The following is a 43,171-nucleotide window of genomic DNA, read 5'->3' on the forward strand; positions in this document are numbered from 1 at the left end:
GAAGCCAAGGGTTTCGGGGAAACCCGCCCGGCGTTTGAGGGCCTCGGTGATCGGTTCCGATCACCGAGACTTGGTATAAGGGGACAACGGTGATCGGCGGGCAGGAGGTGAGCATGAGCTATTCCCAGGAAATCAGCAGGGAGTGCAAAGGAGTCTTCTTGTTCATGGTCGATCAGTCCCGATCCATGAACAAGCCCTTCGGTCCCGACCGATCGGGACGGATGGTCAGCCGTGCCGAGGTGGTGGCCAATGCCTTGAACGGCACTTTGGAGGAACTGGTCAACCGCTGCATGCGCGATGAAGGTGTGCGCGATTATTTCGACATCGGGATCATCGGCTATGGCCGCACCAATCGCCCGGAATTCTGCTGGCGCGGCGCCTTGGCGGGCCGCCGACTGGTTCCCATCCCGGAAGTGGCGGCCAAGGCCGAGGTCGAGGAAGTGGAGATCGAAACCGAAATGCGCGGGCAGGTGCTTATCGAGCGCATCACCTTATCGCGCTGGATCGACCCGGTGGGAGTGGACAGCACTCCCATGAATGCCGCGTTCGGCTTGGCCCATGCCACCTTGGCGGAATGGGTGCGCGACAATCCGGATTCGTTCCCGCCGGTGGTCATCAACATCACCGACGGCATGGCCAACGACGTCAATTCCGATGCCGAGCTTCTGGCCTCGGCGCGCAAGCTGACCGGGCTGAAGACCGGCGACGGCAATGTCTTGCTTATTAACTGCCACATTGCAGGCGGCGGCGATGTCTCGGTGGTGTTCCCCGCTTCGGTGACGGAACTGCCTCGCGATCCCTATGCCAAGCTGCTGTTCGACATGTCGAGCGAATTGTCCAATCGCCATCGCGCCGTCATCTGCGAAGTGTTCGACCGCGATCCCGGCCGCACCCCCTCCATCAAGGGCATGGCTTTCAACGCCGATGCCGTGGCGCTGCTCAAGCTGCTGGATATCGGCACCCGTCAGGCCATCAACCTGTCCGCGGTCATGGAGCCTTTCACGCAGCCGGGAATCGAGACCGAATTCCTGATCAAGGATTCCTTTGTGCTGGAAGAGCCGTCGGTACGGACCGAATATGGCGATCTCGGCTGATCCGCCCTTGATCCGGCGCGTCGCCCCCATGCTCACTTGGACGGCCCAGGGCCGCTCGATCGTCAAGCCCCGCAACGATAGCTACGCCGATGGCGACGGGCTGCGATGGCGGCAAAACGAGGACCGGCTGCGGCTGGCCAGGATTCCGGACGGCCTGTTGGCTGCCGTCTCCGATGGAGCCGGAGGGGCGGGGCTGTTCTGCGGCCCTTGGGCCGAGACGCTGGTGACCCGGCTGCCCAAGACCCCCATCGCGGGCGTGAAGGCGCTGAACCAGTGGATGGACGGGTTCTGTCTGGGTTTTCGCGCCGAATACGCCGCCTTGTCAAAATCCACCCCCGCCCGGCACAGCAAGTTCATCCGGGAGGGGTCGTTCGCCACGCTGGTGGCCGGTTGGCTTGCCTATCGCCAGGGTCGCGTCCGTCTGCGATGGATGGGGTATGGTGATAGCCAGATGATGGTGTTCGACCGGAGCGGCCGCCAGCCGGTCCTGGCGGCCTGCTATCCCGCCAGTCTGTCGGCGCTGGAGCGTGCGCCCTTCTTGCTCAATTGGAAGGACTTGCCGCGCGATGCCAGCTTCCATGCCGGTGAAATGATGTTGCCGGATCGGGCGACGGTGGTGCTGGCGTCGGACGGGATCGGCCAGTATCTGCTGCTGCGAAGCTTGGCCGGTCTGCCCCGCCCCGCCGCCGCGGCCGGATTGCCGGGAGAATTCCTGCGGCTGGCCGTCGATGGCGAGAGCAAGCTTGCCCTGGCCGCCCGCGTCCATCGCGCCGTGCCGGGGCCCGGGCTCTCCGCCGAGTTGGCGGCGTTGCGCGACAGCCTTAAATCCGACCAGGCCTTCGCCGGTCGCGTTCGTGCCCTGTGCGACAAGGGACTACTGGCCAATGATGACTGCACGCTGATCATGATCGACGTCGATTTTTCCCGGTCGCGGTAATTTCTCATGCCGCTTCCCCTGATCAACGACTACAAGACGGCTGTCGCCAACGCCAATGGGCGGTTCGCGACCTTGGACGTCCGGCCGCATCTGGATGCCCGCCGCAGCCCGGTCTTCCTGGCGGGAAACTTCGCCGGGGTGTTCAAGATGGTGACCAGGGAAGGGGAGAATCTGGCGGTCAAGTGCTTCACGCGCGAGGTTTCCGACCTGCCGCGACGCTATGCCGCCGTGGCCAAGTTCTGCATGACCGCCCAGTGCCCCTATGTCGTGCCGCTGCAGTTTCTTCCGGCGGAGGTCTTCGTGACCTCGAGCGTCGCCCCCCATGCCGATTACGCGGTGGTGACCATGCCTTGGGTCGAGGGGCGAGGCCTGGGGACCATCGTCCAGATTCTGTGCCTGCGGGAAAACGCTACCGCCCTGGCCGGATTGACCCGGGCGTGGAGCCGCCTGTGCCTGGACCTGCTTCGACGGGGCGTCGCCCATGGCGATCTGAAGCACGACAACGTCCTTGTCGGTCAGGATGGCGCCCTGAAGCTGATCGACTATGATTCCATGTATCTGCCGGAGTTGAGGGGACTGCCCTCGACCATGTTGGGAGGAGTCAACTTCCAGCACCCCCGGCGTGAGGTCCGGCATTTCGACGCGACCATCGACCATTTTTCCATGCTGGTGATTTTGCTATCTCTGCGGGCCTTGACCTTCCAGCCTGATTTGCTGAAGCGCCATCACAACGGCGAAAATCTCGTCCTGACCAAAAGCGATTTCACGCGGCCGGATAGCTCGGATCTGTTGCGGCAATGGGCGGCCAGCCCGGATTTCCATGTCCGCGACTGGGCAGGCCATCTGACCAAGGCGGCCAAGGCCCCCGGCATCGGGATTTCCAACCTAGAGGCCATCTTGAAGTCGGCGGCAAAGATCGACGCCGCTCCGGCAAAGCCCCCGGCCAAGGGGCTCTTCTCGTTTTTTTCATAGAGCGCGAGGTTTGGGAGCGCAAGGTTTGGGAGCGCAAGGTTTGGCCGTCGGAGAGCGACCAGCCTGGTCCCATGCCAGGCTGGTCGTCCGCGAACTGTCAGAACTTCACCGCGCTTCGCACGCCGAAAATAAATGCGTCTTGCTGAAGTTCCTGACGTGACGTTCCAGGCGTCGTACCATACCAGATACCACCGCCGGGATTGACGACGTACTGCAAGTCGGGCTGGATCGTCATCCAAGGCGTGACTTGGGCCATATAGGTCAGTTCAATGACGGTTTCGCTGCTCCGGATCGGTCGGCCAGGTTGACTGTTCATGATACGGGTATCCCGATCCAGGCTCGCGAGGCTTTCGCTGAGGCGGGCATAGCCGACACCCAATGCCAGGGTATCTTCCTCACGCCCCTCGAACAGGCCCGTATAGCTGATGCCACCATCCACATAATAGGGAACCTGATTCCGGTCAGACGGCGCGGCGCCGCCTCGCAAGAACACGCCGATGCCTTCCGTCGACCAGCGCTGTCCCTGGATCAGCATCTGGTCGATGACGAAGTAGACGCCGCCATTGCCGCGAACCGGGGATCCGATCCCCGTGGAATTGCCATCCGCCAGGGATTGGCCGAGGTTATCGATATGTTGGTCGTTGAACCGTGCACTATGATACCAAGCACCCAGTTTATAGCTTCCGGGCAGGCCCTTGGAGTTCTTCTCCTGATTCACCGCATAGGCGGCTTCCGTCATATAGAGGGTTCCACGATCAAAGCTGAACGTGGTGCCGTTATTGTTTCGCCGCTGCGGATCCTGAGGGGTGAATTTCCCGGCGGGATCGCCCGAGAACGCCGCCGCCATCACCGAAATCTCATCGGTGAGAGTCACCTTGGCGCGCGCGCCCGGCGTCGGAATGGGGAATGCCGGGCCGCCGCTGGGCAGGTTGCCTGAAATCATGAACGGCCAACCGAAGGTGCTGTTGACGAAGACGGCGGACAGCTTGCTGACGGCGAACTCGTCATCGGCGGCGAGTTGGCCGAGGCGCAGGCTGACGGTGTCGTCGAACAACATCTGCTGTGCCCAAAGGGTGTAAAGGCGCGACTGCGGGATACCCTCGATACCGCTGGCCGTCATCAGGCTGCCGAGATTCTTGCCCATGCGGCCGCCGTAAATCAGCATGGCGCTGGCATGGACGGTCAACCCGTTCAGCCCGACCAACTTTTCAAGGTCCAGGTCGAGATCGAGTTCGGTGCGGCCCTGCGCCTTGCCGCCATGGCTGACGCCACCATAAGCATTGTTGAGGTATTCGTTGGTGGAGGTTCCCCCAAGTTGAATGCCCATCTTGCACAGATCAAAGCGCTTTCCGCCGAATGATCCCAACGCGGTGTCGCGTTCCCAGAAACCGGGAGGCGCCAATTCGCAATCATCACCGGCAAGAGCAGGTTGGGCGCATGTCATCAGCGCGGTCGCGGCGACCGTGCACAATCCGATCGTCACGCGCTTCTCAATGCCCACGAAGTCAGTAAGCTTTCTCATAATGTCCCCTTGGTCGGTGCCGATATGGCGGTGGTCCCCACGCCATTTCGGCGGATCTTTTACAAACCGGCAAGCTCTCTACTTTCCGGCACGGCCTTCGAACTTGAAATCCCATTCCTGGGTAATGGGATCCCACCACTGGGAGACCCCAGTCTCCTTGTCGGTGTGGCGGAAGAAATTATTGTGGACCGGCGCCTTGAGGGTGATGGCGACATGGTAGGTGCCCGGCCCCGCCAGATTGATATTGCGGCCGTAATGGGGACCGGTGACCGAGGTCATGGGCGGCAGTGGGCCGGTGGCCTTGAAGTCGCTGCCCGACTTGGTTACCACATAGGACACCGTCACATAGGGCAGCCACTCGCCTTTGCCAAAGCCGTTGGGATTGTTCTTTAGGGCGTGAATGTCGGCCTGGAGATAGATATCGGCGTTGTCGGGGCCGTAAACATCGTTTTTCGGCTCCACCACGATACCCTGATTATAGAGGGCGGAGATCTTCATGCCGCCCATTTCGACGCCACCAATGGCGTGTTCGGCGGCAATGGCGACGCCGGAAAGCATGACGGTCGCGGCAGCGACGCAAGCTGTTTTTACGAGAGTAAGACGCATTATTACCTCTGGGGTGATATGTTCACGAAACCAAGGCACGGCAAGCATCGTCATGCCGGCCAGACGGTCAGCATCCGGAGAAGCGATCAGTAACCGCCCTTCTTGCCGGTGCTGCCCACATAATCGAAGTCCCATTCCTGGGTGATGGGCGCCCACCATTCGGCGACACCTGTTTCCTTGCTGACATGGTGGCCCATGCCATTGGCCGAGGGTGGCTGGAGAGTGAACACCACATGATAGGTTCCTGGCCCGGCCATCTTGATGTTGCGACCATAATGGGGGCCGTCATTGGCCACCATGGCGACCAGCGGACCGGAATCCTTGAAATCACTCCCCTTCTTGGTCAGCACATAGGAGGCGTTCATGTAGGGAATCCATTCTCCCTTGCCCAGGCCGTTGGGGTTTCCCTTCAGCGCGTGCACATCAGCTTCAAGGTGAATGTCGGCGGTATGGGGGCCGCAGATATCATTCTCGGGGTCCATCAGGACCGCCTGGAGATAGACACCGGCAATCTTCATTCCGGCCTTCTCGACCGGCTCGCCGATGCGAATCTCTCCGGCGCTGGCGGCGCCGGACAGCAGGATCATCGTCATCGCCGCCGCGGTCACGGCGCTTGACTTGGAAAAAGGCATATTTACCTCCGTTGGGGATGTGATTTTCTAACGACAGTATGAGTTCATCTATTTCATGAGGCCGAAAATCGCGGGCCACCATCCCAGGCCCACGGCGAGGGTGCCGATCAGACCGGGCATCAACGGCAGCCATCGACGCGAGGGAACAACACCCTGGCGGGCGAGGATGCGCTCCCCTAGGCGGATGCTCCACAGCAGGCCAATCAGGAAAAGCAGACCCTTCGCCCCATGAACGCCGTCTATCCCCAACGGGGTATAGGCGATGGGTTCGAACAATTTGCCGCCAAGACCAATGATCAGGGAGACCATGGCCACCGGGGCGTATTGATAGCCCAATTCGGTAAAGCGGCTGCCGAAGGTGCCGTCGCCCCCCGCTCGTCCAGCCAATGCCGACGAGCAAGACGTGAAGGCAGCCAGAACGGCGGCCAGTAGCACCATGCAACCGAGCATGAAGCCGGTGATCATCACGAAGTCCAGCCAAAGGAATATTTCGTTCCGTTCGGGATGCACGCTCATCAGCCAAGCGGGGCCGGGCTGTCCCATCCAGGCCATGCCGTTATGGATGCTCCAGACCCCGAAGCTTTGCCGCATCTTCTGGAAGATCGGCAGAACCAACCACAGGAAGCCTCCCAGGGCGATGCCGGTCCCAAGGAACAAGAACCACACCTCCACCGGATTGGCGTGATGGTCACGAATTCGCTCGATCTCGACCCCGGGCTTGCGGAATTCCAGATGAACCCCCCCCTTGGCCGATGGATTGACGCAGCGGAAGCATTCGATGCAGTGACGCGATTCAGTCTTGCGAGAGATATCGATCAGGGTGGGGCAGACACCTCGGTCGGTATATCCCTCGGTCGTGGACTTTCGGGTCCAGGGGGCGAACTCCACCGCTCCCAGACGCGAGAACACGCCCAGCAGCAGGCCGATCGGGCAGGCGTGCCTGCACCAGGCGCGCTTCTTGGAACCGAACAGCCAGCCGATGATGATGGCGGCCAGCATGGTGCCGCCAAATACTTCGGCTGCTGCCTCCGGATGGTCGCGCACTCCCACGGTCTGACCGAGAACGGTGACAAACAGGAAGCTCGCCACCGGCGTTCCCTCCCAGCTCAACCAACTGGGAATTTTGAACTTTGGCCCATAGGCGTTGGCCTTCTCGGCCGCCGCCCCCATCGGGCAAAGCAAACCGCACCATGACCGTCCGGTGAAGATCACCGACATGAACACGAGCGGAAACCACAATCCCCACAGCAGGTAATTGGCAAATGTGGTGTAGTGAGTCAGCGGCGTAGCATTGCCCGGAGGATCCGGCAGAAAGACCGGCACGAGAATGATGCCAAGGAAAACCAAGAACATGACCGCGTGGACCCACGACAGCCAAGTCCGATGGCGAACGAAGAAGCCTTCGACAGCCGCCGCGACCTTCCGTGCCGTGGCTGGGCGTACCGATGCCTTGGTCCGAACTTCGTCGAATGTCATCTTGTTCATGCCGCACTCATAGCCCGCTTCTTGAGTTGCAGAATAAGGAGGCCGACCAGCAGGGGCACGATCAGAACGCCCTGGGCGGCGGCTCCCTCAAGGGTGGGAAACAGGCCCAGCCAATCAACGCTCGGCCAGCCCTCAAGCGGGGTGATGGGCAGCACCTTGGCGTTTTGCAGCTCGACGACGCCCTTGCCGGCAAATGCCAACGCCAGATAGTAGAGCAGTCCGGCCGTCACGCCGAAGAAGACGCCCAGGGGCAGGCGGATGGACATCACGTTCATGGCCACGTAGAGAGCGGCCAGAGCCACGCAGGCGGCGCCGAGGCCAGCCAAAAGCGCCGGTAACTGGCCCGGCTCTCCGGCAGCCAAGGCGATGTAAAACAGCACCGTCTCGGCGCCCTCGCGATAAACCGCCAGGAAGGCGGCGAAGCCCAGAGCGAACAGACGGCCGCCCGACAAGGCGGAGCTGATCTGCTCCTTGACATAGCTCTGCCAGCGAGCCGCCTCGCGCTTGGCGAACAGCCAGTACGAGCAATAGAAAAGGATCACCGAGGCCAGCAACATGGTGCAGCCTTCGAATAGTTCCTTGCCCTGACCACTGACATTGAGGAGGGTGGAAACCGCCCACGCGGTGGCGAGACTGGCCAACACCGCCCAGCCCACCCCGTGATAGACGACCTTGACCTTATCCGGAGCGGAACGCTTGAGATAGGCCACCAGGGAGGTAATCACCAACATGGCCTCAAAACCCTCGCGCACCAGGATCAGGAAGGACTGGAGGAACATGCTCCAGAACCCGCCGCCCTTGGGGGCCATCCTCGACGGAACCACCGCCAGATTGGCACGCAACGAGGCCCAGCCCGCCTTCACGCCCTCGGGGGAATCTCCCTGGCGGATCTTCCCGATGAGCTGGCCGAACTGCCCTTCCAAACCGATTTTCCACGAGGCGTCGACCATGCCGATCGCCCCTTCCAGGCCACTGGCCTCGAAGGAATCAAAATAGAGATCGGACATGGCATCGGCGGTCGCCGCCTTGCGTTCCGGTGTATAGGCGGCGATCGCGCTATCGCCGCCGTCCAGGATCAGGGCGACGGTGGCGGGGACATCCACCGTCTTCGCCGAGGCGGGAAGCGCGGTAAGGACGAGCATGGCGACGGCCAGGATTGCGTGGCGAATCATTTCGGTCCCTCATTTCCATCGGGATTGACTTTGGCGGTATCGAGCGCCTTGCCGTCCTGGCGCAATTGCTTGCGCAGCGCCTCGGCCAGCGCGGCCACGTCCCCGGTGCCGGGCTTGCTTACGGCCTTGCGAAAATTGTTGAACATCTCCTCCACATCGGCGGTATGGGAGATGCCGAAGTTGGAGCGCTCCGCGATCTCCATCTTCTTTTCTTCGAAAGTCCCAAAGTAAGCCGCGTGGAACGCTGCCTTGGCATCCTCGATCTTGCCGGCCTTGGCAAAGGTCTCGACCTTTGTGACCTCCAGGCAAACCTCTTCGGCGATTCCGGCCCAATAGCCGCCGGCCGCCCATGCGGAGGCTGATACGAAGAGCAGTGCGCAGCACATTCTGCTCAACCAAGTCCGGTTCATTGGCAAACTCCTAGCCGCAAATGCGAATCACACACATTTCCTGCGGGTTTATGCGCACCGCGATGCGATTGCAAGTCTTTTGCGCTCGCATCTTCGGTCGTAAATATCCAGTATGGGGTGCGTCAAATTTGTTGCGGTGAGGCGAACTGATTGATTCAACGAAGTAATCTGGAGGCGCCGTCATGAGTGATGTGACTTTGCCGTCTGGTGCCAAGTCCCGATGAGAAAGACTCGTAGGGACTTGGTCGGCCGCGCCAATCAATCGGTGGACGTCTTGGGTTTCAGAAAAACCCGCCCAGTGACGTTGATGAAGGAAGGGAGCGACCGCTCGGCATGTCGTCCATACCCCCAGTGTATCTGTGCGGTGTACAAGCTGGAAGGTTGGGGAAACGGCAGAACCCTAGGTTCTGCGCCAAAAGCAAGAAGGCCCGGACCAAGCGGTCCGAGCCTTCCTCTTTTTGGTGGAGCCGAGCGGGATCGAACCGCTGACCTCCTCATTGCGAACGAGGCGCTCTCCCAACTGAGCTACGGCCCCAAAAAGGGAAGCGCGATAATGTTCAAACAGGATGGCCCTGTCAAGAGCCGCTACCAGCGGAGCTGGCCGCCGATGGGCTTGGATTTCTGGGCGCCCAGGCGGGTCATCAGAACCCAGTCGTTGAACTGCATGTAGCGGGGGGCCAGGAACTGGTAAATGTCGCGGATCCGGTTGGTGTTTTCATCGGACCGGACCACGAAGATGGTTTTCCAGATCTGGATGAAATCCTCCCACGGCAGCAGTCTTGCGTGCAGAGCGTCGCGGACCTGCCGGATATAGTCGATCTGGTTTTCGATATTCTTCAGCATGGCCAGGATTTCGCCGGTTTGGGCATCCACCTGATCGAAATAGTCCTGAAGCACCTTCAAGGCCCGTTGTGACAGGCGTGCCACCTGATCGGCGGTGTCGATCATGGAGCGGTCGGCGCCATAGATGCGGCGCAGCCCCTGCAGCTTCTCGTCGATCTTCTGGACCTCGCCGAATGTGTCGCGCAGCGCCTCGATATAGGCCAGTTCCTTGGCCAGCTTCTCGATGTATTTGACGACTTCGTCGCGGTTTTCGCGCCCCAGCCCCAACTCCTCGGCCGCCTCGGTGAAGGCAAGCTGCACGTTCTTCTTCACCTGCGGGTCTTCCGCCACCTGGGCCAGTTCGGCGACGCTGCTGATGACGTGCTCGTTGCCAGTCAACCAGGTGACCAACTGCATGGTCAGGCGCTGATAGGCGATGCGGAAGTGGCGATCCTGCGGTTCCCACGAGGCCTCGCGGGTGGTGACTTCCTTGGGCAGCGGATCGCCGGGCCTGAGCCCGCGCACGAATTGCAGGGCTTCCGCCACCTTGTCCAGCATGCGGAAATCGTGGCTGTCTTCCTTCAGATTGAATTCGCGTTTGATGCCTTCCAGGGAAAGCACCGCCTCGTTGGTGGCCAGCTTAAGCACCGCCACCGGCTCCGAGGAATCGGTCATCCGGAAGTACAAGTCCTCGAAGGAGGAGAAGAACTTGTGTTCGAAACTGATATCGGGCCCCAGCTCTGTCGGAGGCCCCTTATCCTTGTCCTTATCTTTTTCGTCCGCTTTCGCAGCCATTGTCAGTATCCGCCAAACCCCAGACGGCAAGCCCCAAGCGTGCCGGTTCCCACGCTCAGTATGCCCAGCCTTACGGCGTGGGGCAAGCCGCCGAGATTACAGGTCTGCCTCGACATACTGATGGCCGGGCTGGCCATATATATAGCCATTGGCGAATTCGGCGCCGGGGCACAGATCGGCCAGCCGGTCCGTGGCCTCGTCTGCGTCCAACTTTCCGTCGAGAACGGCGCGGAACAGCCCCGCCACCGCGTCCATCGCCACATGATGCGGCCACAGGCGGAAGCGATCGACCCCGCGCGAGGCAAGGTCGGCGAGTTCGCCCAGCAGGCTCATATGGTGGTACGACATGGTCTGGGTGCCGTTGACGGCGAGGAAGGGAACCTCGTCCAAGGTCTCCACCGCCATGCCGTCGCGGTCGTCGGCGCAGACATACTGGCAGCCGTCCTTGGTCAGGTTGCGCGCGCGCGCGGCGTAGCAGCGGGCCGAGATGGCCAGCGGCAGTCGCCCGAAGGCCTGCACCTCGATCTCGCCCTTGGCCTTGGCGGCAAGGCTGGCGACGGCGTCTGCCGCCAGTTCGGCGGGCAGGCAGGTGCGAATGGCGCCCATGGCTTCCAGGCTGGCCAGGGTGCCTTCGTTGTAGATGTTGAGCAGCGGCCCGGCCACGAAGGGGCGGCCCTGCATCAGGGCGGCCACCGAGATGTCGTTGGCCTCGACCAGAACACCGTCGGCGGCGGCCAGATCGCGGGCCTGGGCCAATTCGCGATCGCTCATGATCAGCGCCAGCGAGGACAGCACCACCTCCTTGCCCGCCTGGGTCAGGCGCTCGATCACCTCGGGGATGATGGGCTCGACGAAGGGCGTGCGCTTGGAACACACCACCTCGCCCAGATGGATGGTGTCCAGATCCGGGCAATCGGCCATGCGGAAATAGAAATCCCGCAGCGCCTCGGGCTTCCAGTTGAACAGGACGGGGCCGAGGGTAAGAGATGTCATGTTGTTTGTCCCTCAAGCGCCGGGCGCATCCCTCCGGGATGCTTGGCTTTCGCTCGCACGCGCTCGCGGGCGCTCAACGCGCCAGTCGCTACGCTCCGTCGCTCGGCTAATGCCTCGCTCATCTCCACGCCTTCTCATAGGCGCCGGTGGTCTGCTTGCCGCCCTCGGTGATGCGGTCGAGATCGATGTCGGGCAGGGGACGGCCCGCCATCACGGCGTCCACTCCGGCACGGAACGCCTGGACCACGGCGGCCACATAGGCGCGTCCGCGCTGGCGGCCCTCGATCTTGAAGGCGGTGACGCCCGCCTTGATCAGATCGGGCAGGATGTTCAGCGTGTTGAGCGAGGTGGGTTCCTCGAACAGATAGCTGGCCTTATCGCGGGCGATGAAGCGGCCCTTGCACAAGGTGGGATAGCCCGCCGGTTCGTTGGGGGCGAATTTGTTGATGGTGAAGCCGGACAGTTCCGAGGTCACGCCCGCATGGGTCTCGGTGTAACGCACTTCTCCGGCGGGCGAGCAGACGCCGTTCATATTGGGCGACTGGCCGGTGACGTAGGAAGACAGGGCGCAGCGGCCCTCGGCCATGACGCACAGCCCTCCGAACACGAAGACCTCGGTCTCGACCGGGGCGATGCGGGCGTTGATGGTGGCGATCTCCTGGACCGTCAGCACGCGGGGCAGCACCACCCGCTTGACCCCGAAGCGTTCGGCATAGAAGGCGATGGCGGCGGGATTGGAGGCGGCGGCCTGGACCGAAAGGTGCAACCGCAGTTCGGGATGGACGCGGGCCGCATGCTCGATCAGCCCGATATCGGCCAGGATCACCGCGTCGGCTTTCAGCCGGGCGGCATCGGCTACCGCCTGATGCCACAGCTCCGGCGTGCCAGCGCGGGGGAAGGTGTTGATGGCGACCAGCACCTTGGCCCCCTTGTCGTGGGCATAGGCGATGCCTTCGCCCAATTCCTTGCGATTGAAGTTGAGGCCGGGGAAGTTGCGCGCGTTGGTCTCGTCGCGAAAGCCCACATAGACGCAATCGGCCCCGGCATCCACCGCGCTTTTCAGCGCCGCCGGGGTACCGGCGGGGCAAACGAGCTCGGGCCGGGTGGGGGGAAGGGTGCTGCCCATCAGGCGACGCCGCCACGACGGGCGGCCTTGCGCAATTGCTTCAATTCGCCTTCCAGGGCGGCGATGCGGGCGGATTGGGCGTCCACGTCCTTGACCGCGGGCGCGATCAGGGCGGCGCGCAGGGTCTCGAAATCCGCCTGCATGCGGTCGGCCAGTCCGATGGCGGCGCCCGCCAGACCGCGAAAGGCTTTGCCGAACGGCCCCAACTGAGCGGACATGTCCTCGACCAAGTCGATTCCCGCGCCATCGATGGCATTGCGCAGCGCCACCACCACCTCGGTATCGCCCTCGATGATCAGGCGGCGGGAAAAGAACAAGGCGTCGCCGTCCACCTTGCCTTCGGCCAGGGCGATCAGGGTGGCCAGCGGGCCGTGGATGGTGGCGGCCACTTCCTCGGGGTCGATCTCGCGCCGGACGATCAGGGCGGGGGCCTCGGGATTGGGATCCAGCAGGATGACGAAGGGCAGGTCGGTGGGGTCGATGCAGACGGGCCGGTCGGCGTAATCGGCCATGCGTTCCAGGATATCCGGGTGGCGTCGGCGGATCATGCGCAGCATGGCGTCGAAGATCGGCTGCAACACTTGCGGCCGCATGGGCTTGAGCGCCAAGCCCAGCAACAGCACCGGAGAGAACGGCGGAGTCGCCGGTTTGGCGGCGGAGCGGACTTGCCCTGGTCTCATGGATGCGGCCTCTCACAGTGACTGCGCAGTGTGTTCATGGGTCATAGCCCTCCTCCTTGATCGCCGTCAAGCAATAGGGGCCCGTCGTCAAGCAATAGGGCTTTCGCCTCTTGGCAGCGGGCGACGGTATGGCTACCTTCAAAGGGGTGGCGCGCAACCGGGAGGGATTCGGACCATGCAGATCGACGTCGACCTGAGCCCGATCACCGCGCTCATCATCGACGATTCCCGCTATGCCCGCTCGTTCATCAAGACCGGTCTGCAATCCTTCGGCATCAGCCGGGTTCTCGAGGCGGGAGACGGGCCGTCCGGGCTTGAGGTCTTGCGGAACAGCGAGGTTCATCTGGTGATCGTCGATCACGACATGTCGCCCATGAACGGCATCGACTTCACCCGCTATGTGCGCGGCGGTGATCTGGTCGCTTGCGTGGACGTCTCCATCCTGATGCTGTCGGGCGATTCTTCCAAGGACGTGGTGTTCCAGGCGCGCAATGCGGGCGTCAACGAATTCCTGATGAAGCCCTTCTCGGCGGATTCGCTTTATCGGCGCGTCCGCAATGCCATGATCCATCCCAAGGCCTTCGTCCAAAGTCCCAGTTTCACCGGCCCGGACCGGCGCAGCCTGTCGCGGTCGCCGCCGGGAGTGGCGGAGCGTCGTATTCGGCCGCCGCTGCCCAAGCCGCCGCCCGTCGTCGCTCCGCCGGGCGGCATGGGGGCCGCCCCGTCTCCGTCGCCGGTCGCCAAGCCCGCGCCGGTGGAACGCACCGGGCGCAAGAAGTTTGCCGCCGGTCAGGTGATCTTCAGCGAAGGTGATCGCGGCGACGTGGCCTATGTGGTGGAAAGCGGCCGGGTTGCCATCGTCACGACGGTGGAGGGGCGCGAGGTTCAACTGGGCCAGATCACGACCAACGGCGTGTTCGGCGAGATGGCGCTGATCGACGACGAGCCGCGCATGGCCTCGGCCAAGGCCTTGGACGAGACCGTCTGCATGATGATTCCCATGGCGGCGCTGAAGGCCCAGATCGGCAAGACTCCCGATCTGGTGATCCTGGTGCTGGAAACGCTGCTCCACGATATCCGCCGCATGGGGCGCGAACTGGGGCAGGTGCGTGCCGCGCTGGAACAGCGGCGCGCCGGGTGACGTCAGGGAATGGCGTAGGTGGCGGTGACGTGGGCGACGAGGTCGTCGGTCCCGGCCGCGACCAGTTCCACCGCGCCCATGGCGAGGCGGCGGCCCAGCTTCAGCAGGCTGGCCTCGGCGACGATGTCGCAGCGTTCCGCCTTGCGCAGGAACGAAATGTTGAGATTGCTGGTCACCGCCATTTCCACCAGGCCGATGGCCGACAGCACGGCGGCGTAAAGCGCCACGTCGGCCAGTGTCATCAGTGCGGGGCCGCAGACCACGTCCACCGGCCGGGTCAGATGGGGGCCGAACGGCATGATCAGGCGGGCAGATCCCTTGCCGATGCTTTCGGCCCGGATGCCCAGCGCCTCCGCCATGGGAAGCTTTTCCGTCAGCAGGGCGTTGAAGGCTTCGGGGGATATGGCGGACATGGGCGCTCCGGGGTAAAAATGGTCGGACCAGTGTCGCGGTCCTCACCGTCCAGATCAAGCGAGGCGTTTTCATGCTCGACCCAGCCCTGCTCATCCGAGCCGATTCCGGCATTACCACCCTGACCCTGAATCGGCCGGCGGCGCGCAATGCCTTGTCGGTCGCCCTGATGACCGAGATGGAGGCGGCCCTGGCCGCCATCGCCGCCGACCGCTCGGTCAAGGTGGTGATTCTCGCCGCCAATGGCCCGGCTTTTTGCGCGGGCCATGACCTGAAGGAAATGCGCGGACTGAAGGGACGCGACGCGGTGGCCGAGGTCTTCGCCCTGTGTTCTCGGGTGATGACCGCCATTGTGCGGCTGCCCCAGCCGGTGATCGCCAAGGTGCACGGCATGGCCACCGCCGCCGGATGCCAGCTGGTGGCCAGCTGCGATCTCGCCTATGGCGCCGCCACGGCCCATTTCGCGACGCCTGGGGTCAATATCGGCCTGTTCTGCTCGACCCCCATGGTGGCGCTGTCGCGGGCGGTGGGGCGCAAGCAGGCCATGGAGATGCTGCTGTCGGGCCGCCCGGTGGACGCCTCCCTGGCCGAGGCCTGGGGCCTGATCAACAAGGCGGTGGAACCCGAGCAATTGGATGCGGTGGTGGCCGAGATGGCTGGACTGATCGCCGCCAAGTCGGCCAATACCGTCACGGTCGGCAAGGAAGCCTTCTATCGTCAGATGGAGATGGGCCTGGATCAGGCCTATGCCTATGCGTCCGAGGTGATGACCACCAACATGCTGGCGCGCGACGCCGCCGAGGGCATCGACGCCTTCCTGGAAAAGCGGCCTCCCCGGTGGGAAGGCTGTTAGCAGGAGAACAGCACCGGCAGCCCCATATGGGCCAGGATGTGGCGGGTGCCCGCACCCGCCTTGCCCCGGAAGGACAGGATCTTGCCCACATGGCCGCCGACCACCAGAAGGTCGGCATTCACGTCATAGGCGCGCGACAGCAAGGTGTCCATGACCCCCAGGCCATCGGTCATCACCCTCTCGCCCACCACGGGCAGACCGTGGATGCGCAAATGGTCGATGATGTCCACCGGCGGCGTGGTGGCATCCCGGGACACCAGATCGCGGCGATAGACCACCAGAAGCTCCTTGGCATCCTTGATCAGCGGCAGCGAATCGTGCAGGGCGCGGGTGGCCTGCTTGCCGGATCGCCAGCCGATCACCACCCGTTCGCCGATGGCCTCGCCCTTGCCGACGGCGGGCGCCACCAGGATGGGGCGGCCGGAATCGAGAATCAGCTGTTCGACCATGGTGGCGGGCACATGGCCGCCATTGGGCGTGGGCTGGGTGACGACGACCATGTCCACATAGTGGCTGCAGAACACGACTTCCGCGATCAGCTCTTCCTGGGCGCCGTGCTCGATCTGCCACCAGCGGGTATCAAGCCCCTGTGTCGCCTCGTCGAAGACGACCTTGGCCTTGGCGGCCTCGGCCAGCAAGGTGTCGCTGGGCCGGTGGGCCATCACGGCGGCGGCATAGACCTCGCGCCGGGCGAACAGGCCCGTCAGGCGGGCGCCGAACCGCTTGGCCTGGGCCACCGCCAGGGTCAGGCCGGCCTTGGTGCTGTCGTCGCCGTCAACATGGACGAGAATGTCTTTGATGCTCATGAATCCACCCTGCCCGGAATTATTTTTATGGAACCGGTAGCGATAGTTCACCGACGAACAAGGCTCCCGTCAAGCGAAATTACGTAATTCGGTATCAGAATACGTAATTAGTCCGCCCAGCCGCAGGCGACAAGGTAATCGCGCATGTGTTCGGGGACCGGCGCGGTGGCGGAGATCGGCGGTTTCGCGGGGTAAAGCGGCAATTCGATATGACGCGAATGCAGCAGCAGGCGATCACCGGCCAGGGTGCCGGTGCCGCGGCCATAGATGGCGTCGCCCACCAGCGGGTGGCCCATGGCGGCGCAATGGGCGCGGATCTGGTGAGTCCGGCCCGTCAGCGGCTTGCATTCCAGCCAGGACAGCCTGCCGTCGCAGCCCAGCAGCCGCCATTGGGTGGTGGAGGCCTGGCCGGAACGGTCCACCTCCATGCGCCAGCCGTGGCTGCGCTCGCGCTTCTTCAGCGGGAAGTCCATCACGCCCTCGGTATCACGGGTGCGGCCGACCACCATCGCCCAGTAGGTCTTGGCGGCAAGGCCCTGGGCGAACAGGGCGCCCAATTGGGCCAAAGCCTTCTTGTGGCGCCCGAGCACGAGGCAGCCGGAGGTCTCCTTGTCCAGGCGGTGGGCCAGTTCGGGATCGCGCCTTTCGCCAAAGCGCAGCGCCGACAGATACATCTGGAGATGCTCGCCGCCGCTAGGCCCGGCATGGACCATCAGCCCGGCGGGCTTGTCCATGATCAGCGCGGCCGCGTCGCGATAGAGCACGCGGGAGACGAGGTCTTCCGGAATCATGGTCACTCCGCCGCCGCCGGAACCGCCACGGGCTGGCGGCGCTCGGAGGCGATGAAGGTATAGATGACCGGAAGCACGAACAGGGTGAACAGGGTGCCGATGGTCATGCCGGCGACGATCACCACCGCGATGGAAAAGCGGGACGCCGCCCCGGCGCCGCTGGCGAACAGCAGGGGCAGCAATCCGGTCACCATGGCCGCCGTGGTCATCAGGATGGGGCGCAGGCGCAGCCCGGCGGCCATCTTCACCGCCTCGGTCCGCGACAGTCCGTGATGGGCCTGCTGCTCGCGCGCCACTTCACAGATCAGGATGCCGTGCTTGGTGATCAGGCCGATCAGGGTCACCAGCCCCACCTGGGTGTAGATGTTCATGCTGGCGACGCCGAGCGCCAGGGGGATCAGGGCGCCGCAGATGGACAGGGGCACCGAGACCATGATCACCAGGGGATCGCGGAAGCTTTCGAACTGGGCGGCCAGCACCAGGAAGATGATCACCAGCGCGAAGACGAAGGTGAGCATCAGGGCGTTGCCTTCCTGCATGTATTGGCGCGACTGGCCCGCGTAATCGACGCTGTAGCCCTGGGGCAGAATCGCGGCGGCGCTGTCGCGAAGCAGGTCGAGGGCTTGGCCTAGGGTCACGCCCGGCATGGGAAAGGCCTGGATGGTCACCGAATTGAGCTGATTGAACTGGTTCAGGGATTCCGGGCGCACCTCGCTGCCCAGGGTCACCAGCGAGGACAAGGGAATGGAAGCGCCATTGGTGGAACGCACATGGAAGCGGCCAAGATTGGCCGGCTCCAGGCGGAATTCGCGGCTCACCTGCGGGATCACCTGATAGGAACGACCTTGCAGATTGATCAGATTGACGTAATTGCCGCCGGTCATGGTGGCGAAGGCATCGCCGATCTGCTGCATGGAGACGCCATAGGCGGCGGCCTTGTCCCGGTCGATATTCACCTTGGTCTGCGGGCTTTGAAACTTCAGATCGCCGTCGATGAAGGCGAACATGCCCGATTGCTGGGCCCGAGTGATGATCTCGGACTCCATCTCCAGCAATTGACGGTAGTCGGCGGTCGATGAAATGACGAACTGGACCGGCAGGCCGTCGACGCCCGGCAGGGGCGGCGGCGGGAAGACCGAGGCCTTGACGCCCGACACCGCGTTCAAGGACATCTGGAATGCCGCCGTCAATTCCTTGGCGGCGCGCTTGCGCTGGTCCCAGCCGGTCAGCACGGCGCCGCCGAAGCCCTGGTTGATGCCGCCCATGCCGTTGATCAGGAAGGTGTCGCGCACTTCCGGGAAGGTGTGCAGCTTGCCTTCGACCTGATGGGCGAAGACGTCCATGAATTCCGTATTGGCCGAGGCCGGGCCGCTATAGGCGGTGAAGACCACGCCCTGGTCCTCTTCCGGCGCCAGTTCGGTGGGCACCGCCAGGAACAGGAAGGGCAGGCTGGCCAGCACGATCAGGGCGAAGCCCAGGGTGGTGGGCCGATCGGCCAGGGAGGCGGCCAGCCAGATTTCATAGCGGGCGCGGACCCGCTCGAAGGTGCGGTCGATCAGGGCGGGCAGGCCGGATTTGTCGTCGTCGTGGCGCAGGATCAGCGAGCACATCATGGGCGACAGCGTCAGGGCGATGATGCCCGACACCACCACCGACCCCGCCAGGGTCAGGGCGAATTCCTTGAACAGCGAGCCGGTCAGGCCGCCCATGAAGGCGATGGGGGCATAGACCGCCGCCAAGGTCACGGTCATGGCGATGACCGGTCCCGCGATTTCGCGGGTTCCCATCAGGGCGGCCCGGACCGGGGGATGGCCCTCTTCGATATGGCGGTGGATGTTCTCCACCACCACGATGGCGTCGTCCACCACCAGCCCGATGGCCAGGACCATGGCCAGCAAGGTCAGCAGGTTGATGGAAAAGCCCAGGGCCAGCAGCAAGGTGGCGACGCCCACCAGGGACAGCGGCACCGTCACCACCGGAATGGCGACGGAGCGCAGCGAGCCCATGAAGAAGAAGATCACCACCATGACGATCAGCGCCGCTTCCAAGATGGTCTTGGCGACCTCGTCGATGGCGGCCTGGATGAACAGGGTGGAATCATAGGCGACCTTGGCGATCAGCCCGGGGGGCAATTGCGCCTGGATGGCGGGCAGCGTGTCTTCCCGGACCTGGCGGATCACCGACAGGGGATTGGCTTCCGGCGTGGTGTAGATACCGACGAAAATGGCGCGGTCGCCGCTGGCGAAGACGCTCATATCGTCATTCTCCGGCCCCAGCTTCACATCCGCCACATCACCAAGCCGCACCAGCTTGGCGCCGGAATGCTTGATCACCAATTGCTGGAACTCGGCGACGGATTTGAGGTCGGTGGACGCCTGGGTATTGACCACGTCGAAGGCGCCCTTGGTCGAGCCCGAGGCCGAGGTGAAATTGTTCGAGGTCAACGCCGTCTTCAGGTCATCGGCACTCAGATCGAACTGGGCCATCTTTTCCGGGTCGATCCAGACGCGCATGGAGAATTTCTGGCCGCCGAACACTTCCGGATTGGCGACGCCCGGTACGGCGGCCAGCTTGGGCTGGATCACCCGCATGACGTAATCGGTGATCTGCTGCTGGCTGAGACGGTCGGAGGAAAAGGCGAGATAGGCCGAGGCGAAGGACTGGCCGGTCTCCTTCTTGATCACCGGATCGTTGATGCCGCGCGGCAGAACCGCCCGAACCTCGTTGGCCTTGCTCAAGACCTCGGTCATGGCGGTTTCGGGGTCTTCGTTCAGGCGTACATAGGCCTTGATGACGGAGATTCCCTGGAGCGACTTGGAGGTCAGGTAGTCGATGCCCTCGGCGGTGGCCACCGCCTTTTGCAGGGGCTGGGTGACGAAGCCCTGGATCAGGTCGGCGTCGGCGCCGGGAAAGGTGGTGGTGATGGTGATGACCGTGTTCGTCATCTCGGGATATTGCCGAACCGGCAGGCTGCTCAAAGCCCGAAAGCCGACGAACAAGATCAGCAGGCTGACCACCGAGGCCAGGACGGGCCGCTTGATGAAGATGTCGAACATGATGCTGATCTCTGCCGTTCTATTTCAGTGCGGTCTTGGCCGGTGCCTTCAGGGGATCGTCCTCGGCGATTTGGATGGGGCTGCCGTTTTCCAGCTTCACCTGCCCCGAGGTCACGACAATGTCGCCCGGCTTTACGCCCTGCTTCACCACCACGGTCCCGTCGCGGCGGTCGCCCAACTGGACAACGGCGCGTTCGGCGATCTTGCCCTTGTCGCCGTCGCGAACCACGAAGACGGCGTCGCCGTGCAGGTTGTAGGACACCGCCGAGACCGGAATGGTGACCACCCTTTCCGTGGCGGGGCGGTCGATCTCGATCTTGGCGAACATACCGGGGCGCAGGCGCTGACCGGCATTGGGGAACTTGGCCTGGACCGTCACCATGCCGGTCTTCGAATCCACCTGCGGCTCGATGGCGGCGATGGCTCCGTCGAAACTCTGAGCGGGCCAGGCGTCGCTGGTCATGCGCACGTTCTGTCCGACGCTCACCGCCGACAGATCCTTCTGCGAGACGGTGAAATCGCACAGCATCAGCGAGAGATCTTGCAGATTGACCATGACCTGACCAGGCTGGACATATTGGCCCAGATCGATCTTGCGCACGCCAAGGACGCCGTCGAATGGGGCCGCCACCGATTTCTTGGCGATCTGGGCATGCAGCCCGGCCACCTTGGCTTGCTTCACCTTCAACTCGGCCTGGGTCTTTTCCAGGGCGGCGACGCTGACGGTGTTGGAACGCAGCAGCGCCACATTGCGGTCGTTGCTGGTATGGGCCAGGGCCAGTTCGGCCTCGGCGCTGCGCAGATCGCCCAGTTCCACATCGGAATCCAGGCGCACCAGAATCTGGCCGCGCTTGACCTCCTGGCCCGACTGGAAGCCGATCTCCTTGACCAGACCGGACAGGGAGCCCGCGATATCGACGCCGTTCACCGCCTGCAGCGTGCCCACGGCGAAAACCGTGCTGCGCCAGTCGTCGAGGCTGGCGGTGGCTGCGGTCACCGAGACCACCGGCTTTGGCATATTGGCGAAATACTGCTTGATCATGGTGTTGCGGAAGCCGACGAAGCCGAAGACGCCGCCGAACACCACGGCGCTGCCCACCAGCATGATGATCATTCTCTTGGCCTTCATGATGGGCCTCCTTCCTTGACGGTCAGCAGATCGAGGGCATGGCGCATCAGGCATTCGCCAGCTTTGTCGTCGCCGAGACGAATGCCCATCAGGCGTTGAAAATACAATCCATCCATGGCGGTACGGATCAGTCCGGCCCTGGTCACATCGGGGCTGTCGCTGGCGATGCGATCCTGCCAGAGGGCATACATGGCGTGAACGGGCGCCATCAGGTCTGGATTGACGGTGATCGCCGCCAGCAGAGCGCCGCCCACGGGATCATTGGCCGGGCCGGTGGGGTCGAAGCAGGCCCGCACCAGGGTGCGCGCCCAGCGATAGGGGCCTTCGGGCTCGCGCTGGTAATAGTCGCGGTTCAACTGGTCGCACTGGTCGATCAATCGTTGGACCATGCCGCGGATCAGGTCGTCCTTGCTCTTGAAGTGGTAGAGCACGCCGCCCTTGCTGACGCCCGCCACCTTGGCGGCGGCGTCCAGGGTCAGCTTGCCCACGCCCTGGTCGCGGACGATGGCCATGGCGGCGTCGATGATTGTGTCGCTGGTGCTCATGAAAGACTATACCGTCCAGACGGTTACTGTACCGGCTGGACGGTATGGTGAATAGGGCGTTCGAGTCTAGCCTTACCTAAGCATGGCTTGGGTGCGTGGAACGCAAATCCGCAGAAAAGCTAGGCCTTTGCCTGATAATAAAGGTTCTGGACGTGGCTTCCCGCCGCGAAGAACACCCAACGCTCGGCCAGCAGGCCGATGAACTGGCAGACGAAGGCCAGGGCGGGCAGGCCCGACAGCAGCAGCGCGGCGGGAACCGCGAAACCGGCCAGCAGGAAGAACACGGTCAGCCCCTTCACCGTGTCCGCGCCGCCGGGGGCGGCGAATTCGATGGTGTTGAAGCTTTCGCCCATGAAGCCCTGGGTGATCTGGCGGATTTGGGTGTGGTGGAGGCCGATGGCGCTTTTCATGGACGACGGCGATTTGGCGGTGGTGTTGGCCCACAGCTGATAGGCCCGGGTGACCAGGGCCAGCAGGGTCAGGACCACGGCGCCCGCCAGCATGAAGCCTGCCAGGCCGCTGCCCATGACCGCTCCATAGGCGGCGGCCAGGGTGAAGCCCGATGCCAATCCCATCAGCAGGTAGTTGATCACTGTCCACGACGAAGCCCATTGGCGGATGAAGCGGACGCAGGCATAGATCATACCGGTGCAGACGAAGAGCGCCACAGAACCGGCCACCACCAGGAAGCCCATGGCCATGGGCAAGTCCAGCGCCTTGCCGTTGCCGAAGGTCAGCAGAACCGGCGCCCAGCCCAGGGCGTGAATGCCCGCGTAAAGCACCGCCAGTCCGCAGACCGCCGGAATCAGGATCACTTCGCGGGACAGCCACGAGGTGCGCCAGCGGGTCGCCGCCCGCCAGCCACGCTGCGGATTGGCCAGATGGAAGATCGACGCAACCAGGCCCAGGCACAGCAGCACCAGGGCCAGCAAGCCGCCGACCGCATAGAAGCCGCCGGTCTCGGGCGCGGCTCCGGCGCCGATGACGTGATAGAACTGTCCGGCCACCAGGGCGATCAGCAGGCCTTGGCCTGCGCCGATCAGGGTGGTGAGGAAGACGACGGAAAACGCGGGTTTCATGGGGCTCTCCTTCGTCTACCAGCTCGACACGCCGTCGATGGTGGGCGTGGTGAAGGCGGGACGGGGCTTCTCCCCCTCGGCCTTCAGCGGATTGTCCACCCGCACCAACTCGTCGGCATGCAGCACCGTGGTGATCTTGCGGCGCGGCAGATAATGATTGGACGGCTTGGTTCCCCATTCCGGCATCAACTGGAATCCGCCATTGTCGTGAATGGCCTTGGCGGCTTCCGACGCGGGATCGTTGATATCGCCGAAGATGCGGGCGGAGGCAGGGCAGGCCAGCACGCAGGCGGGCTTGCGCCGATCTTCCTCGATGGTCTTGTCGTAGATGCGGTCGACGCAGAGCGTGCATTTCTTCATGACGCCCTGGACCGGGTCGAATTCACGGGCGCCGTAGGGGCAGGACCACGAGCAGTATTTGCAGCCGATGCACTTGTCGTAGTCCACCAGGACGATGCCGTCCTCTTCCCGCTTATAGCTGGCCCCGGTGGGGCAGACCGGCACGCAAGGCGGCTCCTCGCAATGCAGGCAGCTTTTCGGGAAATGGACGGTCTCCGTATTGGGGAAGGTGCCGCATTCATAGGTCTGGACGCGGTTGAAGAACACCCCGGTGGGGTCTTTCCCATAGGGGTTCTCGTCGGTCAGGGGACCGGCCCAGCCCGACGTGTTCCATTCCTTGCACGAGGTCACGCAGGCATGGCAGCCGACGCAGACATTGAGGTCGATGACCAGGGCGAGCTGAACCTTGCTCATGGCTGCTTCCTCCCCGCCAGGAAGGCTCTGACCTTGGCTTTGAATCCGATGGCCTGGCCGGGCAGGCTCGGCATGGTCTTGAACTGGGGCCAGCTTTCCTCGGCCTCGCCGGGCTTGCAGGCGGTGACGCGGACCTTAAGGTCGTACCACGCCGCCTGACCGGTGACCGGATCGGAATTGGACACCGGCTTGCCCGCCACCATGTTGGGCAGTTCCTCGGAAATCAGGTGATTCAGCAGGAAGCCCTTCTTGGACTCGTTGGCGTCGGCGTCCAGCGCCCAGGCGCCCGAGGCCTTGCCGATGGCGTTCCAGGTCCACACCGTGCCGGGTTCCACCGCCTCGGTGAACTTGGCCTGGCACTTGATCTTGCCCCAGGGGCTTTCCACCCACACCCAGGCGCCGTCGCCGAAATTGCCCAGGGCGCCCACCTTGGGATGGAGGAACAGCACGTTGTTGGTATGGATCTGACGCAGCCACGCATTCTGGGAATCCCACGAATGGTACATGGCCATGGGCCGCTGGGTCAGCGCCGACAGCGGGAAGCTGGCGCCGTCCGAGCACCGCCATTCCAGCGGCGTGTAATAGAAGGGCAGGGGGTCGAAGAAGGTCTTCACCCGCTCACGCAATCTCTCGGGCGGCTGCTTGCCCTTCCACTTGCCTTCTCCGGCAAGGCGGAACTTCTGCAGCACCTCGGAATAGATGTGCGGGATGATGGGATCGGTGAACCGCACCATGCGATGGCGGTAGGCCCATTCCAGATAGCCCTTGTTCCAGTTGCGCATGTACTGGAACGACGGCGGCATTTCGTGGTGATAGTGGTTGTTGTTGCGGGCGTACATTTCCCACTGGTTCGGGTTGGGCTCGCCCACCAGGAACTTCTCGCCCGCCTTGCCGCGCCAGCCCGACAGGAAGCCGATGCCGGAGCCCGGCTCGGTCTCGAAATTGACGATGAAGTCGGGATAGTCGCGGAACTTGCGCGAACCGTCCTTGTTGGTGAAGCCGGGCAGCTTCAACCGGGTCGCCAGTTCGATGATGACCTCTTGGAACGGCTTGGAATCGCCCAGCGGCGGCAAGATCGGCACGCGCACCGAATCCACCGGCCCGTCGAATTCCGAGATGGGCCGGTCCAGGATGCTCATCACGTCATGGCGTTCCAGATAGCTGGTATCGGGCAGAACCAGATCGGCGAAGGCCACCGTCTCGGACTGGAAGGCGTCGCACACCACCAGGAAGGGGATCTTATAGGCGCCCGACTCGTCCTTGTCGGTGAGCATCTTCCTCACCTCGGACGTGTTCATGGTGGAATTCCACGCCATGTTGGCCATGAACAGCAACAAGGTGTCGATGGGGTAGGGATCGCCGCGCCAGGCATTGGTGATGGCATTGTGCATCATGCCGTGCACCGACAGCGGATATTCCCACGAAAAGCCCTTGTCCAGCCGGATGGGCTCGCCGTCGGCATCCACCGACAGATCGTCGGGGTCGGCGGGCCAGCCCAGCGGCGTTCCGGTCAGCGGCTCGCCAGCCTTGATGGCCTGCGGCCCTTTGGGCGGCTTGGGGCAGGGCGGGATGGGACGCGGGAAGGGGGCGCGGTGGCGGAAACCGCCGGGCCGGTCGATGGTGCCCAGCAGGGTCATCAGGATGGCCAGCGCCCTGGTGGTGTGGAAGCCGTTGGAATGGGCGGCGAGGCCGCGCATGGCGTGGAAGGCCACCGGATTGCCGGTGATCTTGTCGTGCTCGTTGCCCCAGCAATCGGTCCAGGCGATGGGCAGCTCGATGGTCTGGTCGCGCGCCGTGACGCCCATTTCGTGGGCAAGGCGGCGGATGGTGGCGGCGGGAATGCCGGTGATGCCCTCGGCCCATTCCGGGGTGTAGTCCTTGACCCGCTCCTTCAGCAGTTGGAACGAGGGCTTGACCGGGGTGCCGTCGGCCAGGGTGAAGCTGCCCATCAGACGGCCCTCGGTGCCCTTGGTCCGGGCGATGACCGGCGCGTCGGAGGCCCGGTCCCACCACATCTTGTCGGGGGTCTCGAAGGTGTCGGGCCGCACCGGTACGCTGCCTTCGCGCACGAACAGGCCGTGCTCGTCGGATTCGGCGTTCTGGTTCACCAGTTCGGCGGCGTTGGTGTACTGGACCAGGAAGTCGCGGTCGAACAGGCCCAGTTCGATGATCTCGCGCACCAGGGCCAGCAGCAGGGCGCCGTCGGTGCCGGGGCGGATGGGCACCCATTCATCGGCGATGGCGGCATAGCCGGTGCGGACCGGATTGACCGCGATGAAACGTCCTCCGCCCCGCTTGAAATGGGCGAGCTCGCGCTTCAGCGGGTTCGAGTGGTGATCCTCGGCGGTGCCGATCATGATGAACAGCTTGGCCCGTTCCAGGTCGGGGCCGCCGAACTCCCAGAAGCTGCCGCCGAAGGTGTAGATCATGCCGGCCGCCATGTTGACCGAGCAGAATCCGCCATGGGCGGCGTAATTGGGGGTGCCGAACTTGGCGGCGAACAGGCCGGTCAGCGCCTGCATCTGGTCGCGGCCGGTGAACAGGGCGAATTTCTTGGGATCGGTGGCGCGAAGATGGCCCAACCGCTCGGACAGGGTGTCGAAGGCCTCGCCCCAGGTGATGGGCTCGAAGGCGCTTTCGCCGCGCTCGCAGCCTTCCTTGCGCTTCAAGGGCTGGGTCAGGCGGGCGGGCGAGTACTGCTTCATGATGCCCGAGGCGCCCTTGGCGCACATGATCCCCTTGTTCAGGGGATGATCGGGGTTGCCCTCGATATAGCGGACCTCGCCATCGCGCAGATGCACCCGGATGCCGCAGCGGCAGGCACACATATAGCAGGTGGTGGTTTTGACTTCCGACCGCCCGATTTCGGAATCGGGAATGGACACGGGATCCCTCATGCCGACCTTACCCCCCATTGACCTTGTTCTCGCCGCCCTTGGGGCACGCGCATTTAGGACACTCTACTTTAGTGTCATCTAATAAGGCAATGGCGAAAGGGGCGACCGGGCCCCCACATAGGTGGGAACCCGGCGCAAGACTCGGTCAGGCCGATAGGAAGCCGCCATCGCGAACGGCGTCTTGATGGCGTTCCAGTTCGTCCAGCAGGGCCGGGTCCAAGCCCTGGCTGCCCCATTGATCGAAATGGACCAAGTCCCGGATCGGCAGGCGGGGGCGCCAGCCCGCCGCTTCCAGTTCGGGGCGGGGGTGGAAGCCCTTGACCCTGCCGACGCACAGATAGGCCACCGGCACGATGCCGTCCGGGATGTTCAGGGCCTTCTGGACCGTGGCGTTGTCGAAGATGCTGACCCAGCCGACGCCCAGGCCCTCGGCGCGGGCGGCGAGCCAGAGGTTCTGGACGGCGCAGACGCTGCTGTAGAGATCCATGGTGCGGATATGGGTGCGCCCGATCACCACCGGACCGGCGCGTTCGCGGTCGCAGGTGACGCAGATATTGACGGGGGCCTCCATGATGCCTTCCAGCTTGAGCGAGCGGTAGACGTCGCGCTGGTCTTCCGGGAACATCAGGGCGGCCTCGGCATGGGCCTTGACGAAGGCGTCGTGAACCCGTCGGCGTACATTGGAGTCGCGGATGATCAGGAAGCTCCACGGCTGCATGAAGCCCACCGACGGCGCATGGTGGGCGGCGGTCAGGATGCGGCTGAGCACATCGTCGGCGACCGGGTCGGGCAGGAATTCGCCACGGGTGTCGCGGCGGGTCAGGATGGCCCTGTAAACCCCGTCGCGCTGGGCGGCGGGCAAGGGCGTAGCGGGCATAAGGTTCGCGTCCATCAGTATTCCCCTATGATGGAACGCCCGTCCTGCCGTCCATGCGGGCCGGGCAATCTCCGTCTGGCCGGTCTTCTGACTGCGGATCATCCCGGACAAGCGCCTTCCCGGCCGAAGCCAGTGGCCACTGCTTGCCGGTCCCCGACACAGCGTTGGGCACGTCGCGGAGTCTCACCGCGTTCCCGATTCTCCGACACGCTCACCGCGTGCCGACACCAGATGGATGGCGTGTTCTACGCTGAGACGGGGCGGGAAACAAGGACGTCCTGGACGTCAGGCGATGTGGGCAATTGAGACCGCCGTCATGTCGTCGCCAAGCGGCGTTTCGACCTGATCGAGGAATTGCGCGGCCATGGCGGCAATGCCGATGCCACCGGCCGGGGTGTGGTGACGGCGCACCAAATCCAGCAGCCGCTCGTCCTCGAACATTTCTCCGTCGGCGATCACCGCCTCGGTCATGGCGTCGCTATAGATAAACAGGCAACAGCCGGGAGGAAAGGCGATCTGGCGGTTGAAGTATTTGGCCGAAGCCTGAAGCCCAAGCGGTGGGCCGGACGTATCGACCCATTGGGTATTGCCGCTTGGGTCGAACAAAATCGGACGCGGAGCCCCAGCGCCCGACCATGTCATCGTCCCGGCGACAGTGTCGATGACGGCCAATACGATGGTGGCATATTGCCCGCGGGGCAGCAGTTCGCGCAGGGTGCTGTTCAGTTGTTGGAGGGTCGCGGCCGGATTGGCGATCTGTTCCTTCAATTCGCTGATCAAGGTGTGGAGACGGAATACATTGAGGGCGGCGCCGACTCCGTGGCCCGAAAAGTCGAGGGCATAGACCACGAGGCGGCCGTCCTCGCCCTCCAGGCATCCCCACAGGTCGCCGCCGATATCGGAAGAGGGCTTGAAGAAGCCGTCCACGGACAAGCCATAAGTGGAGCGAATGCGGTCAAGACGGGCGACGCTTGGCAGCAGATGGAACTGCATATTGCGGGCCGTCGACAATTCCTCGGCCATGCGGTCGTACTCGACCGCCAGCATCTCGGCCAGGGCCAGACGTTCCTTGTCGCTGCGAAAGCGGTAGATGGCGTAGAGCAGGGTGCGCGACAGCGACCGGCCATCCAACTCGCCCTTGATGACGTAGTCCTGGGCTCCGGCCTCGATGGCGTGCTCGGCGGCGAGGGGGTCATCGTTGCCGGTCATGATGACGATCGGCAGTGGCGTAATGGCCTCCTGAAGGCGGCCCAGGGTTTCCGAACTATGGGAATCCGGCAGGCCGAGGTCGAGCAGCAGGACATCGAAGGCGGCGCTGACCTTCAGCCTTTCGATGGCCTCGGTCAGCGTCGATTCGTGCATCACGATGAAGCCGGGGGTCTTGACCTCCTTCAGCACGGTCTTGACCATATGGGCGTCGCCCGGATTGTCCTCGATCAGAAGGACTCTCAGCCGCTGCTGAATCATCGCCGCTACCTGCCCGTATCCAGAAGCATTTCACGGAACAGGGCCAGCAGTTGCTGGTCGAGCGCGGCGGTCATGGAATTGGTCATGACCTGAAGCGCATTTTCTGAATCCAGCGCCGATTTGTAGGGGCGTCGATCGCTGAGAGCGCAAAAGACGTCGACGATGGCCGACATGCGGGCCAGTTCGTTGAGTTCCGAGCCCTTCAGGCCGATGGGATAGCCGGTGCCGTTCAGGCGCTCGTGATGCTGATTGCCGATCAGATGAATATTCTTCGGCAGGTCGGAGCATTTTTCCAGATAGCTGGTCGTGACCGCGACATGGCCCTTCATCTGTTCCAATTCGGCCGGGGATAGGGCACCGACCTTGTTCAAGACGTCATAGGGAATGGACATCTTGCCCACGTCGTGAAGAAGGCCGCCGCTGCCCAACAGCGACAGGTCGTCGCCCTTCAGGCCGATCGTGTAGCCGAACAGCAGCAACAAGGTGGCAACGCCCAGGCTATGGGCGTAGGAGAAGTTGTCGTGGCCGCGAACCTCGCTCAGGATCGTTCGGAATTCTCCCGTTCCCACCGCTTCGATCAGGGGGCCGCAGGCATCGGTGACCGCCGAATAGGCGATGGGCTCGCCATTCTCAATCACGTCGCTGACGCTGTTGAAGATGTCCATGGTGCCGACCAGCGCATTGCGATGCAGGGTCGGCAGCTTTTCCCACCGGTGCTCGATGGCCTTGTTGATTTCCTTGGAGATGGCGCCGATCAGCACGCTGCGCCGATAGGGCTTGGCCAGGAAGGAACTGGCGCCGCATTCCATGGCGGCCTTGCGAATGCCTGGGTCGTCGCCGGGACCGATCAGTACCACCGGGATCGCGGAAAGCGCGTGATCGCGACGCACCATTGCGACGAAGTCCAAGGCTTCCGAGGTCACCGCCCCCTTGGCGATCACGATGGCGCCAGGGGGAGACTTCTGCAGGGCCGCAAGCGCCTCGCTCGTCGAGGCGAATGTGGCAATGCGATAGAACGACATCAGCGCATGTTCGACCTGCCGCCGATGACTTTCACTGGCGTCCACCACCATCACCAGTTCCTGGCGGAAAATGGTCCTCGATTCGATCTGCACCACAATCCTCTGTCTGCGATCCCTTGGCCCTGATCACATCAGGGCTCGGACGCCTCTTTCGTCGTGTCGACTGCCATGCCTCGGCTCGATTCAGCTCCTTCCCGGAAGCATCCTCGCCCCCACCATGGAGCATACGCAGATACCTACCATATGGAATAGGCGGCGGTCCACGGGCTGATGACAATGCATTGATCAAGCGCTAAGGGGCGCGGTGGCCGACCCGCATATGGCGTTCGGCCGCCCAACAAAAACCCCCGCCGGGTTGCCCAGGCGGGGGTGATTGCGTCAAGAGGCCTTATTCCGCCGCGGGCGGAGGCTCGGAGGCCTCGATGGCGGGGAGATTGGCGGCTTCCAGATCCTGCATGTCCTTGTCGCGCTGAGCGGCAATGGCGCGCAGGCGGTTCATCACCGCGCCGGTACCGGCGGGGATCAGACGGCCGACGATGACGTTTTCCTTCAAGCCCTGGAGCGAATCGACCTTGCCGGAAACGGCGGCTTCGGTCAGCACGCGGGTGGTCTCCTGGAAGGAGGCCGCCGAGATGAAGGAATGGGTCTGCAACGAGGCCTTGGTGATGCCCTGGAGCACCGGAGTGCCCGAAGCCGGGCGGCCCTGTTCGCGGATGGCCTTGGAGTTCTCGATCTCGAACTCGGTGCGGTCCACCTGCTCGCCCACCAGAAGGGTGGTGTCGCCAGCATCGGTGATCTCGACCTTTTGCAGCATCTGGCGAACGATCACCTCGATGTGCTTGTCGTTGATCTTCACGCCTTGGAGACGATAGACCTCCTGGATCTCGTTGATGAGATACTGGGCCAGCGCTTCCACGCCCAACACCTTGAGGATGTCGTGCGGCACCGGATTGCCGTCCATCAGCGGGTCGCCGCGACGGACATAGTCGCCTTCCTGCACGCTGATATGCTTGCCCTTGGGGATCAGGTACTCGAAGGCGTCGCCGTCCTCGGGGACCACCATGATCCGACGCTTGGACTTGTAGTCCTTGCCGAATTCGACGCGGCCGTCGATGTCGGAGATGATGGCGTGATCCTTGGGCTTGCGGGCTTCGAACAGCTCGGCCACACGCGGCAGACCGCCGGTGATGTCGCGGGTCTTCGACGACTCGCGCGGGATACGGGCGAGCACGTCGCCGGCATTGACCTTGGTGCTGTTCTCCACCGACAAGATGGCGTCCACGCTCATGAAGTAGCGGGCTTCCAGGCCGTTGGCCAGAACCACTTCCTCGCCCTTGTCGTCGCGCAGGGTGACGCGGGGACGCAGTTCGGAGCCGCGCGGCTGCTGCTTCCAGTCGATGACCACCTTGCTGGTGATGCCGGTGGCTTCGTCCATGACTTCACGCATGGACAGGCCTTCGATCAGGTCCACATAGTGGGCCACGCCCGCCCGCTCGGTGATGATCGGCAAGGTGTAGGGATCCCATTCGGCCAGCTTGGCGCCGCGCGTGACCTTCTGGCCTTCGTCCACCAGCAGCTTGGCGCCGTAGGGGACACGGTGACGGGCGCGTTCGCGGTTGTTGTGGTCCAGCAGGGCCACTTCGCAATTGCGGCTCATGACGATGGAATGGCCCGACGAGTTCACCACCAGATTGCGGTTGATGACCTGAACGGTGGAGTCCAGCGTCGCCTCGATGCTGGACTGTTCGGCACCGCGCTGGGCGGCGCCGCCGATGTGGAAGGTCCGCATGGTTAGCTGGGTGCCCGGCTCGCCGATGGACTGGGCGGCGATGACGCCGACCGCTTCACCCACATTGACGCGGGTACCACGGGCCAGATCGCGGCCGTAGCAGGTGCCGCAGACGCCCTCTTCCGAGTCGCAGGTGAGCACCGAGCGGATGACCACGGTCTCGATGCCCGCGGCGTCGATGGCCTCGACCTCGGCTTCCTGGATCATCTGGGCTGCCTTGACGAGAACCTCGCCGTTCAGCGGATTGACGATGTCACGCGCCGCCGAGCGGCCGAGGATACGTTCGGCCAGCGAGGCGATGACCTCGCCGCCTTCGATCACCGGCGAGACGGTCAGGCCGTTGGTGGTGCCGCAATCCTCCTCGCAGATGATGGCGTCCTGGGCCACGTCCACCAGACGGCGGGTCAGGTAGCCCGAATTGGCGGTCTTCAAGGCCGTATCGGCCAGACCCTTACGGGCGCCGTGGGTGGAGTTGAAGTACTCCAGCACGGTGAGGCCTTCCTTGAAGTTCGAGATGATCGGCGTCTCGATGATCTCGCCCGAGGGCTTGGCCATCAGACCGCGCATACCGGCCAGCTGCTTCATCTGGGCGGCGGAACCACGGGCGCCGGAATGGGCCATCATGTAGATGGAGTTGATCTGCTTGCCCGGAACCAGGCTGGAGATCTGCTTCATCATGGCGTCGGCGACGTCGTCGGTGCACTTGGACCAGGCGTCGACCACCTTGTTGTACTTTTCGCCCTGGGTGATCAGGCCGTCCTGGTACTGCTGCTCGTATTCCTTGGCCTTTTCCTCGGTCTCGCCGACCAGGGTTTCCTTTTCCGGCGGGATGACGAGGTCGTCCTTGCCGAAGGAAATGCCAGCCTTGAAGGCGTTGGAATAGCCTAGACCCATGACGCGGTCGGCGAAAATCACCGTTTCCTTCTGACCGCAGTGGCGATAGACCACGTCGATCACGTTCTGGATCTCCTTCTTGGTCAGAAGGCGGTTGATCAGCGAGAACGGCACGTTCTTGTGCTTGGGCAGCACCACCGACAGCATCATGCGGCCCGGCGTGGTGTCCACGATCTGAGTGACGGGAGTGCCCTCGGAATCCACCGTGTCGAAGCGGGCGCGGATCTTGGAATGCAGCGTGACGGTCTTTTCCGCCAGGGCTTCCTCGATCTCGGCCATGTTCACGAACACCGGCACCCGATACAGGATCGCCTTATTGGCCTTGATGGCCTTTTCGGCTTCGTCCGCATTGGCGACCGTAAAGGCGGTGCCGGGCTTTTCCACGTTGAACAGGCGCAGGGCGCCGCTCTTCAGCCCGGCTTCCAGGGCGTCCTTGCCGGTCACGTTGACGCGGCGATGGGCGGTGACCTCACGCTTGGCGATGCGATCCAGCAGGCCGTCGATATCCTTGACGTCGATCTTGGCGTTGGGATCGGTCGGGCAGTAGAACAGGATCGAGTTGTTGGCCATGGCGCCCTTCAACTCGTCCACGCCGCGGATGCGCATGGCTTGGCCCGGCTGTTCGTCCCGCTCCATGGTGATGTAGTAGATGCCCAGCACGATATCTTGCGACGGCACGATGATCGGCTTGCCGTTGGCGGGCGACAGGATGTTGTTGGTGGACATCATCAGGACGCGGGCTTCCAACTGGGCCTCGAGGCTCAGCGGGACGTGCACGGCCATCTGATCGCCGTCGAAATCGGCGTTGAAGGCGGTGCAGACCAGCGGATGCAGTTGGATGGCCTTGCCCTCGATCAGCACGGGCTCGAAGGCCTGGATGCCGAGACGGTGCAGGGTCGGCGCGCGGTTCAGCATCACCGGATGCTCGCGGATGACCTCTTCCAGGATGTCCCACACCTCGGGACGTTCCTTTTCGACCATGCGCTTGGCGGCCTTGATGGTGGTGGCCATGCCGTAGAGTTCGAGCTTGGAATAGACGAAGGGCTTGAACAGCTCCAACGCCATCTTCTTGGGCAGGCCGCACTGGTGCAGCTTGAGTTCCGGGCCGACCACGATGACCGAACGGCCGGAATAATCGACGCGCTTGCCCAGCAGGTTCTGACGGAAGCGACCCTGCTTGCCCTTCAGCATGTCGGACAGCGACTTCAGCGGACGCTTGTTGGCCCCCGTGATGGCGCGGCCGCGACGGCCGTTGTCGAACAGGGCGTCGACGGCTTCCTGCAGCATGCGCTTTTCATTGCGCACGATGATCTCGGGGGCGCGCAGTTCGATCAGCCGCTTCAGACGGTTGTTGCGGTTGATGACGCGGCGATAGAGATCGTTGAGATCGGAGGTGGCGAAACGGCCGCCGTCCAGGGGAACCAGCGGACGCAGTTCCGGCGGGATGACCGGAATCACTTCCAGGATCATCCATTCGGGACGCGAGCCGGATTCCATGAAGGCTTCCACCAGCTTCAGCCGCTTGACCAGCTTCTTGCGCTTGGCCTCGGAGGTGGTGTCCTTCAGATCGGCCTTGATCTTGGCCTTCTCTTCTTCCAGCTCGATGACCGTCAGCATGTCGCGGATGGCTTCGGCGCCGATCTTGGCGGTGAAGGCATCCTCGCCGTATTCGTCGACGGCGCGCATATACTGTTCTTCGGTCAGCAGTTCGCGCAGCTTCAAGGGCGTGAGGCCGGGCTCGACCACCACGTAGTTCTCGAAATACAGGATGCGCTCCAGATCCTTCAAGGTCATGTCGCACAGCAGACCGATGCGGGACGGCAGCGACTTCAGGAACCAGATATGGGCGACGGGGCTGGCCAGTTCGATATGGCCCATGCGCTCGCGCCGGACCTTGGCCAGCGTCACTTCGACGCCGCACTTCTCGCAGATGATGCCGCGATACTTCATGCGCTTGTACTTGCCGCACAAGCACTCGTAGTCCTTGATCGGGCCAAAGATGCGGGCGCAGAACAGGCCGTCGCGCTCCGGCTTGAAGGTCCGATAGTTGATGGTCTCGGGCTTCTTGATTTCGCCGTAGGACCACGAGCGGATGCGCTCGGGCGAAGCAATCGAGATACGGATCTGGTCAAACGCCTGGGTGCCGCTCGCCTGACCAAAGATCTTCATAAGTTCGTTCATAGACATGCTCCCGTGTGACCTTTCGGGTGCGGCGGGGGGAGATATCCCCCCCGCCCCGGGTAAATGGCTTTAGAAGTCGCGCTGAGTCAGCTCGACGTTCAGGCCAAGGGACCGCAGTTCCTTGACCAAGACGTTGAACGACTCGGGAATGCCGGCCTCGAAGGTGTCGTCGCCGCGCACGATGGCCTCGTAGACCTTGGTGCGGCCGGAAACGTCATCCGACTTGACCGTCAGCATCTCCTGCAGCGTGTAGGCGGCGCCGTAGGCTTCCAACGCCCAGACTTCCATTTCGCCGAAGCGCTGGCCGCCGAACTGGGCCTTGCCGCCCAGCGGTTGCTGGGTGACCAGCGAGTACGGACCGATGGAACGGGCGTGGATCTTGTCGTCCACAAGGTGGTGCAGCTTCAGCATATAGATGTAGCCCACGGTGACCTTGCGGTCGAAGGGCTCGCCGGTGCGGCCGTCCACCAGGGTGACCTGACCCGACGACGAGCGATTCGCCTTGCGCAGCATCTCGACGATGTCGCTCTCGCGGGCGCCGTCGAACACCGGCGTGGCAATGGGCACGCCGTGGTTCAGATTGGTCGCCAGCTCGATGATCTCGTCATCGCCGAGATCGGCGATGTCGCTGCCATAGGTCTCGTCGCCATAGACTTCCTTCAGCTTGCCGCGCAGGTCGGCCAGAGTGGCCGAATTGCGCTTGTAGCTGTCCAGCATGGCGCCGATCTGCTGGCCGAGGCCCGCGCAGGCCCAGCCCAGATGGGTCTCGAGGATCTGACCGACGTTCATGCGCGACGGCACGCCCAGCGGGTTCAGCACGATGTCCACCTGCTGGCCGTCTTCCAGATAGGGCATGTCTTCCAGCGGAACGATCCGCGAGATGACGCCCTTGTTGCCGTGACGACCGGCCATCTTGTCGCCCGGCTGCAGCTTGCGCTTCACCGCCACGAACACCTTGACCATCTTCATGACGCCGGGCGGCAGCTCGTCGCCGCGCTGGAGCTTCTCGACCTTGTTCTCGAAACGCTCTTGCAGCTTTTCCACCTGGGCGTCGAAGGCGCGCTTCAACTGCTCGGCATCGGTCATGATCGCGTCGTCTTCGACGGCGATATTGCGCCAGGCGGTGGGGTGCAGCTCGTCCATGTTGGCATCGGCCAGCGTGGTGCCCGCCTTCAGGCCCTTGGGACCGGAGACCACCTTCTTGCCGATCAGCAACTGCTTCAGACGGGCGAAGAACGACCGCTCCAGAATGCCGCGCTCGTCGTCGCGGTCCTTGGCCAGACGTTCGATTTCAGCCCGCTCGATGGCCAGCGCGCGTTCGTCCTTCTCGACGCCACGGCGCGAGAAGACGCGGACTTCCACGATGGTGCCCGACACGCCGGGCGGCAGGCGCAGGGACGTGTCGCGCACGTCGGAGGCCTTTTCGCCGAAGATGGCGCGCAGCAGCTTCTCTTCCGGGGTCATCGGGCTTTCACCCTTGGGGGTGACCTTGCCCACCAGGATGTCGCCCGGCTTGACCTCGGCGCCGATATAGACGATGCCCGCCTCGTCCAGGTTCTTCAGGGCCTCTTCACCCACATTGGGAATGTCGCGGGTGATTTCTTCCTGGCCCAGCTTGGTGTCGCGGGCCATGACCTCGAATTCCTCGATATGGATCGAGGTGAACACGTCGTCGCGGACGATGCGTTCGGAGATCAGGATGGAGTCCTCGAAGTTGTAGCCGTTCCAGGGCATGAACGCGACCAGCACGTTGCGGCCCAGCGCCAGCTCGCCCAACTGGGTCGAGGGGCCGTCGGCGATGATGTCGCCCTTGGCGATCAGATCGCCCACCTTAACCAGCGGACGCTGGGTGATGCAGGTGTTCTGGTTGGAACGCTGGAACTTCAGCAGGTTGTAGATGTCGACGCCCGACGCGGCCGCCGAGGTTTCCTCGGTGGCACGGATGACGATACGGGTGGCGTCCACCTGATCGACGATGCCGGTGCGCTTGGCGGTGATGGCGGCGCCGGAGTCGCGGGCGACCGCCTGCTCCATGCCGGTGCCCACCAGCGGGGCCTCGGCGCGGATCAGCGGAACCGCCTGACGCTGCATGTTCGAGCCCATCAGGGCGCGGTTGGCGTCATCGTTTTCCAGGAACGGGATCAGCGCGGCGGCGACCGAAACCAACTGCTTCGGCGACACGTCGATCATGTTGATCTCGGAGGGCGGCACCATGACGAAGTCGCCAGCCTGACGGCAGGAGACGAGGTCATGGACGAAGCGGCCTTCCGCGTCCAATTCCGAATTGGCCTGGGCGACGGTATAGCGACCTTCTTCCATGGCCGAGAGATAGACCACGTCCGAGCTGACGATGCCGTCCTTGACCTTGCGGTAGGGCGCCTCGATGAAGCCGTACTGATTGACGCGGGCATAGGTGGCCAGCGAGTTGATCAGACCGATATTCGGGCCTTCCGGCGTCTCGATCGGGCAGATGCGGCCGTAATGGGTCGGGTGCACGTCGCGCACTTCGAAACCGGCTCGCTCGCGGGTCAGACCGCCCGGCCCGAGGGCCGACAGACGCCGCTTGTGGGTGATTTCCGACAGCGGATTGGTCTGATCCATGAACTGCGACAGCTGGCTGGAGCCGAAGAATTCACGCACGGCCGCCGCGGCGGGCTTGGCGTTGATCAGGTCGTGGGGCATCACCGAGTCGATGTCGACGGACGACATGCGCTCGCGGATGGCGCGCTCCATGCGCAGCAGGCCGACGCGATACTGGTTTTCCATCAGTTCGCCGACGGAGCGGACGCGACGGTTGCCCAGGTGATCGATGTCGTCGATCTCGCCCTTGCCGTCCTTCAGCTCCACCAGCACCTTGATGACGCCCAGGATGTCTTCCTTGCGCAGCACGCGGACGGTATCGGCCACCTCGGGGGTGTTCAGGCGCGAGTTCATCTTGACGCGGCCCACGGCCGACAGGTCGTAGCGCTCGGAGTCGAAGAACAGGCCGTTGAACAGGGCCTCGGCGGTTTCCAGCGTCGGGGGCTCGCCGGGACGCATGACGCGGTAGATGTCGATCAGCGCTTCCTCGCGGGACGAATTCTTGTCCACCGCCAGGGTGTTGCGCATATAGGGGCCGACATTGATGTGGTCGATGGCCAGCACCGGCAATTCGGTGATGCCGACCTTCTCCAACTCGGCGACCAGGGCGTTGGTCAGCTCGTCACCGGCCTCGGTGAAGATCTCGCCGGTCTGCTCGTTGATAAGATCCTCGGCCACGTATTGGCCGATCATGTCCTCGGGGGCCACCAGGATTTCGGTCAGGCCGGCTTCCTTGAGCTTCTTGCCCAGGCGCGGCGTCATCTTGGTGCCCGCGTCGGCGACCTTTTCACCGGTCTTGGCGTCGATCAGGTCCGAGACCAGCTTGACGCCCTTCAGGCGATCGGTGTCGAAGGAGGTCTTCCAGCCCTTGGGGCCACGGGTATAGATGACCTTGCCGTAGAAGTAGGACAGAACCTCTTCCGAGGTCATGCCGCGAATCTCGGACTGCTCCAGGCCACGGCCCTCGGCGGCGCGGGTCTTGCGCAGGGCGGCGGTGTTCATGCCGTCCAGGGCATAGAGCAGGGTGGTCACGGGCAGCTTGCGGCGGCGGTCGATGCGCACATAGACCAGATCCTTGGCGTCGAACTCGAAGTCCAGCCAGGAACCGCGATAGGGAATGACGCGCGCCGCGAACAGATACTTGCCCGACGAATGGGTCTTGCCCTTGTCGTGGTCGAAGAACACGCCCGGGCTGCGGTGCATCTGGGAAACGATGACGCGCTCGGTGCCGTTGATCACGAAGGTGCCGTTGGACGTCATCAGGGGCATGTCGCCCATATAGACGTCCTGTTCCTTGATGTCGCGGATGGAACGCGCGCCGGTGTCCTCGTCCACGTCCCAGACGACTAGACGGAGCGTCACCTTCAGGGGCGCGGCGAAGGTCATGCCGCGCTGCTGGCATTCCTCGACGTCATATTTGGGAATCTCAAGCTCGTAGCGCACGAATTCCAGGGTTCCCCGCTCGGAGAAATCCCGGATCGGGAAGACGGACTTGAAGACCTCTTGCAGGCCGACATTGGCGCGGCTTTCTGGGGCTACGTCCATCTGCAGGAAATGATCGTAGGAGCTCTTTTGCACCTCGATCAGATTCGGCATCGGCGCAACGGTGGGAATCCGCCCAAAGCTTTTGCGCACACGCTTGCGACCCGTATAGGATTTAGCCATTGCCGCTCCTCGTCCTCTTCGTGGGCATCCGCCCAACACTCTCGTTCGCCCCGGTTTTGCCGGGATGCCTCCCAAGGAGGCCCCTACCCGTTAGGGCAGGAAGTAACCCGCCCGTAAGGGCTGGTAGAATAAAGCGCCAGAAGGCCGGGAAGCGCGAAACACGCATCCCGGCCCCTGGTCAACACGCCGAATGGCGATCTTACTTGATCTGGACCTTGGCACCGGCCTCTTCCAGAACTTTCTTGATCTTCTCGGCTTCGTCCTTGCTGGCGCCTTCCTTGACGGCCTTGGGAGCAGCCTCGACGAGATCCTTGGCTTCCTTCAGGCCCAGGCCGGTGATGGCGCGGACTTCCTTAATGACGTTGATCTTCTTCTCGCCGGCTTCGGCAAGGATCACGTCGAACTCGGTCTGCTCTTCGGCAGCGGCGGCGGCACCACCACCGGCGGCCACGGCGGCCACGGCCACCGGAGCGGCGGCGGAAACGCCCCACTTCTCTTCCAGCATCTTGGACAGCTCGGCGGCTTCCAGAACGGTCAGGGCCGACAGATCGTCAACCAACTTGGCAAGATCAGCCATTTACATAACTCCTAGATAGTCAAAAGCTTGAAGCTTTGGTTTAGCAGGGAAAATCTCACGCAGCGTCCTTGTCCGCCTTGGCGCGCAGAACCCGGGCCAGCTGGCCAGCGGGAGCCTGAAGCACACCGGCGATACGGGTAGCCGGAGTCGAGATCATGCCGATCAGGCGGCCACGCAGCTCGTCCAGGGACGGCAGGGTGGCAAGGGCCTTCACACCGTCGACATCCAGGCGCTTGCCGCCCAGCGATCCACCCAGGATCACCAGCTTGTCATTGGCCTTGGAAAATTCGGCGGCGATCTTGGCGGCGGCGACCGGATCGCGCGAAATGGCGATGGCGGTCGGACCGACGAAAAGATCAGCGAGGTTCTCGAACTCGGTACCAGCAAGGGCAAGCTTGGTGAGACGGTTCTTGGTCACCTTGAAGCTGGCTCCAGCCGCGCGCATCTTGACGCGGAGGTTGGTCATCTCGGCAACCGTCAGACCCTTGTAGTGGGTGACGATGACGAGACCGACGTCTCCGAGTGTTCCATGCAGCGACCCGACCCAATCTGCTTTCTGTGTCCGGTCCACTTTCGTCTCCAAACATAGAGCCGAAGCCCCGCTTCCGGGAAAATCCCTTGGCGATGTCCTCGGTCCATTTGCCCATAGCCCCGTTGAACGGCGAACCGCCCTTCGGAGCCGGTGGCCTGTCCCAGAAGCTTCAAGCCGTACACGACCGACCCTTATTCAGGGGCGGACGGAAACGTCCTTTTACCTCTGTCTCGGTAGGCGGGAGCTCCCATCAAGCCTTCCTCGGACACATCCTCGGTCGGCACCTACGGTCTCGGACAGGTGCGGAACCCTCCTTGTTAAGGGGAGGATCCCTGGTATCCCGCCCCCGAAGGGGCGGAAATTCTCAGATCATCAAAGCCGTTAGGCTCCGACGGTCGCGACGTCGAGCTTCACGCCGGGGCCCATGGTAGAGCTCAGCGACACCTTCTTCAGATAGGTGCCCTTGGCGCCCTGGGGCTTGGCCTTGGTGATGGCGTCGACGAACGCCTTGACGTTTTCGGCCAGCTTCTCTTCCGAGAACGAGGCCTTGCCGATACCGGCGTGCACGATGCCCGCCTTTTCGACGCGGAACTGAACCTGACCGGCCTTGGCGGCGCGGACGGCTTCGGCGACGTTGGTGGTCACGGTGCCGAGCTTCGGGTTGGGCATCAGGCCGCGCGGGCCGAGAACCTTGCCGAGACGCCCCACCAGACCCATCATGTCGGGGGTGGCGATGCAGCGGTCGAAGTCCATGGTGCCGCCGTTGACGGCCTCGAACAGATCGTCGGAACCGACGATGTCGGCACCGGCCTTCTTCGCTTCCTCGGCCTTGTCGCCCTTGGCGAACACGGCGACGCGGACGGTCTTGCCGGTGCCGTGGGGCAGTTCGACCACGCCACGGACCATCTGGTCGGCGTGACGGGGGTCGACGCCCAGGTTCAGCGAGATCTCGATGGTCTCGTCGAACTTGGCGACGGCGCGGGACTTGATGGCCTTCACCGCATCGGCGAGGCTGTAGAACTTGTCGCGGTCGATGCCTTCATAGGCAGACTTCAGGCGCTTTCCGATAGCCATGGGATTACTCCACCACCTTGAGGCCCATGGAACGGGCGGAACCGACGATCATGCTGGAAGCGGCCTCGACGTCATTGGCGTTGAGGTCGACCATCTTCTTTTCGGCGATCTCACGGATCTGCGCCATGGTCACCTGACCCACCGTGCCCTTGCCGGGAGTGGTGGTGCCCTTCTGGATGCCAGCGGCCTTCTTCAGGAAGAAGGTGACCGGAGGCGTCTTGGTGACGAAGGTGAAGGTACGATCCGAATAGGCGGTGATCACCACGGGAATCGGCATGCCGGGCTCGAGGCCCTGGGTCTGGGCGTTGAACGCCTTGCAGAATTCCATGATGTTCAGGCCGCGCTGACCCAGCGCGGGACCGATCGGCGGCGAGGGATTGGCCTTGCCGGCCGGGACTTGGAGCTTAACATAGCCCACGATCTTCTTTGCCATCTCGATATCCTCTGTTTAGCACCAGAGTTGGCGGTACGGCCATGGCCGGCCTTCCGCCCTCCAAACCGCTTCCGGACATCCAGAAGCGGAAAACGAAAACACCCCTAAGCCGCTCCGCCGGTTAGGCGGGGCGGCTTAGGGACGCAAAATTCAGACCTTCTCGACCTGCGAGTATTCCAACTCCACCGGGGTGGAGCGCCCGAAGATCGAAACCGCCACCTTGAGGCGGGCCTTTTCCTCGTCGACTTCCTCGACAAGGCCGTTGAACGAGGTGAAGGGGCCGTCGGAAACCCGCACCTGCTCGCCCACCTCGAAGGTGATGGAGGGCTTGGGGCGTTCGACGCCTTCTTGCACCTGCTTGATGATGCGTTCGGCTTCCCGGTCGGTGATCGGCACCGGGCGGCCCTTGCCACCCAGGAAGCCGGTCACTTTCGGCGTGTTCTTGACCAAGTGCCACGTGTCGTCGGTCAGCACCATCTTCACCAGGACATAGCCGGGGAAGAACTTGCGCTCCGCGTTGACCTTGGCACCCCGGCGGACCTCGACCACTTCCTCGGTCGGCACCAGCACCTGCTCGAACAGATCGGCCATGGCCTTCTGCTCGGCTTGCTCGCGGATCGATTGGGCGACCTTCTTCTCGAAGCCGGAATAAACGTGAATCACATACCAACGGGCGGTGGCCATTTTTGTTGTCAGCCTCCCAGACCGAACACGAGCTTGACGCTCCAGGCGAAAATCTGATCGACGACCAGGAAGAACACAGCGGAAAGCATCACCATCACGAACACCATGGCGGTGGAGACGGAGGTTTCGCGCCTGCTTGGCCAAGTTACCTTGGCAACTTCCTGGCGGACCTGCTTGAAGAAAAGGGCCGGAGTCGTCTTTGCCATATCTCTACTGTCACGATTGCGTTCCGCCGGAACTTCGACGAAACGACTTGGCAGGAGTGGAGGGGCTCGAACCCCCAACCCCCGGTTTTGGAGACCGGTGCTCTACCAGTTGAGCTACACTCCTGCAGCCGTCGCCGGTCCCCAGTCACGAGGGACCGATATCGGGCCCGGCGTGACCGAAGCCACGCCTTATACAGCTACTCGCTGGTCTTGGCAACAACGCCGAACCGCCTTTGTGCCTTGTTGGAAAACAAAGCTTTCAGCGGCTCGGCGCACTGCACAAAACCCTTATTACTCGACGATCTTGGCGACGACGCCGGCGCCGACGGTACGACCGCCTTCACGGATGGCGAAGCGCAGGCCTTCGTCCATGGCGATCGGGCAGATCAACTGCACTTCCATGGAAACGTTGTCGCCCGGCATCACCATCTCGGTGCCTTCCGGCAGGCTGACCACACCGGTCACGTCGGTGGTGCGGAAATA

36 protein-coding genes, 2 tRNA genes and 1 riboswitch are annotated in these 43,171 nt (G+C 63.3%); of the genes, 5 read left to right on the forward strand and 33 right to left on the reverse strand.

Features of this window, described 5'->3' with window-relative positions; all coding sequences use genetic code 11:
- Positions 1 to 113: 113 nt before the first annotated feature.
- From CU669_RS18670 to CU669_RS18680, 3 genes are read left to right on the forward strand one after another with little or no spacing between them, the layout of a single operon-like run.
- Complete coding sequence (locus CU669_RS18670; RefSeq protein ID WP_112147146.1) at positions 114 to 1,094, forward strand: hypothetical protein; 981 nt, start codon at positions 114 to 116, stop codon at positions 1,092 to 1,094.
- Positions 1,078 to 2,031 carry a hypothetical protein gene (locus tag CU669_RS18675; protein ID WP_112147113.1) on the forward strand — a complete coding sequence of 318 codons (954 nt, stop codon included), beginning with the start codon at positions 1,078 to 1,080 and terminating at the stop codon, positions 2,029 to 2,031. Before CU669_RS18670 ends, CU669_RS18675 begins: the two co-directional genes overlap by 17 nt.
- A 6-nt stretch (positions 2,032 to 2,037) precedes the next feature.
- Positions 2,038 to 3,003, forward strand: a complete 966-nt coding sequence (locus tag CU669_RS18680; protein ID WP_112147114.1) for a protein kinase domain-containing protein — start codon at positions 2,038 to 2,040, stop codon at positions 3,001 to 3,003.
- A gap of 97 nt (positions 3,004 to 3,100) precedes the next feature.
- On the opposite strand, the gene CU669_RS18685 is transcribed toward CU669_RS18680, so the two are convergent.
- The 11 genes from CU669_RS18685 to ubiT form a co-directional block, all read right to left on the reverse strand.
- A complete protein-coding gene (locus CU669_RS18685; protein ID WP_112147115.1) occupies positions 3,101 to 4,525 on the reverse strand; it encodes a carbohydrate porin in 1,425 nt (474 codons plus the stop codon).
- 78 nt (positions 4,526 to 4,603) lie between these two features.
- Entirely contained in the window at positions 4,604 to 5,131 is a 528-nt protein-coding gene (locus CU669_RS18690; protein ID WP_112147116.1) for an iron transporter, read from the reverse strand.
- Positions 5,132 to 5,217: 86 nt separating this feature from the next.
- Entirely contained in the window at positions 5,218 to 5,763 is a 546-nt protein-coding gene (locus CU669_RS18695; RefSeq protein WP_112147117.1) for an iron transporter, read from the reverse strand.
- A 48-nt stretch (positions 5,764 to 5,811) separates the two neighbouring features.
- Positions 5,812 to 7,248, reverse strand: a complete 1,437-nt coding sequence (locus CU669_RS18700) for a 4Fe-4S binding protein (protein ID WP_112147118.1) — start codon at positions 7,246 to 7,248, stop codon at positions 5,812 to 5,814.
- Entirely contained in the window at positions 7,245 to 8,420 is a 1,176-nt protein-coding gene (locus tag CU669_RS18705) for an FTR1 family iron permease (protein ID WP_112147119.1), read from the reverse strand. The genes CU669_RS18700 and CU669_RS18705 overlap by 4 nt, the downstream gene beginning before the upstream one ends.
- Positions 8,417 to 8,830 carry a hypothetical protein gene (locus CU669_RS18710; RefSeq protein ID WP_146747791.1) on the reverse strand — a complete coding sequence of 138 codons (414 nt, stop codon included), beginning with the start codon at positions 8,828 to 8,830 and terminating at the stop codon, positions 8,417 to 8,419. The genes CU669_RS18705 and CU669_RS18710 overlap by 4 nt, the downstream gene beginning before the upstream one ends.
- A 459-nt stretch (positions 8,831 to 9,289) precedes the next feature.
- Positions 9,290 to 9,365 (reverse strand) — tRNA-Ala (locus CU669_RS18715).
- A 50-nt stretch (positions 9,366 to 9,415) separates the two neighbouring features.
- Positions 9,416 to 10,447 carry a TolC family protein gene (locus CU669_RS18720; RefSeq protein ID WP_112147121.1) on the reverse strand — a complete coding sequence of 344 codons (1,032 nt, stop codon included), beginning with the start codon at positions 10,445 to 10,447 and terminating at the stop codon, positions 9,416 to 9,418.
- A 96-nt stretch (positions 10,448 to 10,543) separates the two neighbouring features.
- Complete coding sequence (ubiV, locus tag CU669_RS18725) at positions 10,544 to 11,440, reverse strand: ubiquinone anaerobic biosynthesis protein UbiV (RefSeq protein ID WP_112147122.1); 897 nt, start codon at positions 11,438 to 11,440, stop codon at positions 10,544 to 10,546.
- A 118-nt stretch (positions 11,441 to 11,558) separates the two neighbouring features.
- Positions 11,559 to 12,566, reverse strand: coding sequence for a ubiquinone anaerobic biosynthesis protein UbiU (ubiU, locus tag CU669_RS18730; RefSeq protein ID WP_112147123.1), 1,008 nt, complete (start codon positions 12,564 to 12,566; stop codon positions 11,559 to 11,561).
- Positions 12,566 to 13,246: a ubiquinone anaerobic biosynthesis accessory factor UbiT gene (gene ubiT / locus CU669_RS18735; RefSeq protein ID WP_112147124.1), complete on the reverse strand. Its 681-nt coding sequence runs from the start codon at positions 13,244 to 13,246 to the stop codon at positions 12,566 to 12,568. The genes ubiU and ubiT overlap by 1 nt, the downstream gene beginning before the upstream one ends.
- A gap of 175 nt (positions 13,247 to 13,421) precedes the next feature.
- Here ubiT and CU669_RS18740 point away from each other — a divergent pair, with 175 nt between their 5' ends.
- Entirely contained in the window at positions 13,422 to 14,387 is a 966-nt protein-coding gene (locus tag CU669_RS18740) for a cyclic nucleotide-binding domain-containing protein (RefSeq protein ID WP_112147125.1), read from the forward strand.
- Positions 14,388 to 14,389: 2 nt separating this feature from the next.
- Here the strand turns inward: CU669_RS18740 and CU669_RS18745 are convergent, their stop codons facing one another.
- Positions 14,390 to 14,800 (reverse strand): PaaI family thioesterase, encoded by a 411-nt coding sequence (locus tag CU669_RS18745; RefSeq protein ID WP_112147126.1) that lies wholly within the window; start codon positions 14,798 to 14,800, stop codon positions 14,390 to 14,392.
- Between the two features lie 71 nt (positions 14,801 to 14,871).
- On the opposite strand from CU669_RS18745, the gene CU669_RS18750 reads away from it, so the two are divergent.
- Positions 14,872 to 15,651 (forward strand): enoyl-CoA hydratase, encoded by a 780-nt coding sequence (locus CU669_RS18750; protein WP_112147127.1) that lies wholly within the window; start codon positions 14,872 to 14,874, stop codon positions 15,649 to 15,651.
- Here CU669_RS18750 and CU669_RS18755 read toward each other — a convergent pair.
- From CU669_RS18755 to CU669_RS18855, 21 genes are all read right to left on the reverse strand, one after another.
- Positions 15,648 to 16,457: a universal stress protein gene (locus CU669_RS18755; RefSeq protein ID WP_112147128.1), complete on the reverse strand. Its 810-nt coding sequence runs from the start codon at positions 16,455 to 16,457 to the stop codon at positions 15,648 to 15,650. The genes CU669_RS18750 and CU669_RS18755 overlap by 4 nt on opposite strands.
- Before the next feature lie 107 nt (positions 16,458 to 16,564).
- Positions 16,565 to 17,248: an RluA family pseudouridine synthase gene (locus tag CU669_RS18760; RefSeq protein WP_112147129.1), complete on the reverse strand. Its 684-nt coding sequence runs from the start codon at positions 17,246 to 17,248 to the stop codon at positions 16,565 to 16,567.
- 2 nt (positions 17,249 to 17,250) lie between these two features.
- Positions 17,251 to 20,304, reverse strand: a complete 3,054-nt coding sequence (locus CU669_RS18765; protein ID WP_112147130.1) for an efflux RND transporter permease subunit — start codon at positions 20,302 to 20,304, stop codon at positions 17,251 to 17,253.
- 19 nt (positions 20,305 to 20,323) lie between these two features.
- Complete coding sequence (locus tag CU669_RS18770; protein WP_112147131.1) at positions 20,324 to 21,433, reverse strand: efflux RND transporter periplasmic adaptor subunit; 1,110 nt, start codon at positions 21,431 to 21,433, stop codon at positions 20,324 to 20,326.
- On the reverse strand, positions 21,430 to 21,978 hold the full coding sequence (locus tag CU669_RS18775; protein ID WP_112147132.1) for a TetR/AcrR family transcriptional regulator: 549 nt from the start codon (positions 21,976 to 21,978) through the stop codon (positions 21,430 to 21,432). Before CU669_RS18775 ends, CU669_RS18770 begins: the two co-directional genes overlap by 4 nt.
- A gap of 119 nt (positions 21,979 to 22,097) precedes the next feature.
- A complete protein-coding gene (locus tag CU669_RS18780; protein ID WP_112147133.1) occupies positions 22,098 to 23,057 on the reverse strand; it encodes a dimethyl sulfoxide reductase anchor subunit family protein in 960 nt (319 codons plus the stop codon).
- 15 nt (positions 23,058 to 23,072) lie between these two features.
- The gene (locus CU669_RS18785; RefSeq protein ID WP_112147134.1) at positions 23,073 to 23,810 is read right to left on the reverse strand and encodes a 4Fe-4S dicluster domain-containing protein; all 738 of its coding nucleotides are present in this window, start codon (positions 23,808 to 23,810) and stop codon (positions 23,073 to 23,075) included.
- Positions 23,807 to 26,707 (reverse strand): molybdopterin oxidoreductase family protein, encoded by a 2,901-nt coding sequence (locus tag CU669_RS18790; protein ID WP_112147135.1) that lies wholly within the window; start codon positions 26,705 to 26,707, stop codon positions 23,807 to 23,809. The genes CU669_RS18785 and CU669_RS18790 overlap by 4 nt, the downstream gene beginning before the upstream one ends.
- A 145-nt stretch (positions 26,708 to 26,852) precedes the next feature.
- On the reverse strand, positions 26,853 to 27,599 hold the full coding sequence (bluB, locus tag CU669_RS18795) for a 5,6-dimethylbenzimidazole synthase (protein WP_112147136.1): 747 nt from the start codon (positions 27,597 to 27,599) through the stop codon (positions 26,853 to 26,855).
- Between the two features lie 45 nt (positions 27,600 to 27,644).
- Positions 27,645 to 27,831, reverse strand: a riboswitch (cobalamin riboswitch).
- Between the two features lie 38 nt (positions 27,832 to 27,869).
- Positions 27,870 to 29,051 carry a SpoIIE family protein phosphatase gene (locus CU669_RS18800; protein WP_112147137.1) on the reverse strand — a complete coding sequence of 394 codons (1,182 nt, stop codon included), beginning with the start codon at positions 29,049 to 29,051 and terminating at the stop codon, positions 27,870 to 27,872.
- Between the two features lie 5 nt (positions 29,052 to 29,056).
- On the reverse strand, positions 29,057 to 30,166 hold the full coding sequence (locus CU669_RS18805) for a response regulator (protein WP_112147138.1): 1,110 nt from the start codon (positions 30,164 to 30,166) through the stop codon (positions 29,057 to 29,059).
- Between the two features lie 295 nt (positions 30,167 to 30,461).
- Positions 30,462 to 34,937 carry a DNA-directed RNA polymerase subunit beta' gene (gene rpoC, locus CU669_RS18810; protein ID WP_112147139.1) on the reverse strand — a complete coding sequence of 1,492 codons (4,476 nt, stop codon included), beginning with the start codon at positions 34,935 to 34,937 and terminating at the stop codon, positions 30,462 to 30,464.
- Between the two features lie 69 nt (positions 34,938 to 35,006).
- Complete coding sequence (gene rpoB, locus CU669_RS18815; protein ID WP_112147140.1) at positions 35,007 to 39,182, reverse strand: DNA-directed RNA polymerase subunit beta; 4,176 nt, start codon at positions 39,180 to 39,182, stop codon at positions 35,007 to 35,009.
- 199 nt (positions 39,183 to 39,381) lie between these two features.
- On the reverse strand, positions 39,382 to 39,759 hold the full coding sequence (gene rplL, locus CU669_RS18820) for a 50S ribosomal protein L7/L12 (protein WP_112147141.1): 378 nt from the start codon (positions 39,757 to 39,759) through the stop codon (positions 39,382 to 39,384).
- 55 nt (positions 39,760 to 39,814) lie between these two features.
- Entirely contained in the window at positions 39,815 to 40,330 is a 516-nt protein-coding gene (rplJ, locus tag CU669_RS18825) for a 50S ribosomal protein L10 (RefSeq protein WP_112147147.1), read from the reverse strand.
- Positions 40,331 to 40,672: 342 nt separating this feature from the next.
- On the reverse strand, positions 40,673 to 41,365 hold the full coding sequence (gene rplA / locus CU669_RS18830; protein WP_112147142.1) for a 50S ribosomal protein L1: 693 nt from the start codon (positions 41,363 to 41,365) through the stop codon (positions 40,673 to 40,675).
- Positions 41,366 to 41,369: 4 nt separating this feature from the next.
- On the reverse strand, positions 41,370 to 41,798 hold the full coding sequence (gene rplK / locus CU669_RS18835) for a 50S ribosomal protein L11 (RefSeq protein WP_112147143.1): 429 nt from the start codon (positions 41,796 to 41,798) through the stop codon (positions 41,370 to 41,372).
- 150 nt (positions 41,799 to 41,948) lie between these two features.
- A complete protein-coding gene (gene nusG / locus CU669_RS18840) occupies positions 41,949 to 42,482 on the reverse strand; it encodes a transcription termination/antitermination protein NusG (RefSeq protein WP_112147144.1) in 534 nt (177 codons plus the stop codon).
- 8 nt (positions 42,483 to 42,490) lie between these two features.
- Positions 42,491 to 42,688: a preprotein translocase subunit SecE gene (secE, locus tag CU669_RS18845; RefSeq protein WP_112147145.1), complete on the reverse strand. Its 198-nt coding sequence runs from the start codon at positions 42,686 to 42,688 to the stop codon at positions 42,491 to 42,493.
- A gap of 48 nt (positions 42,689 to 42,736) precedes the next feature.
- Positions 42,737 to 42,812: transfer RNA gene (locus CU669_RS18850), tRNA-Trp, on the reverse strand.
- Between the two features lie 167 nt (positions 42,813 to 42,979).
- A partial coding sequence (locus CU669_RS18855) for an EF-Tu C-terminal domain-related protein (RefSeq protein WP_456095311.1) occupies positions 42,980 to 43,171 on the reverse strand: 192 nt, incomplete at its 5' end.

The organism is Paramagnetospirillum kuznetsovii, assembly GCF_003284725.1.
GTDB classification, from domain to species: Bacteria; Pseudomonadota; Alphaproteobacteria; order Rhodospirillales; family Magnetospirillaceae; genus Phaeospirillum; species Phaeospirillum kuznetsovii.

What these genes read in the sequence shown, in the direction of transcription:
- secE (WP_112147145.1), bottom strand. Translation starts at nt 42,688, where the DNA reads ATGGCAAAGACGACTCCGGCCCTTTTCTTCAAGCAGGTCCGCCAGGAA.
- rplL (WP_112147141.1), bottom strand. Translation starts at nt 39,759, where the DNA reads ATGGCTGATCTTGCCAAGTTGGTTGACGATCTGTCGGCCCTGACCGTT.
- CU669_RS18800 (WP_112147137.1), bottom strand. Translation starts at nt 29,051, where the DNA reads ATGATTCAGCAGCGGCTGAGAGTCCTTCTGATCGAGGACAATCCGGGC.
- CU669_RS18670 (WP_112147146.1), top strand. Translation starts at nt 114, where the DNA reads ATGAGCTATTCCCAGGAAATCAGCAGGGAGTGCAAAGGAGTCTTCTTG.
- CU669_RS18755 (WP_112147128.1), bottom strand. Translation starts at nt 16,457, where the DNA reads ATGAGCATCAAAGACATTCTCGTCCATGTTGACGGCGACGACAGCACC.
- CU669_RS18765 (WP_112147130.1), bottom strand. Translation starts at nt 20,304, where the DNA reads ATGTTCGACATCTTCATCAAGCGGCCCGTCCTGGCCTCGGTGGTCAGC.
- bluB (WP_112147136.1), bottom strand. Translation starts at nt 27,599, where the DNA reads ATGGACGCGAACCTTATGCCCGCTACGCCCTTGCCCGCCGCCCAGCGC.
- CU669_RS18745 (WP_112147126.1), bottom strand. Translation starts at nt 14,800, where the DNA reads ATGTCCGCCATATCCCCCGAAGCCTTCAACGCCCTGCTGACGGAAAAG.
- nusG (WP_112147144.1), bottom strand. Translation starts at nt 42,482, where the DNA reads ATGGCCACCGCCCGTTGGTATGTGATTCACGTTTATTCCGGCTTCGAG.
- CU669_RS18695 (WP_112147117.1), bottom strand. Translation starts at nt 5,763, where the DNA reads ATGCCTTTTTCCAAGTCAAGCGCCGTGACCGCGGCGGCGATGACGATG.
- CU669_RS18680 (WP_112147114.1), top strand. Translation starts at nt 2,038, where the DNA reads ATGCCGCTTCCCCTGATCAACGACTACAAGACGGCTGTCGCCAACGCC.
- CU669_RS18760 (WP_112147129.1), bottom strand. Translation starts at nt 17,248, where the DNA reads ATGATTCCGGAAGACCTCGTCTCCCGCGTGCTCTATCGCGACGCGGCC.
- rplA (WP_112147142.1), bottom strand. Translation starts at nt 41,365, where the DNA reads ATGGCTATCGGAAAGCGCCTGAAGTCTGCCTATGAAGGCATCGACCGC.
- CU669_RS18710 (WP_146747791.1), bottom strand. Translation starts at nt 8,830, where the DNA reads ATGAACCGGACTTGGTTGAGCAGAATGTGCTGCGCACTGCTCTTCGTA.
- CU669_RS18770 (WP_112147131.1), bottom strand. Translation starts at nt 21,433, where the DNA reads ATGAAGGCCAAGAGAATGATCATCATGCTGGTGGGCAGCGCCGTGGTG.
- CU669_RS18790 (WP_112147135.1), bottom strand. Translation starts at nt 26,707, where the DNA reads ATGAGGGATCCCGTGTCCATTCCCGATTCCGAAATCGGGCGGTCGGAA.
- CU669_RS18720 (WP_112147121.1), bottom strand. Translation starts at nt 10,447, where the DNA reads ATGGCTGCGAAAGCGGACGAAAAAGATAAGGACAAGGATAAGGGGCCT.
- CU669_RS18785 (WP_112147134.1), bottom strand. Translation starts at nt 23,810, where the DNA reads ATGAGCAAGGTTCAGCTCGCCCTGGTCATCGACCTCAATGTCTGCGTC.
- ubiV (WP_112147122.1), bottom strand. Translation starts at nt 11,440, where the DNA reads ATGACATCTCTTACCCTCGGCCCCGTCCTGTTCAACTGGAAGCCCGAG.
- CU669_RS18675 (WP_112147113.1), top strand. Translation starts at nt 1,078, where the DNA reads ATGGCGATCTCGGCTGATCCGCCCTTGATCCGGCGCGTCGCCCCCATG.
- CU669_RS18705 (WP_112147119.1), bottom strand. Translation starts at nt 8,420, where the DNA reads ATGATTCGCCACGCAATCCTGGCCGTCGCCATGCTCGTCCTTACCGCG.
- ubiT (WP_112147124.1), bottom strand. Translation starts at nt 13,246, where the DNA reads ATGAGACCAGGGCAAGTCCGCTCCGCCGCCAAACCGGCGACTCCGCCG.
- CU669_RS18690 (WP_112147116.1), bottom strand. Translation starts at nt 5,131, where the DNA reads ATGCGTCTTACTCTCGTAAAAACAGCTTGCGTCGCTGCCGCGACCGTC.
- CU669_RS18780 (WP_112147133.1), bottom strand. Translation starts at nt 23,057, where the DNA reads ATGAAACCCGCGTTTTCCGTCGTCTTCCTCACCACCCTGATCGGCGCA.
- CU669_RS18685 (WP_112147115.1), bottom strand. Translation starts at nt 4,525, where the DNA reads ATGAGAAAGCTTACTGACTTCGTGGGCATTGAGAAGCGCGTGACGATC.
- CU669_RS18750 (WP_112147127.1), top strand. Translation starts at nt 14,872, where the DNA reads ATGCTCGACCCAGCCCTGCTCATCCGAGCCGATTCCGGCATTACCACC.
- CU669_RS18740 (WP_112147125.1), top strand. Translation starts at nt 13,422, where the DNA reads ATGCAGATCGACGTCGACCTGAGCCCGATCACCGCGCTCATCATCGAC.
- CU669_RS18775 (WP_112147132.1), bottom strand. Translation starts at nt 21,978, where the DNA reads ATGAGCACCAGCGACACAATCATCGACGCCGCCATGGCCATCGTCCGC.
- rpoB (WP_112147140.1), bottom strand. Translation starts at nt 39,182, where the DNA reads ATGGCTAAATCCTATACGGGTCGCAAGCGTGTGCGCAAAAGCTTTGGG.
- ubiU (WP_112147123.1), bottom strand. Translation starts at nt 12,566, where the DNA reads ATGGGCAGCACCCTTCCCCCCACCCGGCCCGAGCTCGTTTGCCCCGCC.
- rpoC (WP_112147139.1), bottom strand. Translation starts at nt 34,937, where the DNA reads ATGAACGAACTTATGAAGATCTTTGGTCAGGCGAGCGGCACCCAGGCG.
- rplK (WP_112147143.1), bottom strand. Translation starts at nt 41,798, where the DNA reads ATGGCAAAGAAGATCGTGGGCTATGTTAAGCTCCAAGTCCCGGCCGGC.
- CU669_RS18700 (WP_112147118.1), bottom strand. Translation starts at nt 7,248, where the DNA reads ATGAACAAGATGACATTCGACGAAGTTCGGACCAAGGCATCGGTACGC.